The organism is Frigoribacterium sp. CFBP9029 (genome assembly GCF_034045305.1).
Classification (GTDB): Bacteria; Actinomycetota; Actinomycetes; order Actinomycetales; family Microbacteriaceae; genus Frigoribacterium.
Genome location: NZ_JAXCWB010000005.1, coordinates 231,596 through 282,372 on the forward strand (window position 1 = coordinate 231,596; position 50,777 = coordinate 282,372).

Below are 50,777 nucleotides of genomic sequence, written 5' to 3' on the forward strand. Positions count from 1 at the left end.
CGCTCTGCGGGGGGGCGCGGGGCGCGCCGCCGCCCCCCCCCAATGACGGCGACCCGCCGAACCGGATCGTGCCCTCGGAAAACGCACGCGAGCACCGAGTGACAGGAACCCGCCGAACCGGATCGTGCCCTCGAAAAACGCACGCGAGCACCGAGTGACGGCGACCCGTCGAACCGGAACGGGCCGTCAGGAGGCGCGGGCGAGCACCGAGTGCCGGCGCCCGTACCCGAGGTACACCGCCGCGCCGACCAGCATCCAGACGCCGAACGCGAGCCAGGTGATCCAGCCGAGCGTCACCATCAGCAGCACGCAGAAGGCGCAGCCGAGCACCGGCACGACCGGGTAGAGCGGCACACGGAAGGTCCGGTCGAGCTCGGGCCGGTTGCGGCGCAGCCAGATCACCGAGACGTTGACGAGGGCGAAGGCGAACAGTGTGCCGATGCTCGTGGCGTCGGCGAGGGCGCCGAGGGGCACCAGCGCCGCCGCGAGGGCGACCGCGCCGCCGACGATCAGCGTGCCGGCGACGGGCGTCTGCGTGCGGGGCGAGATGCGACCGAGCACCCTCGGCACGAGTCCGTCGCGCGACATCGACACGAAGATGCGGGTCTGGCCGTAGAGCACGGTGAGGACGACGCTCGCGATGGCCAGCACGGCGGCGACGGCGAACACGAACGCGACCCACGGCTGACCGGTGATCTCGGCCACGATCGCGACGAGCGACGCCTCGCCGTCGGTGAAGGTCTCCCACGGGCGGGCGCCGATGGCGGCCACCGCGACGAGGATGTACAGCACGGTGATGATCACGATCGAGGCGATGATCGCCCGCGGGAGGTCCCTCTTCGGGTCGCGCGCCTCCTCGCCGGCCGTCGACGCCGCGTCGAAGCCGATGTACGAGAAGAACAACCGCGACGCCGCGGCCGAGACGCCTGCGGCGCCCATCGGGGCGAGGGGTTCGAAGTTGCCCGCGCTGAAGGCCCTGAAGGCGACCGCCACGAAGAACACCAGCAGCCCGATCTTGACGACAACGAGCACGGTGTTGACCCAGGCCCCCTCGCGGGCGCCCGGCACGAGCACGAGCATCGCGACGATGACGAGCAGGGCCGCGGGCAGGTTGACGACCCCGCCGGCGCCCGGGGGCTCGGCGATCGCGTCGGGGAGTGCGAGGCCGAACACGCCGAGGGCCTCGTTCACGTACTGACCGGCGCCGACCGCCACCGCGGCGACCGACACGGCGTACTCGAGCACGAGGCACCAGCCGCAGACCCAGGCGAGGCCCTCGCCGAGCGTCGCGTAGGCGTAGCTGTAGCTCGACCCCGAGACGGGCACGCTGCCGGCCATCTCGGCGTACGACAGCGCCGACAGCAGGGCCGCGACGCCCGCGAGCACGAAGGCGATCCAGACGGCGGGCCCGGCGAGGGGCACGGCCGTGCCGAGCACGACGAGGATCCCGGTGCCGAGCGTCGCCCCGATGCTGATCGCGGTCAGGTGCCACACGCCGAGCGACCTCCGGAGACGCGGACGACCTGCGGAGTCCGTGGCCGCCGCGGCGCTCGCGTCGCTCTCGGCGGCGAACGCCTCGAGGGGCTTGCGCTGCCGCAGCTGGGCGGCGAGCGAGAGGCGGGCGGATGGCGAGGCGGTGTCTCTGGGCACCGCGAGAGGCTACCAGGCACCCGCAGCGCCCTCGGCGTCGCATCACGCCCTCCGCGCCCTCCGAGGGGGAATGTCAGTCGTCGATGTGCAGACCGAGCTCGCGGACCCTCGTCATCGCCTCGCGACGGGACGACGCCTGGAGCTTCCGGTAGATGCTCCGCACATGGCTCTTGACGGTGTTGACCGAGATGAACAGCTGACTGCCGATCTGGCCGAGCGTCTGCCCGGTGGCCAGGTGGCGCACGATCACGAGCTCGCGGTCGCTGAGGGGCTCGTCGAGGCGAGGTGTCGCGTCGACCGACGAGCCGAGGAGGCGCTCCAGGCTCGCCCGGATCGGCTGCGACTGCTCGCGGTGCGAGGCCCGCTCGAGCAGGTGCCGCAGCACGTCGTCCCCGAGGGTCGAGAACATCCACACCGACTCGTTGCGCCCGGCGGCCAGGAGCGACCGGTCGAACGCGATGTCGGCCCGGGCCGTCTCGCCGAGGGCCAGGTGCGCGGCGGCGACGATCGCGTGGACGTGCGGCATCGTGCGGTCGCTGTGGAGGTCGCCGAGCACCAGGCAGGGCTCGAGGGCGTCGAGCGCGGCCTCCGGTTCGCCGGCCGCGAGGTGCACGAGCGCGAGCACGCGGGCCGGGCACTGGATGTGTCTCGGGGTCGGGACGAGCGGGGCCGCGAGACGCCGCGCCTCCTGCGGCTGACCGAGGCAGCGCATCGTCTCGGACCGCAGCGACGCGATGGCGGCCGGCAGCGTCGACGTGCCGGTGAAGGCGTCGACCAGCCGGGTGATCCGGGCCAGCAGGTCCAGCACCTCGATGTAGCGGCGCTCGACGAGGCAGGCGTGGGCCTCGGCGAACCAGCCGTGCGCCTCCCAGTCGCTGCCGCGGGTGGCGAGCCGGACGGACTCGACGGGGGCGGCGACGCCGGGCTCGCCGCGTTCGAGCGCGAGCTGCAGCCGGGTGATCTGCGCGAGCGCGGCGAAGACGCTCGACATCAGCTCTGTGCCCTCGGCCAGCGCCTCGGCCGCCTCGAGGTGCTCGTCGGCGAGGCGGAAGTCGCCCAGCAGCATCGCGACGTACGCCAGGGCCGAGAGGCACTCGACGCGTTCGGCGAGGCTCAGGTGCTCGACGGCGAGGCCGCCGGCGAGGCCGAGGGCGAACTGGGCCTGGTCGTACTCGCCGTAGTGGACGCGGATCAGTCCGAGCTGCAGCGAGAACGAGGCGCTGAGCGAGATGCGCGTGCTGATGGACTCGGTCGTGTCGTTCTCGATCAGGGTGCGAGCCACCTCGAGGTGCTCGTGGGCGACGACGAGGTTGCCGAGCGACCGCAGCGCGGCGGCGAGATGGATGTGGTAGCCGGCCCGCACCTCCAGCGACATCGTCGGATCGGCGTCGATGGCCTTGGCGACCCCTCGGAACCAGGGCAGCGCGGCGCTGCGCGAGCGCGAGCCGACGGAGCGGTGGCTGGCGGCGAGGGCCAGCAGGATGCGCGGGCGGCCCCGCCACTCGTCTTCGGGCGTCGAACGGATGGCTTCGCGCAGTCGGGCCCCCTGCAGGGGCGCGATGCTCGTCCAGGCGCGTTCGATCGCGTCGAGGGCAGCCCGGTGGTCGGCGGGCTGCATCTCGGCGCTCGGGTAGTCGGCGGCCGTATCGTCAGGCGTGTTCACGGGTCCTAACCTCTGCCGTATCGGGGTTCCTCGGTCGGGTACGAGGACTACGGCGTCGGGATGGTGGTCGTCCATCCGTCGCGCTCATACTAAGGTGACATCTCCGCTCCATCGATCAATTGGTCGTAAGCGCCCTGAAATGGGGGCCGAACGTGTACCCCGATGGTCTTCGGCGTACCGTTGGCGGATGAGCAGGATGGACTCCGTCGCCTCGGGCGGCGGGATGCGCGGCGGCGGGACGCGCCCCGGTCGCGTCTCGAGCGGCGACGCCCGGGCGCAGAAGGCGGCCAACGCCGAGGCCCCCCGGGTGCCGCATCTGCTGCGACGCATCCGCGGGCTGTTCGGGCCGCACAAGCGGGCTCTGGTCGTCACCGTCGTGCTCGTGTTCATCGGGGCCGCGATCAGCGTGCTGCCGCCCCTGCTCACGAAGCAGGCCTTCGACCGCGGGCTGTTCCCGAGCGGTGGCCCGGACGTGCCGGTGCTGCTCGAGCTCGTCGGGGCGATGATCGGACTCTGGGTGCTGTCGGCGGGCATCGGCGTCTGGCAGACCTTCCTGACCGCGACGGTCGGCAACAAGGTGATGGGGGCGCTGCGGATCCGGCTGTTCGGTCACCTGCAGAACATGGAGCTGGCGTTCTTCACCCGCACCAAGACCGGTGTCATCCAGTCGCGGCTGCAGAACGACGTCGGCGGAGTCGCGAACGTCCTCAGCAACACGATCTCGAGCGTGCTCGGCAACACCGTCACCGTCATCGCGGCCTTCGTCTCGATGCTCGTGCTCAGCTGGCAGATGACCGTCGTGACGGTGATCCTGCTCCCTCTGCTGGTGGTCGCCCAGCGCCGGGTCGGCCAGGTGCGGGCGCGCATCGCCACGGAGACGCAGGAGTCGCTGAGCGACATGACCGCCATCACGCAGGAGGCGCTCAGCGTCAGCGGGATCCTGCTGGCGAAGAGCTTCAACCAGCAGAGGGCCGAGATCGAGCGCTACTCGGCCGAGAACCGGACCCAGATCGGTCTGCAGGTGCGCCAGCAGATGAGCGGGCAGTGGTTCTTCGCGGTCGTGCAGATCTTCCTGTCGGTGATCCCCGCGGTCATCTACCTCGTGGCGGCCTGGCTGATCCTCCGCGACGTGCCGGTGACGGCGGGCACGATCGTCGCCTTCACGACGGTGCAGGCGCGGTTGACGTTCCCCCTCATGGGGCTGCTGCGGGTCGCCCTCGACCTGCAGACGTCCGGCGCGCTCTTCGCGCGCATCTTCGAGTACCTCGACCTGCACCCGGCGATCGACGACAACCCCTCGGCGCGCACCGTCGACGAGTCGCGTCTCGGCCGGGTCGAGTTCGACGACGTGTCGTTCTCGTACCCCGACGCCGAGCCCGGCCAGCGGACCCTCGACGGGGTCTCGTTCGACATCGCGCCGGGTCAGTTCGCCGCGTTCGTCGGACCGAGCGGGGCCGGCAAGACGACGGTGTCGTATCTGATCCCGCGGTTCTACGAGGTCTCCGGAGGCGCGGTGCGGTTCGCCGGGACGGACGTCCGCGAGCTGCGCCAGGAGTCCCTCGTCGAGCACATCGGCATCGTCAGCCAGGAGACGTACCTCTTCCACGCGACCATCGCCGACAACCTCCGGTACGCCCGGCCCGACGCCACCGACGAGCAGATCGTCGACGCGGCCCGGCGGGCGAACATCCACGACACCGTGGCGTCGTTCCCCGAGGGCTACGACACGGTCGTCGGCGAGCGCGGCTATCGGCTGTCGGGCGGCGAGAAGCAGCGCATCGCAATCGCCCGGGTGCTCTTGAAGGACCCTGCGGTGCTCGTGCTCGACGAGGCCACCAGCGCGCTCGACACGGTCTCGGAGCGCGTCGTGCAGGAGGCGCTCGACACCGCCGCCCGCGGCCGCACCACGATCGCCATCGCGCATCGGCTCTCGACCGTGCGGGCCGCCGACGTGATCTTCGTCGTCGACGCCGGGCGCGTGGTCGAGCGGGGCACGCACGACGAACTGGTCGCCCTGGGCGGCGTGTACGCGGAGCTCTACGGGCAGCAGGTCACGACCGGCTGAGCTCTGCGGCGGCCCCGTCGCGGAGCGCCCCTCGGCTGGGCGCCGGCCTACTCGCGTTCGGCGAGCATGTCCTCCATCGCGTCGATCTCGCTCTCCTGGCTCTGCACCATGCCGGTGGCGAAGACCCGCACCTGACGGTTCTCGCTGCGGGCGAGCACGGCGTCGGCCATCTCGACCCCGCCGCGGTGGTGGGCGATCATCAGGGTCAGGAACATGCGCTCGGCCTCGACGCCGCTGGCCGCCTCGAGCGCGGCGAGCTGCTCGTCGGTGGCGAGCCCCGGCATCGGACCGCCGGGTTCGTGGGTGGCGACCGGCGTGGCCGAGCCGCCCGCGCCTCCGGACGGGGTGTGCTCGTGGTCGCCGTACGAACCGTCGAGGGTCGGCCGCGACATCCAGGTCATGGTCGGTTCGGAGGGGGCCTGCGGCACCCCCCAGAGCTCGAGCCAGGCGAACATCTGCCCGGCCTGCTGCGACTGCGTCAGCGCCATGTCGTAGGCCATCGACCGCGTCGCCGGGTCGTCGGTGCGGTCGCGGACGATCATGGCCATCCGCACGGCCTGCTCGTGGTGCACCTGCATGTCGCGCGAGAAGCCCGCTTCGACGCTCTCGGTGCCGGGCGTGACCGGGTTCGGCGAGCTGAGCCGACCGACGGCGATGCCGATCAGCAGCACGAGGGCGATGCTGAGGGCCGCGGCGACCACGAACCGGATGCGGCGACCCCGGGAGGCGCGGGTCGGGTCGACGACACCCGCCCCGGTACCGCCACGGTCGGCGTCGGTCACGCGATCTTGCCTGCTCCGTCGACACCGCCGGTGCAGGGGGCGCCGGGCTCGGGGGCGTCGCCGGACTTCCAGTACTTGGTGACGAAGTCGGAGACGGCCTCCTCGTCGTCGGTCACGTTGGCGAACGGCAGCTGCGCGCCCCACGCGGAGACGTACATGGGGGAGTCGAGGCCCTCGTAGGGCGAGACGACGGCGTAGGTGCTGGGGGCGAAGTCGCGGAGCTCCTCGATCTCGGCCTCGCTCACCTGAGCGGGGTCGTAGGTGAACCAGACGGCGCCGTGCTCGAGGTCGTGGACGGCGTTCTCGTTGGGCACCGGCTCGGTGTAGACGCCGCAGTTCAGCCAGATCTGGTTGTGGTCGCCGCCCGCCGGAGGGGTCTGGGCGTAGTCGACCGGGCCGGTGACGTGGTTCGCGGTGAGGTCGGAGAAGGTCTGGGCCCCCTCGACGACGATGTCGCGCGGGTTCTCGCGCGGCTGCCCGCTGGTGACGACGAAGGCGACGACGATGCCGATCACGGCCAGACCGGCGACGGAGCCGGTCACGATGCCGATCAGGCGGTTGCGCTTCGCCCTCTCCTGCTGCTTCTTGAGCGCGGCGACCTTCTCCTGACGCCGCGCGTCGCGCTGCTGCTTGACCGAGGGCTTGTCGTTGTTGCCGTTGGCCATGTGAGGTCCTGTCGTGAGAAGGGGCCGATGTGACATCGGAGTAGCCGACCCATTCTCGGTCACACGACGCTGAAAGGAAGGTCACAGCGTGCAGTGTCTGCACCGTCCGGGCGTCCGACACCCGTCGCCGGAGACCCCGCGGGTCTCGCCCCGTAACAGTCGCAGGGCGCCTCGATAGACTCGACGTCTGGTCGCCACCGGCGCGACCCGAGCCCGTCACCTCGAATCCGCACCCCACGACGGAGGCGGAGAACCGGAGCCTTCGTGAAGTACGCCGAGACCGTCCTCGACCTGGTGGGCGACACCCCGCTCGTCAAGCTCAACAAGGTGACCGAGGGCATCACGGCGACCGTGCTGGTCAAGGTCGAGTACCTGAACCCCGGCGGCTCGTCGAAGGACCGCATCGCCACCCGCATCATCGACGCCGCCGAGCGCGAGGGTCTGCTGAAGCCCGGCGGCACCATCGTCGAGCCCACGAGCGGCAACACGGGCGTCGGGCTCGCCCTCGTCGCGCAGCAGCGGGGCTACCGCTGCGTCTTCGTGCTGCCCGACAAGGTCGGCGACGACAAGCGGAACGTGCTGAAGGCCTACGGCGCCGAGATCGTCGTCACCCCGACCGCCGTCGAGCCCACCAGCCCCGAGTCGTACTACAGCGTCTCCGACCGCCTCGCCCGGGAGATCCCCGGGGCCTTCAAGCCGAACCAGTACGCCAACCCGAACGGCCCGCTCAGCCACTACGAGACGACCGGGCCCGAGATCTGGCGCGACACCGACGGGCGCATCACGCACTTCGTCGCCGGCGTCGGCACCGGCGGCACCATCAGCGGCACCGGTCGCTACCTCAAGGAGATCTCAGGAGGCGCGGTGCAGATCGTCGGGGCCGATCCCGAGGGCAGCGTCTACAGCGGCGGCACCGGGCGGCCCTACCTGCTCGAGGGCGTCGGCGAGGACTTCTGGCCGAGCGCCTACGACCCGAGCGTCGTCGACCGCATCATCGCCGCCTCCGACGCCCGGTCGTTCGAGCTGACCCGGCGCCTCGCCCGCGAGGAGGGGCTGCTCGTCGGCGGTTCGTCCGGGTTGGCCGTGGCCGCCGCCCTCGACGTCGCCCGCGAGCTCGGACCGGACGACGTCGTCGTCGTGCTGCTGCCCGACAGCGGCCGCGGCTACCTGGGCAAGATCTTCAACGACGCGTGGATGCGCTCGTACGGCTTCTCGGACAGCACCGACGAGCGCACGGTGCGCGACCTGCTCGCGTCGAAGACCGGTTCGCTGCCCGAGCTGGTCCACGCCCACCCGAGCGACACCGTCCACGACGTGATCGGCATCATGACCACCTACGGCGTCTCGCAGATGCCGGTGCTCTCGGCCGAGCCCCCCGTCGTGATCGGCGAGGTGGTGGGCGCCATCGAGGAGAAGTCCCTGCTCGAGGCGCTCTTCGCCGGGGGAGCGACGATGGGCGACGCCCTCGCGCCGTTCGTCGGCGAGCCCCTGCCGCTGATCGGCATCAACGAGTCGGTCACCGCCGCGCGCACCGCCCTCGAGTCGACCGACGCGCTGCTCGTCACCGACGACGGCAAGCCGGTGGGCGTCATCACCCGCCACGACGTGCTCGCCTTCGTCTCCGCCTGATCCAGGCACCTCCGCATCGCAGTCCCCTTCGAAAGGACACCCGCATGACCCACGGCTTCTCCACCCGCGCCATCCACAGCGGTCAGGACTTCGACCCCACCACCGGTGCCGTCGTCCCGCCCATCTACCAGTCGTCGACGTTCGTGCAAGACGGCATCGGCGGGTTCCGGGGCGGGTACGAGTACGCCCGGTCGGCCAACCCGACCCGCGACTCGCTGCAGACCCTGCTCGCCGACCTCGAGGGCGGCAGCCACGCGTTCAGCTTCGCCTCGGGTCTCGCGGCTGAAGACGCGCTGCTGCGGTCGGTCCTGCGCCCCGGTTCGCGCATCGTCATGGGCAACGACGTCTACGGCGGCACCCACCGCCTGGTGAACCGGCTGCACGTGCCGTGGGGTGTCGTGCTCGAGACCGTCGAGATGACCGACCTCGACGCCGTGCGCGCCGCGGTGCGCCCCGGCGAGACCGCCGTGCTCTGGGTCGAGACCCCCAGCAACCCGCTGATGAAGATCAGCGACGTCACGGCGCTCGCCGAGATCGGCCACGCGGCGGGCGCCCTCGTCGTCGTCGACAACACCTTCGCGTCGCCCTACCTGCAGCAGCCCCTGTCGCTCGGGGCCGACGCCGTCGTGCACTCGACGACGAAGTACATCGGCGGTCACTCCGACGTCGTCGGGGGAGCGGTCGTCGTCGACGACGAGGCGCTCGCCGACAAGATCGGTTTCCTGCAGTTCGGCGCGGGCGCGGTGTCGGCTCCGATGGAGGCCTGGCTGACCGTCCGCGGCATCAAGACCCTCGGAGTCCGCGTCGACCGTCACTCGTCGAACGCCGCGACCATCGCGGACGCGCTCGAGGGGCACGCCGCCGTCGACCGCGTCTACTACCCGGGTCTCGCCTCGCACCCCGGGCACGACATCGCGGCACGCCAGATGAGGGCCTTCGGCGGCATGATCTCCGTCTCGCTGGCCGCCGGGCCGTCCGTCGCACGTCGCTTCGCCGAGTCGACCGAGCTCTTCCAGCTGGCGGAGTCCCTCGGCGGCGTCGAGTCGCTGATCGGCTACCCGACCGAGATGACGCACGCGTCGGTGCGCGGCACCGAGCTCGAGGTCCCCGAGACCGTCGTCCGTCTCTCGGTCGGCATCGAGGACGTCGACGACCTGCTCGCCGACGTGCTGCAGGCGCTCGACCGGGCCACGTCCGACTAGTCGACCTGCGCCTCCTCGACGCGGAGGGGCGGAGAGCGAGGGAGGCGCGGCCTAGGGTGGGGGGATGTCCGACGGCGCACTGAGCACCCGCCCCGAGGGGGTCCTCAGCCGGAGGTATCTCCTGGCGACGCTCGGCATGTGCGCGCTGATCGGCATCGCCGCGTTCGAGTCGCTCGCCGTCACGACGATCATGCCGATCGTCAGCGCCGACCTCGACGGCGAGAGCCTGTACTCGCTCAGCTTCGCGGCACCGCTCGCGACCGGTCTGGTCGGCATGGTGGTCGCCGGCAACTGGGCCGACCGGAGCGGCCCCCGGGTCGTGGTCATCGCGTCGATGCTGCTCTTCGCGGTCGGTCTGCTCGTCGTGGGCGCGGCCCCCGACATGACGGTCTTCCTGTTCGGGCGACTCGTGCAGGGGCTCGGGTCGGGCGCGGTGATCGTCGGCCTCTACGTCATGGTCGCGCGGCTCTACCCGCCGGCTCTGCATCCGTCGATCTTCGCGGGGTTCGCCGCCGCCTGGGTCGTCCCGGCGCTCGTGGGCCCGCTGATCGCCGGTCTCGTCGCCGAGAGCCTCAGCTGGCACTGGGTCTTCGTCGGGGCGGTCGTGCTGGCCGTGCCCGCCTTCGTGATGATCCTGCCGAGCCTCCGACGGGTCCCGCCGCCCGACCGCGCCGACGGCGGGGGCGCCGTGCCCTGGAGTCCGCGACGGATCCTCTGGGCGGTGGGCGCCGCACTCGGGGTCCTGGCGCTGAACCTCGTCGACGAGTTCGAGCCGGCCGTCGCGGTGGCCGTGGTCGTCGCCGCCGTGGTCGCCCTCGCGATCGCCCTGCGTCCGCTGCTGCCGCCCGGCACCCTGCGTGCTCGCGCCGGTCTCCCGACCCTGGTGCTCCTCCGCGGTCTCGTCGGGGCGGCGTTCCTCGCCAGCGAGGTCTACATCCCCTACCTCCTCCAGGATCGCTACGGCTTCAGCTCGTCCGCGTCGGGCACCGCTCTGACGGCGGGGGCGCTCGGCTGGGCCCTCGCGAGCTGGAGTCAGGGGCGCCTCGGCGAGCGGGTCCCGCAGCGGACGGGCATCCGCATCGGCATCGTGCTCGTGCTCGGCGGACTCGTGGTCGCCACGCTCACCCCGCTCCTCGGTCTCGCGCCGGGTGCGCTCATCGCCACCTGGACCCTCGCCGGGTTCGGCATGGGCTTCATGTACCCGCGGTTCTCGGTGCTGACGCTGGCGCTGTCGACCGGGTCCGACCGGGGCTTCAACAGCTCCGCCCTGACGATCTCCGACTCGGCGGGCTCGGCCGTGGCGCTCGCCGTGGCCGGCGGCGCTTTCGGCCTGCTCGGCGGGGCGTCGAGCCCGTACGCGTTCGCCGCCTGCTTCGCGATCGGCTCGACCGTGGCGCTGCTGGCGCTGGTGCTCAGCGGGCGCGCGGTGCCTCGACGGACGTGAACCGCGCCTCCTGCCGTCGTCGTCCCGTGGTCGAGACGCGGCCCGCAGAACTGCATAATGGTCTGCAGACAGCGATGTGTACGGTCACACCGCTCGTGACAGAGCGACGGAGCCACGGTGAAGCCTGACATCGACAAGGTGCGTGCTCCCAACATCCGCGACGTCGCCGCTCTGGCCGGCGTCTCGTATCAGACCGTCTCCCGAGTCCTCAACGACAGTCCGAGCATCCGGCCGGCGACACGGCAGCGCGTCCTCGACGTGATCGAGCAGGTCGGCTACCGCCCTAACCAGGCGGCCCGGGCCCTCGTGACCAGCCGTTCGCGCGCGATCGGCGTGCTCACGCTGCAGAACGTCCACTTCGGCCCGCAGACGATGGTCAACGCGATCGAGGCGGAGGCGAGGGCGGCCGGCTACCGGCTGAGCATCGCCAGCACGACGCGAGCCGACGACGACGTCCGCGCGAGCCTCGACCTGCTGACCAGTCAGGCGGTCGAGGCGATCATCGTCATCGCGCCGCAGCGCAAGTTCTTCGACGTCATCGACGAGCTCGACCTCGACGTGCCGATCGTCGCCCTCGACTCGACGCAGCGCAATCGGGCGCACAGCCTGTCGGTCGACCAGTTCGCCGGCGCCCGCCTGGCCACCCGGCACCTCATCGACCTCGGTCACCGCCACATCGTCCACGTCGCCGGCCCGCAGGACTGGATCGAGGCGGACGAGCGCATGCAGGGGTTCCTGTTCGAGATGGGCGAGGCGGAGCTCTCGATCGAGCCGCCCATCCTCGGCGACCTGACGGCGGACTTCGGCTACCTCGCCGGCAAGGAGCTGCTGCGGCGCCGCGACTTCACGGCGGTGTTCGCGGCGAACGACCTGATGGCCGTCGGGCTGCTGCACGCCTTCCGCGAGGCGGACGTGGACGTCCCGCGCGAGGTCAGCGTCGTCGGCTTCGACGACGCGCCCACGGCGGCGCACCTGTGGCCCCCGCTCACGACCGTCCGGCAGGACTTCGACCTGATCGGGCGTCGCGCGGTCGAACTCGTCATCGGCGAGCTCGAGGGGCACGAGGTGATCGACCGCACCCTGCTGGCCGCCGAGCTGATCGTCAGGGCCTCGACCGATCGACCGTGGTTCCTGTGACGCGAGGGGCGCGGAGAGCGTCGTGGCGCCTCCTCGGCGGCCTCTCCGCGGCCCGACCGTCGACCGGCTCGGCACCGCTTCATAACAGATCGGCCACGGCGTTTGACACGGGGCATTCTCAGGATTAGCTTTGCTCCAGTCGCGGTGTGAACGGTCACATTCAGTCACCGCAACGATCCGGAGCCTCTGGTGCGGATCGCCGCCCGACGCCGAACAGACAGTGCCCGCCACGCCCGTAGGGAGCGGCGGACCGACAGAGAAGTCGAAACGTGGAGGTCAGCGTGCCCGGTGCACACATCACGACGAGCGGAACCCGCGGGGGTGGCGCGCGTGGCTGAGTCCCCGATCATCCTCGAGATGCGCGGCATCACGAAGGAGTTCCCCGGCGTCAAGGCCCTCGACGCCGTGTCGATGCAGGTCCGGGCCGGCGAGGTCCACGCGATCTGCGGCGAGAACGGCGCCGGCAAGTCGACCCTGATGAAGGTCCTCTCGGGTGTCTACCCGTACGGCACCTACACCGGCGACATCGTCTACCAGGGCGACGAGATGCGCTTCCGCGACATCAAGTCGAGCGAGTCGGCCGGCATCGTGATCATCCATCAAGAGCTCGCCCTGATCCCCGAGCTCTCGATCACCGAGAACATCTTCCTCGGCAACGAGCCCACGCGCTTCGGCGCCATCGACTGGTCGACCGCCAAGCTGCGCGCCATCGACCTGCTCGCCCGGGTCGGCCTGAAGGACGACCCCGACACCGCCATCAAGAACCTCGGCGTCGGCAAGCAGCAGCTCGTCGAGATCGCCAAGGCGCTGAACAAGAACGTCAAGCTGCTCATCCTCGACGAGCCGACGGCCGCGCTGAACGAGGCGGACTCCCAGCACCTGCTCGACCTCATCCGCGGGCTCAAGGGCCGCGGCATCGCGTCGATCATGATCAGCCACAAGCTCAACGAGATCGAGGCCATCGCCGACTCGATCACGATCATCCGAGACGGCAAGACGATCGAGACCCTCGACGTCAAGGCCGACGGAGTCAACGAGGACCGCATCATCCGCGGCATGGTCGGCCGCAACCTGGCGAGCCGGTTCCCCGACCGCACCCCCAAGATCGGCGACGTGCTCTTCGAGGTCAAGGACTGGTGGGTGCGTCACCCGCAGACCGCCGAGCGCTTCGTCTGCAAGGGGTCGAACATCACGGTGCGTCGCGGCGAGATCGTCGGTCTCGCCGGGCTGATGGGCGCCGGTCGCACCGAGCTCGCGATGAGCGTCTTCGGACGCTCGTACGGGCAGTTCGTCTCGGGCACGATCGTGAAAGACGGTCGCGAGATCGAGATCAAGAACGTGCGCGACGCGATCGACAACGGGCTCGCCTACGTCTCCGAAGACCGCAAGGTGCTCGGGCTCAACCTGCTCGACGACATCAAGCGCTCGACGGTGTCGGCGAAGCTGTCGAAGATCTCGCGGGGCTCGGTCGTCGACCGCTACCAGGAGCACACGATCGCCGAGGACTACCGCAAGAGCCTCCGCGTGAAGACGCCGACCGTCGACGAGGGCGTCGCGAAGCTCTCGGGCGGCAACCAGCAGAAGGTCGTGCTGGCGAAGTGGATGTTCACCGACCCCGACATCCTCATCCTCGACGAACCGACCCGCGGCATCGACGTGGGCGCGAAGTTCGAGATCTACAACATCATCAACCAGCTCGCGGCCCAGGGTAAGGGCGTCATCGTGATCTCGTCCGAGCTGCCCGAGCTGCTCGGTCTCTCGGATCGGATCTACACGATCTTCGAGGGCACCGTCACGAACGAGATCGACGCGTCCGAGGCCGACGCCGAGACGCTGATGAGAACAATGACGTCCAAGAAGAAGGAGAACGCCGCATGAGTGGCATCAAAGACCTGAAGAAGGTGTTCGGCGGCAACCAGTCGAACGCCCGCCAGTTCGGGATGATCGCGACCCTGGTGGTCGCCATCCTGATCTTCCAGGTCCTCACGGGCGGACTCACCCTCGACCCGCCCAACCTGATCGCCCTGGTCAGCCAGTACTCGTACATCCTGATCCTCGCGATCGGCATGGTCATGGTCATCGTCGCCGGCCACATCGACCTCTCGGTCGGCTCGGTCGCCGCGTTCGTCGGAATCATGGTCGCGACCTCGATGACCACCTGGAACTTCCCGTGGCCCGTCGCCATCGTCTTCGGCCTGGTGGTCGGTGCGGCGATCGGCGCCTGGCAGGGCTTCTGGGTCGCCTACGTCGGGGTGCCCGCGTTCATCGTGACGCTGGCGGGCATGCTGCTCTTCCGCGGTGCGAACCAGTTCGTCGGCAACGCGGTCACGCTGCCCGTCCCCGAGGGCTACACGGTCATCGGCGCCGGCTACCTGCCCGAGTTCGGCCCGAACACCGGGTACAACAACGCGACCCTGCTGCTCGGTCTCGTCCTCGCAGCCGTCGTCGTCTGGCGCGAGTTCCGCCTGCGTCGCAAGCAGCAGGCCATGGGCTCCGACATGGCGCCGATGTGGGTCAGCCTCGTCAAGGTCGCCGTGCTCGTCGCGATCATCCTGTACGCGGCCACGCTGTTCGGCGGCGGCCGGGTCGGAACGTCCTTCCCGATCTCGGGCATCATCCTCGGCGTGCTCGTGCTGGTCTACGGCTTCATCACCCAGAACACGATCTTCGGTCGTCACATCTACGCGGTCGGCGGCAACTCGCACGCCGCCGAGCTGTCGGGCGTCAACGCCCGCCGGGTGAACTTCCTGGTCATGATGAACATGTCGGTGCTCGCCGCCGTGGCGGGCATGATCTACGTCGCCCGTGCCGGGGCCTCCGGCCCGCAGGACGGCCTGAACTGGGAGCTCGACGCCATCGCGTCGGTCTTCATCGGCGGCGCGGCCGTCGCCGGTGGGATCGGCACCGTGACCGGATCGATCGTCGGTGGCTTCGTCATCGCCGTGCTGAACAACGGTCTCCAGCTGCTCGGCGTCGGCTCCGACAAGGTGCAGATGATCAAGGGCCTCGTGCTGCTGATCGCCGTGGCCGTCGACGTCTACAACAAGAGCCAGGGCCGCCCGTCCATCACGGGCTTCCTGACCCGGGGGCTGAACCGCGACAAGAACGGCGTCGCGGCACCGGCCGCCACCCAGTCCGCGGCCGGCACGCAGAACGGCGTCGGACCCTCGACGGACTCCGCGAGCCCCGTCCTGACCCCCAACGGCGACGTGACCGACGTGCAGCGTCCGAACTCGACGACCCCCAACTAGACCCGCTTCCCAGCGCGACCGTCCATCGACGGCCGGTCGCGCCTCCCTCGGACCGCCGCTCGGCGGCCCACCGCACCACCTCACTCACGAGAAAGAGACACAGCATGCGCAAAATCGCGCTGGCGACCATGGCGGTCGCCGCAGCAACGACGCTGATCCTGAGCGGCTGCTCGAACTCCGCCCGCACCGACGCCGGTTCCGGCGACGCCGCCTCCGGCTTCGAGCAGGGCTCGATCGTCGGCGTCGCCCTGCCTGCCAAGACCAGTGAGAACTGGGTCCTGGCCGGCGACCTCTTCAACGAGGACCTCGAGGCGGCGGGCTTCGAGCCCGACGTGCAGTACGCAGCGGCCAGCGGCACCGTGGCGAACCAGCAGGAGCAGATCCAGTCGATGGTCACCAAGGGTGCGAAGGTCATCGTCATCGGCGCGGCCGACGGCGGTCAGCTCGGCACGCAGGTCAAGGCGGCGCACGACGCCGGCGCGATCGTGATCGCCTACGACCGTCTGATCCTCAACACCGAAGACGTCGACTACTACGTCGCGTACGACAACTTCAAGGTCGGCGAGCTCCAGGGCCAGGCCCTGCTCGACGGCATGGCCGCCAAGAAGGCCGAGGGCCCGTACAACATCGAGCTGTTCTCCGGCTCGTCCGACGACGCCAACTCGGCCGTGTTCTTCGACGGCGCCATGAGCGTGCTGCAGCCGGCCATCGACGACGGCACCGTCGTCGTCGGCTCCGGTCAGACCGAGATCAAGCAGACCGCGACCGACGGCTGGAAGGCCGAGAACGCCCAGCGCCGCATGGACTCGCTGCTGACCAGCACCTACACCGACACCGAGCTCGACGGCGTGCTGAGCCCGAACGACACCCTCGCCCGCGCCATCATCACCTCGGTGAAGCAGGCCGGCAAGGACGTCCCCGTCGTCACCGGTCAGGACTCCGAGGTCGAGTCCGTCAAGTCGATCATGGCCGGCGAGCAGTACTCGACGATCAACAAGGACACCCGCAACCTGGTCAAGCAGGCCGTCGCCATGGTCACCTCGGTCTCCGAGGGTGACACCGCCGAGACGAACGACGACGAGTCGTACGACAACGGCTCGAAGGTCGTCCCCGCGTACCTCCTGCCCCCGCAGATCGTCACCAAGGACAACGCCGCCGAGGCCTACGCCAACGACCCCACGCTGGGCCCGTTGACCAAGTAGTCGCGGCACCGCACCACCGCACCACCGCACCACCGCACCACCGCACCACCCGAGAGCCGATCGTCCGTCAGGGCGGTCGGCTCTCGCCGTACCCGGACTCGCTATCGTGATCGGATGCACGAGGAGGCGCGGGTCGGCACGGTCACGAGCGTGACGGTCGAGCTGCTGCTCGCGTCGCCCCGCTCCCGCTACGTCGGGCGACCGTCCGACGGACCCGAGCCGGCGACCGGGGTCGAGACGCACGACCGGCTCGAGCTGCGGGCCGGCCTCGGCGTGGTCGGCGACCGCTACTTCGCGAGACCCGCCCATCGGGCGGCGTCGGTGACCGTGTTCGCGGCGGAGTCCCTCGAGACGGTCGCGAGCCTCCTCGGCTCCGGGCCCCTGGACGCCGCGGCGACACGGCGGAACATCGTGCTGCGCGGCGTCGACGTCGATGCGCTGACCGGTCTCACGTTCTCGCTCGACTCGGGGGATGGGCCGGTGCTGCTGCGGGCGAACCGCCCCGCCAACCCCTGCGCATGGATGGACGTCGTGCTGGCGCCGGGGGCGTTCCGGGCCCTGCGCGGTCGGGGCGGCATCCGCTGCGAGCCTCTGACGAGCGGGGCGCTGCGTCTCGGGCCGGCGACGCTCGCGGTGCTGGGGGAAGGCGACGGGGCGGTCAGTGCCACCAGGCCGGGATCATCGACGTGATGGTGTCGAGCAGCGTCCGGCGGCTCGTGCGGCGGCCGCCGAGCCACGCCTCGATGGCGCCGACGAGGGCGTGCGCGAAGAAGCCCGAGGCGATGTGCGGCGCGATGCCGTCGGGCGCCGTGCCCGCGGGCAGGGCCTCGATGTGGGCGAGCGACGTCGTGGCGAAGTGCTCGGCGAGGGTCTGGTGGATCGACGCGTCGAGCCGGTCGGGCAGCGCGAGACGGTACACGTCGCGGTAGCGCACGACGTGGTCGACGACCCTCTCGACGGCGAGCCGCGTCACGGCCTCGGGGTCGGCGCCCGGCCGCGCGCGCAGCTCGGCGTCGTCGCGGCGGATGGCGTCGAGCTCGGGGGTCAGCACGGAGGCGAGAAGACTGCCCGGCGAGGTGGCGTGGCTGTAGAAGGTGGCCCGGTTGATGCCTGCGGCCCGGGTCACGTCGGCGACGGTGATGCCCGAGACGGGCTGGTTCGACGCGAGCTCGACGATCGCCGTGTGCAGCGATCGGGTCGTCTGGACGATTCGGGCGTCGACCATGGGGGCCTCCTGTGGCGCGGTGCGGGGCCCGGCCGCGCCGGACTGACCCGAGCCTAGACCTTGGCGTCCTCCCGGCGGACCCGGTGGCGGTCGCCGTGGCGGCACCGCTCGCGCATCGTCCCGCCCCGGGGTCGTCGCGGTACGCTTGTGAGCGACGGCGTCCGTGGATCGGCATCGACCGTCACCCTCCCGTGATCTCCCGCCCCTGCCGTCGCGCGGTGCGCTCGAAACGATTCGATGCACCGTGGCGCGGCCGGGCACCGGGCTCGCCCGCCCCTCCTCGTCCTCATGTTTCGGAGCCCCGTGACCACCGTCGTCCACCCCGGTGACTCGCTCACCCGCCGTCAGCGCCTCGTCTACGTCATCGTGCTCGGCGCGCTGACCGCCCTCGGTCCGTTCACGATCGACCTGTACCTGCCGGCCTTCCCGCAGCTGCGCGAGGAGTTCGCGGTCGACAGCGGCGTGATCCAGCTGACCCTCACGGCGACCACCATCGGCTTCGGAGTCGGTCAGCTGCTGGTCGGCCCGTGGAGCGACAAGGTCGGTCGCCGCCTGCCCCTGATCGTCGCGACGGCCGTGCACATCCTCGCGAGCATCGGGGTCGCCGCGGCCCCGTCGATCGAGCTGCTCGGGCTGTTCCGCGTGCTGCAGGGCATGGGGGCCGCGGCCGGCGGGGTCGTGGCGATGGCCACCGTCCGCGACCTGTTCGGCGGACTGCCGCTCATCAGGATGCTGTCGCGTCTCGCGCTGGTCAACGGGCTCGCCCCGATCGTCGCCCCCGTGCTCGGGTCGCAGCTGCTGCGGTTCACCAGCTGGCGCGGCATCTTCGTGTTCCTCGTGGCGTACGGCGCGTTCGTCATCATCGCCGCGATCTTCCTCATCGTCGAGACGCTGCCGCCGGCCCGCCGGCTCGAGGCCGGGCACACGACGCTGGGGCAGCGGTACAAGGCGCTGTTCAGCGATCGCATCTTCGTGGGGGTGGCCCTGATCGGGGCGATGACGTTCTCGGGGTTGTTCTCGTATCTGTCGGCGTCGTCGTTCCTCTTCCAGAACGTCTACGGGCTCGACCCGCAGCAGTACGGCTATCTCTTCGCGGTCAACTCGCTCGGCATCGTCGCCGGGGTGCAGATCAGCTCGCGGCTCGCCCGCCGCGTCGGGCCGCAGTGGATCCTCGCCTGCTCGACGATCGTGCTGCTGGTGTCGGCCACCGCCATCGTCGTGCTCGACTCGGCGGGGGCCGGGCTCGTCGGGATCCTCGTGCCGCTCTGGTTCTTCATCGCGGCCTGCGGGTTCTCGTTCCCGCAGGTCCAGGTGCTCGGTCTGGCCAACCACGGCAAGGAGGCGGGCACGGCGGCGTCGCTGCTCGGCGCCTTGAACTTCGGCCTGGCCGGTCTCATCTCGCCGGTGGTCGGGTTCCTCGGGATCGGCTCGGCGGTGCCGATGGGCAGCGTGATGATCGCGACGTCGTGCGTCGCCATCGCGAGCCTCTGGCTGCTGGTGCGGCCGCGGACGGTGCCGGCGCTCGGCCACTGACCCCCGCGGTGCGGGTGCCTCCTCGGCCACCGACCCCCGTGGTGCGGGTGCCTCCTCGGCCACCGACACCCGCGGTGCCGGTACCTCCTCGGCCACCGACCCCCGCGGTGCGGGTACCTTCTGGGGATGCGCACCGACCCCCTGGCCCCGAAACCCGCGTCACCGTCCGAAGAACGCGTGGCCCGGCGCGTCCAGCGGCGCTGGTGGGTCTTCAGCGCGTTGGGCGCCATCGGCGTCGTGCTGCTGCTCGGAGTCGTCATCACGGCTCGCTCGGGCGCCATCGCGATCGACGAGGAGTTCATGGGCGAGCTCGTCGAGCACCGCCACCCGTTCTGGGACGTACCCTCGCTCGTCTTCAACGTGATCGGCGCCGGGGTGATCGGCGTCTTCGTCGTGCCCCTGGGGGTGATGGCCCTGCTGCTGCTGCGTCGACGCCCCTGGGCGGCCGTCTACTGGATCGCGGCGTGCGCGCTCAGCGCCGGTGTCGTGCAGATCGTCAAGCACGCCTTCGGCCGGGCGCGGCCGGCCGAGATCATGGTCGTCAGCGACTACGGGTCGTTCCCCTCGGGGCACACCGCGAACGCCGCGACGCTCGCCGTCGTGCTCGGCGTGGTCCTCCGCCGCGTGTGGGTCTGGGTGGCCGGCGTGCTGTACACGATCGCGATGCTGCTGAGCCGCACGTACCTCGGCGCGCACTGGCTGACCGACACCATCGGCGGGCTGCTGATCGGGGCGGGGGTGGCAGTCGTCCTCTGGGCGCCCGTCGCGCACCGGCTGCTCGACGAGCAGGAGCGCGTGCGGGGGCTGGGCTGGGTCTGGCAGCACCGCGCCTGAGCCCGTTCCGGGCGGGTCCGGCCGAGGCGGGCGTGCAGGTGCGACCGCAGTGGACGCACTCGCCCGGACTCCGCGCCTCCGCGTGCCTAGGCTGACGCCATGACGGACGCACTCGAGCAGGCCAGGGCGGAGGCCGCCGCCGCGGTCGCCGCCGCCGAGAAGGCGAAGCAGGACGCGGAGGCGGCGCTCGCGCGGGCGGAACGGCTGGCGGCCGACGCCGAGGCCCAGGCGGTCGAGGAGGAGCGGGTCGAGTCGACGGTGCAGGCGACGGCCGGCGAGGCGGCCGAGACGTCGGCCTCGACGTCGGCCTCGGCGACGACGCCGACCGGCCCGCTGTCGACGGCCCCGCTGTCGACCGGGCCCCTGTCCCCGTCGGCGGTCGACGCCGTCCGTGCCGGGTACGCCTTCGACGGCCCCGCGCTCGAGCTCGGCGCCCTGGTGAACGGCGACGCCCTGCCTGACGTGCCCGTGCGCATCCCGCTCGGCATGCTCGCCCGGCACGGACTCGTCGCCGGGGCGACCGGCACCGGCAAGACCAAGACGCTGCAGGTGATGGCCGAGCAGCTCTCGGCTGCGGGCGTGCCGGTCTTCGCCGCCGACGTCAAGGGCGACCTCTCGGGGATCGCGACCCCGGGCGAGCCCTCCGAGAAGCTCTCGGCGCGCACCCGGGGCATCGGTCAGGACTGGTCGCCCGAGGGCACGCCGACCGAGTACTTCGCGCTCGGCGGCATCGGCACGGGCGTCCCCGTCCGTGCCACGGTCAGCGGGTTCGGCTCGCTGCTGCTCGGCAAGGTTCTCGGCCTCAACGACACGCAGGAGTCCAGCCTCGGGCTCGTCTTCCACTACGCCGAGCAGGAGGGGCTGCCGCTGCTCGACCTCGCCGATCTGCGGGCGGTGCTCACCTGGTTGACCAGCGACGAGGGCGAGGGGGAGCTCGAGGGCCTCGGCGGTCTGAGCAAGCAGACCGTCGGGGTGATCCTCCGCGAGCTGATCACGTTCGCCGACCGCGGGGCCGACGCGTTCTTCGGCGAGCCCGAGATCGACACGGCGGAGTTCCTGCGGACGACCGCCGACGGCCGAGGCGTGGTGAGCCTGCTCGAGCTGCCCGGGGTGCACGACCGGCCGGCCCTGTTCTCGACCTTCCTGATGTGGCTGCTGGCCGACCTGTACAACGACCTGCCCGAGGTCGGCGACCTCGACGTGCCCAAGCTCGTCTTCTTCTTCGACGAGGCCCACCTGCTCTTCGCCGACGCATCGAAGGACTTCACGGCGCAGATCGTCCAGACCGTCCGGCTGATCCGGTCGAAGGGCGTCGGCATCGTCTTCGTCACCCAGACCCCGAAGGACGTCCCCGCCGACGTGCTCGCCCAGCTCGGCTCGCGGGTGCAGCACCAGCTGCGCGCGTTCACGCCCGACGACGCGAAGGCCCTCCGCGCCACGGTCTCGACCTACCCGACGAGCGAGTACGACCTCGCCGAGGTGCTGACGACCCTGGCCACCGGGGAGGCGGTGGTCACCGTGATGAACGAGCGCGGGGCACCCAGCCCGGTCGCCTGGACCCGCCTGCGGGCGCCGCGCGGATCGATGTCGCCCACACCGGCCGACACGATGCGGGCGTCGGTGGCGGCCTCGCCGCTGCAGCCGGTCTACGGCGCCGGGATCGACCGCGACTCGGCCCGCGAGATGCTGGCCCGCCGGCTCGAGGCCGCCGCGCTCGACGCCCGCGAACGCACCGACGCCGCGGCTCGTCAGACGACGATCGACGCCCAGCTGAAGGAGGCCGCCGCGCGCGAGCGCTCCGACGCGAAGGCCGCGGCCTCCGCCGAACGGGAGCGGAAGGCGGCCCAGGCCGAGTACGAACGTCAGCAGAAGGAGTTCGAGCGGGCCGAGCGCGCGGCGGCCGGGCGACGGGCGGGGCGCGGATCGGCGACCCGCACCTCCTCGGGGACGCGGTCGTCGTCGCGGGAGGGCGGCGGGGGAGTGCTCGGCGACGTGCTGGGATCGAGCGCCGGGAGGGCCGTCGTGCGCGAGGTCGTCAAGGGGATATTCGGCACCCTGCGCCGCCGCTGAGCACAGGTGGCGCGGCGGTGCGTCAGGCGAGAGTGCCGTAGACGAGCACGAGCGCACCCGAGGCCAACGCGAAGAGGCCGACGATCACCGGCACGGTGAGCCCGGGACGCCCCTCGTACCAGTAGCGGGCGTGCGGGTACCGCCGGAAGAACTGGCGGAGCGACATCGGCTTGTCGATGAGGGTGGAGGCGACGTCGAGCGCGTCGCGCACGGCGACGATCGCCTCGTCGGGCCAGTAGTGGCCGCGCATGCGGAACAGCCGGACCCCGACGGCGTCGAAGGCCACCAGCTGCAGCACCGTGTCGGTGCTGTTGGGGAGGTAGGTGCTGACCACCACGACCTCGGAGACCCGATCGCGGCGGACCCGCACCGAGCCGGGGAGCCATCCGCGCTTGACGAAGTGCTCGGCGTCGAGGGCGGCGAACGACAGGCGGTAGCGCCGGTAGGCGGCGAGACCGAGGGCGATCACGACGACGCCGAGAGCCACGACCACCGGCCAGAGACCGGACGGCCAGGTGAGCCAGAGGAGGGCGGCCCCGACGGGGACGATCGCCGCGAGGCCCGTGAGCGTGGCGCTGACGGCCACCGAGCGTCGAGGCTCGACGAACAGGGCGTAGTCGTCTCTCGCGACGATCGGCATCAGCTCACCCCTCGGTCGACGACGCCGTTCCGTCCGACCGCGAGGGCCTCACAGCGACTTCTGCCCGCCCCCAAGCGGGCGTCGTCGGAATCTCGATCATAGAGGGAGATGCCCGGCCGTACCGACCGATCCGTGCGGATCCGAGCCGATCACCGCCGATCGGCAGGAGGCGGTCAGCGGTCGCGCAGCTTCTCCAGCTCGCGTCGCTCGCGTTTCGTCGGTCGACCGGCGCCGCGATCGCGCACGGCGACCGTGGCGACCTCCTCGCGAGGGGGCGGCGGGGGAGTCAGATCGTCGAGCGCCAGGGCCGCGACCGGCGCGCCGACCCGCTTCACGAGGCACTGGCGCACGACGAGGATGCGCTCGAACCCGCCGAGACGCACTCGCACCTCGTCGCCCGGTCGCACCGTCTGGGCGGCCTTGACGCGTTCGCCGCCCACCCGGACGTGACCGGCGCGGCAGGCCGCCGTCGCCGCGGATCGCGTCTTGACGATGCGGACGGCCCACAGCCACGCGTCGACGCGGCACGAGGCGAGGGAGTCCATGCGTCGATGCTACGTCGGCGCGGGCGTGCGGGCGGGCGGGCGCCCCGGGCGACGGCTCGCGGGCGTCGCAGCCGCCCCGTCGTCACGGAGTCGGGCGCGCATCCGGTAGAGTGATCGAGGTCGCGCGCCGGTATCCGCCGCGCCTCCTGGAGGATTCGCCTAGTGGCCTATGGCGCACGCTTGGAAAGCGTGTTGGGTGCAAGCCCTCAGGGGTTCGAATCCCCTATCCTCCGCCGCACGACCACGAGAGCCCCCGGCATCCGTCTCAGGATGCCGGGGGCTCTCGTCGTCGCCCCGACGAGGAGGCGCGCTACGGTTGTCGCACCAGCGTCACCGATCCGGGGGGAACACCATGACCGACGAGCAGCCGCAGCCGTACCAGCCGAAGCCCTACGAGCCGCAGCCCGAGCAGCCGTCGGCCTATCAGGCCCCTCAGCCCGGTGAGCACGGGTCGGCGACGCAGGGTCCGCCGCCGCTCTGGGCCCCCTACTACGACGCCCCGCTCACCGCGGCCGTGTCGCGGTTCTTCCGCAAGTTCTTCGACTACTCGGGTCGGGCCAGTCGCAGCGAGTACTGGTGGTTCGCACTCGTCCAGGGCGTCGTGTCGTTCGTCCTCATCATGATCACCGGTCTCGTCGCCTCGATCGGCAGCACGGTCGACGCCTCGGGCCAGGCGGTCTCCGACCCGCCGCTGGCGATCTTCGTGCCGCTCGTCATCCTCAACTTCGTGCTGTGGCTGGTGCTGCTCGTCGGCACGCTCTCGCTGACCGCACGGCGGCTGCACGACGTCGGGCTCAGCGGCTTCTTCCAGTTCCTGTACCTCGTGCCGTTCGGCTCGATCGCCGTCTTCGTCATGACGCTGCTCGCGCCGAAGCCCGAGGGCGCCCGGTTCGACAAGCCCCGCGACTGACGCCGCGCCGGAGGCCCTCCGTCGCCCTCGCAGCTCAGGAGGCGCGGGTCAGCTGAGCGCGCGGGTCATGTAGCGCAGATCGAGCCAGCGGCCGAACTTCGTGCCCACCTCGCGCAGCACGCCGGCGTCGACGAATCCGAGTGAGCGGTGCAGCCCGACCGACGCCTCGTTCTCGGCCTCGATCAGGGCGACCATGACATGCAGGTCGTCTGCGGTCGCCTCGATGATGAGTGTCTCGAGCAGGCTGCGCCCGATGCCCGACCCCTGATGGCCCGGGCGGACGTACACGCTGTTCTCGCAGGTGTGCCGGTAGCCCTCCTTCGCGTGGAACGGGCCGTAGCTGCCGTAGCCCACGACGAGGTCGCCGTCGACGGCGACGAGCGCGGCGCGGCCCGCCTCGGAGTGGTTCGTCAGCCACTCGCGTCGCCCCTCGAGGGTCGGGGGCTCGTCCGTCCAGATGGCGGTCGAGTTCGCCACGGCGTCCGCGTGGATCTCGAGCACGCCGGGCAGGTCGGATTCGGTCGCAGGTCGTATCTCCATGGCGAGAGCCTAGGGGTGCGGCCGGCAGGCGTTCACCCCCGTTCACCGCGGCCTCCGAGCCGACCGCCCTAGTGTGGTCGTCGTGTCGACTCGCATCTACATCACGTCCGCAGAAGGCCACACCGGCAAGTCCACCATCGCGCTGGGGGTGCTCGACACCCTCAGTCACGAGCTGGGTCGCGTGGGGGTGTTCCGACCGGTCGCGCGGTCGACGGCCGAGCGCGACTACGTGCTCGAACTGCTGCTCGCGCACGACGGGGTCGACCTCGACTACGACGAGTGCGTCGGCGTCACCTACGACGACGTGCACGCCGACCCCGATGCCGCGCTCGCGACCATCGTCAGCCGGTTCGCCGCCGTCGAGCGCCAGTGCGATGCCGTCGTCGTGATCGGCTCCGACTACACCGACGTCGGCAGCCCGACCGAGCTGTCGTTCAACGCCCGGGTGGCCGCGAACCTCGGTGCGCCGGTGCTGCTCGTGCTCGGCGGGCGCAGCTCCGACGGGGGCACCGCTCGCAACGGCGCCGAGATGCGTCAGGTCGCGGAGGTCACGACGGCCGAGCTGCGCAGCGAGCACGCGAGTCTGCTCGGGGTCGTGGCGAACCGCGTCGGGCCCGATCGCCTCGACGAGGTCGTGGCGGGCGTGGGCGAGGCCCTTGCGGGTACGCCGTCCGCCGACGTGCCCGTCTGGGCCCTGCCGGAGGACCGCCTCCTCGTGGCCCCGACCGTCCGCGCCGTCCTCGCCGCGACGGGCGCGACGATGATCCGCGGCGACGAGGCCCTTCTCGACCGTGAGGCGGTCGGCGTCGTCGTGGCCGCCATGTCGATGGAGAACGTGCTGCCGCGGCTCACCGAGGGCGCCATCGTCGTCGTGCCCGGCGACCGGTCCGACGTGCTCGTCGCGACGGTGCTCGCCCACGCCTCCGAGACGTTCCCCTCGCTCGCCGGCATCGTGCTGAACGGCGGATTCGAGATGGCTCCGCAGGTCGACCGGCTCATCGCCGGTCTCGACAGCCCCCTCCCCATCGCCCACAACGACATGGGCACCTACGACACCGCGCTCGCGATCACGCAGACCCGAGGCCGGCTCGCGGCCGACTCGTCGGGCAAGTACGACCTCGCGCTCGCCCTCTTCGAGAAGCACGTCGACGGGGCGCAGCTGCTGCGCCTCCTGCAGGTCAGCCCCTCGGGCGTGGTCACGCCGCTGATGTTCGAGTACCAGCTGCTCGAGCGGGCGCGCGGCGCCGCGAAGCACATCGTCATGCCCGAGGGCGACGACGACCGCATCCTCCGCGCCGCGTCGACGCTGCTGCAGCGGGGTGTGGCGCGGATCACGCTGCTCGGCGACGAGACGGCCATCAGGGCCCGCGGCGCCGAGCTGGGGCTCGACCTCGCCGACGCCCGGGTGCTCGATCCCTTCGACCCGAGCCTGCAGGTGCGCTTCGCCGCCGAGTACGCCAAGCTGCGCGCCCACAAGGGAATCTCCGCTTCGATGGCGATGGACACCGTCACCGACGTCTCGTACTTCGGCACGATGATGGTCAAGCTCGGACTCGCCGATGGGATGGTCTCGGGCGCGAAGCACACCACGGCTCACACGATCCGACCCGCGTTCGAGGTCATCAAGACCCTGCCCGACGTGGGTGTCGTCTCGAGCGTGTTCCTCATGGCGCTCGCCGACCGGGTGCTGGTCTACGGCGACTGCGCCGTCATCCCCGACCCCACGGCGGAGCAGCTGGCCGACATCGCCATCTCGTCGGCGCAGACCGCCGAGCAGTTCGGCATCGAACCACGGGTCGCGATGCTCAGCTACAGCACCGGCGACAGCGGCTCCGGCGCCGACGTCGAGAAGGTGCGGGCGGCCACGGCGCTCGTGCGCGAACGCCGACCCGACCTGCTGGTCGAGGGGCCCATCCAGTACGACGCGGCCGCCGATCCGACCGTCGCCGCGGCGAAGATGCCCGACTCCGAGGTGGCGGGCCGCGCGACGGTGTTCATCTTCCCCGACCTGAACACCGGCAACAACACCTACAAGGCGGTGCAGCGCAGCGCCGGGGCCGTCGCCATCGGGCCGATCCTGCAGGGCCTCCGCAAGCCGATCAACGACCTCTCCCGCGGCGCGCTGGTCGGCGACATCGTCAACACCGTCGCCATCACGGCCATCCAGGCCGGGACGCAGAGCGCCCAGGCCGCAGCCCCCACCCCCGCATCCACCCCCGAAGGGAACCCCTCGTGAGCGCAGTCCTCGTCGTCAACTCCGGTTCGTCGTCGTTCAAGTACCAGCTGATCGAGCTCGACGGCGAGCGGACCCTCGCGAGCGGTCTCGTCGAGCGGATCGGCGACAGCGTCGGGTCGACGAGGCACCGCAACGAGGTCACGGGCGACGAGACGCGCAACGACTCGCAGCCGATCGCCGACCACGCCGCGGGCTTCGCCGCGATGCTCAGCGCGTTCGAGGCCGACGGGCCGTCGTTCGACGAGTACCCGCCGGTGGTCGTCGGGCACCGCGTCGTCCACGGCGGCGAGGAGTTCGACCGGGCGACCATCGTGACCGACGACGTCGAGAAGGCGATCGATCGGCTCTCCACCCTCGCGCCCCTCCACAACCCCGCCAACCTGCAGGGCATCCGGGCGGCGAAGAAGGCCTTCGCCGACGTACCGCACGTCGCCGTCTTCGACACCGCGTTCCACCAGACGCTGGCCCCCGCGGCGTACACCTACGCCATCGACGCCGACCTGGCCAAGCGACACCACGTGCGCCGGTTCGGGTTCCACGGCACGTCGCACAAGTACGTCAGCGAGAAGACGGCCGAGTTCCTCGGGCGGCCCCTCGCCGAGCTGAAGACCATCGTGCTGCACCTCGGCAACGGGGCGTCGGCGGCCGCCATCGACGGCGGGCGCTCGATCGACACGAGCATGGGCATGACCCCGCTCGAGGGTCTCGTGATGGGCACGCGTTCGGGCGACATCGACCCCGCCGCCGTCTTCCACCTGCACCGCGAGGCCGGCCTCGACGTCGCCGAGCTCGACACGCTGCTCAACAAGAGGTCCGGGCTGCTGGGTCTCACCGGCAGCGGCGACATGCGCGACGTGCAAGACAGCGCCTCTCGCGGCGACGCCGTGGCCGAGGCCGCGCTCGCCGTGTACCGGCACCGCCTGCGGCACTACATCGGCGCGTACGTCGCCCAGCTGGGCGGGCTCGACGCGGTGGTCTTCACCGCCGGAGTGGGCGAGAACAACGCTCTGCTGCGCCGACGCACCCTGGCGGGGCTCGAGTTCTTCGGCATCCACGTCGACGACGACCGCAACGAGCTGGCGTCCCGCGAGGCGCGCCTCATCTCGCCCGACGGGTCGGCCGTGAAGGTGCTCGTCGTGCCGACGAACGAGGAGCTCGAGATCGCACGGCAGTCCGCGGCGCTCGTCTGAACCATCTGAGACGCGAGAGGGCCCCGGGAGCGCGAGCTGCGCCTCCGGGGCCCTTCGTGGTCTCCCCGACGACCGAGGAGGCGCGGGTCAGTACTTGATGGTCGCCAGAGCGTCCGAGACGGTCGCGTCGCCCGAGACGACCTCGAACTGGGTCTTCACGGCCGTGCCCTCGATCAGCGCCGTGGCGATGATCTCCGCCACGTCGGCACGGGGGATGGTGCCGCGGTCGACGGTGGTGCCCACGGTGACGAGACCGGTGCCGGCGTCGTCGGTGAGACCGCCGGGGCGGACGATCGTCCAGTCGAGGTCGCGACCGCGGAGGTCCGCGTCGGCCTCGCTCTTGGCGCGCATGTACACCTGGTACACGTCGTCGTCGTTCTCGGCGGGCAGTTCGGCGCGGGCCGGGTCGAAGTCGTCGGTGCCGATGGCCGAGACCATGACGTAGCGACCGACTCCGGCCTTCTCGGCGGCGTCGGCCAGTAGCACGGCGCCGTCGCGATCGATGGTGAGCTTGCGCTCGGCACCGCTGCCGCCCCCGCCACCGGCGGCGAACACGACGGCGTCGGCCCCGTCGAGGTGGCCGGCGAGCGTGTCGACGTCGGTCTTCTCCAGATCGAGCACGAGCGCACGGGCGCCGGCTGTCTCGAGGTCGGCGGTGTGGTCTGCGTTGCGGACGATGCCCACGGGGTCGTGCCCGGCGTCGGCGAGTCGGCGTTCGAGGAGCAGGGCGATCTTGCCGTGTCCTCCGGCGATGACGATTCTCATGCCACCAGGCAACACCCCGGGTCGCGGCGGGCACTCAGATGCCGCTAAACTTCTCGAGGCTCCTCACGTGGCGCCATCCAGGCCAACTCCCCCAGGGCAGAAATGCAGCAAGGGTAACCGGGCTCTGGCGGGTGCGTGAGGGGTCTTTTCTCGTCTCGGGGCGCCGTCCGTCGAGGTCCCCCCTGTTCGCGGGGTGCGGATCGGCGGCTCCTCCGCATAGGATGACGGCACGTCGACGCCAACCACGTCGACCACGCGCCGCTCACCACGACGCGATCCGGCCCCTCACCAAGGCCGGTTGTCCCGCCCCTCACCACGGCGGAACGAGATCGATCGACCCGAGAGGACCGCGACCGTGACGTCGCACAGGATCAGAAACGCCTCGTCGACCCCTACCCCGGGCGACCTCGCGCCGACCATCGTCGTCGGCTCACCGTCTCCGCTCTCGGGCGGGTCCGACTCGTCCACCCGTGGGGGAGCGCGCCGCAGCAGGCGGAGAGACAGTCGTCGCCCCGTGGCGCCGCGCATCGCCCTCGGCCTCGTGGTCGTGCTGCTCGTCGGCCACCTGGGTGCGACGCTGCTGTGGTCGTCGGCCGCGAACCCGGTCCGGGCGGCCGTCGGGGAGGAGACCCTGCGCGGGTACATGCTGCCGTTCTTCCAGCAGAGCTGGTCCGTCTTCGCCCCCGATCCGGTCTCGAGCGACATCTCGCTCGACGTCCGCGCCGTCCCGACCGGCGAGAGCGCGGCCACCGAGTGGTTCACGATCACCGATCGCGACATCGCCAACGGGGTGACGCACCACCTCGTGCCGTCGCGCACCTACCTGACCAACTTCTCGCTGGCCCGCGGGTACTTCCGGGCCTATCAGGCGCTCGGCGACGAGGCCGGCCCCGCGGTGGGGCAGACCCTCACCGACGGCGACTGGCGGCAGGAGCTCGTCGACGACCTCGCCGCGACGTCCTCCGCCGGCGACGGCGCCGTCCGGTCGTACGTCGACTACGAGGACGCCCTGAACCGCATCGCCTCCGCGGTGGCCACGGCCCAGTGGGGCGAGGTCGACGACGTCCAGGTCCGGGTCCGCATCACTCCCGTCACCCCGTTCGAGCAGCGCGCCGACCCCGCCCCGAACCCCGAGTTCCGTTTCGTGACGGGCGGATGGCGCTCGCCGCTGCCCGACTCGACGCTCGACCAGGGCGCCATCGACGTGCTGTACGGCCCCGGGGGTCGGTCGTGAGCGCCGTGGTGGACGTCGCCCGCGCCTCCTGGGCCCGGCTCGCCGGGCGTCTCGAGTGGTGGTTCCTCGACGGCCGGAAGGCGCTCTACGGCGTCGCCGCAGCGCGGATCGTCACCGGTCTGGGCATCCTCCTCTTCGTGCTCGCGAACGCGAGCACGGCGTCGTACACCTGGGGAGGCGCGTCAGGCTGGTCCGAGCCGCTCAACCGGTCGTCGACCTGGGGGTTCCCGTTCGTGATCTTCGACGCGGCGCAGGTGGGCGGCCCGGCGTTCTGGATCGGCTACGTCGCGCTGGGGCTGTCGGCCCTCGCGCTCCTCCTCGGCTGGCACGCCCGCGTCGCCGCGATCGCGACGCTCTGGCTGTACGCCAGCCTCGCGGCCTCGAACGTGCTCGCCGTCGACCAGACGGACAACGCCGTCCGGCTGTTCCTCTTCTACTTCTGCTTCACCGACCTCTCGCGCGTCTGGTCGCTCGACGCGCGTCGGAGGAGCCGGCAGGAGGCGCGGGGTCGTGCCGCGGTCGCCTCGCGTCCCCGATGGGTCGCCCGGGCCCGTGAGGAGGCGGGCTGGGTCTCGACGCTGCTGCACAACGGGGCTCTCGTGGCCGTTGCGGGTCAGCTCTTCGTCGTCTACGTCGTGGCGGGCCTGTCGAAGGTGCAGGGCGAGCTCTGGCGAGACGGCACGGCGATCTACTACCCGCTGCACGTCGATCGATTCGCGCCCTGGCCGGCCCTCAGCGGTCTGCTGACCGCCAGCGGCGTCCTCGTCGCGTTCGCGACCTGGTTCGCCGTCGCGGTGCAGCTGTTCTTCCCGTTCCTGCTGCTGCGGCGCTGGACCAGGGTCGTCGGCCTGCTCGGCGTGACCGGCATGCACATCGGGATCGGCCTCTTCATGGGCCTGCCGTTGTTCTCGCTCGCGATGCTCGCGGCGGACATGATCTTCATCCGGACGGTCACCTTCCAGCGCGCCGCGGTGTTCGTCGCGGAACGCGCCCGGACCGCCCGGGCCAGGATCTCGAGATCGAGGGGAGGGATCGGCGAGCTGCCCGAAGGCGCGCCGAGCGATCGGACGTCGCCCGCCGTCACCTAGCGAGGCGACCACGCGACACCACCACCTGCACCACAGCACACCCTCGGCCAACCACCGGGGGAGTCGGATCAGCCGGCGGGCCCGAGGCCCGCCAGAAAGAGGCACCCGTGCGACAACTCACTCACCGCGGCCCCCTGGGCACGCTAGGACTCTGGGGGGCGGCCGTCGCCGTGGGGACGCTCGTCGTCACCGCGACGGTGGTCCCCGCCCAGGCGGCACCACCGGACGTCTCCGAGGCGGAAGGGCTCTTCCTCAGCGGGAGCGGCATCGTCGACGTCGACGAGGTCGCCGAGCTCGGGGGCGCCTACTCGTCGTACTCGGGCACGACGTCCGCCCCGGTCGTCGACCCGCTCGACCTGACCGCGCTCCAGACGCTCCGCATCCAGGGCGGCGTGCAGCTGCTCGGCGACAACGGCATCCTCGACCTGGGCGCCGTGTCGCAGTACGGCTCGGCGACACCGAGCGGGTCGGTGGCGGCCTCGGGGCTCATCACCGAGGGCGGTCTCGTGCAGGCCGGTGACGGCACGCCGGCCCAGCAGGCGTCCCTCGACCTCACCGGGTTCCTGACCCAGGCCCAGATCGCCGGTCTCGCCGACGAGCTCGCGCTCGAGATCGGCGCGATCTCGTCTCGCGCCGAGGCCACCCGCACGAGCACCGGATACACCGTCGACAGCGAGTACCAGGTCGACGGAGCGACGATCGCCCTGCACAGCCCGGCGGTGGAGGCGCTCACCGGCGATCTGACGACCACCATCGACGACCTGAACGACTCGGCGAACGGCGCGACCGCAGATCTCCCCGACACGATCGAGACGGGTGTCCTCGCACCTGTCCGCGGTGCGCTGTCGGTGCTGGGGAGCACCCTCACCCTGGCCGACACGCAGGCGGCCGTCACGGCGAGCGTCGATCTGCCCGCCGCGACCGCTCCCGTCCTCTCGGCGCCGTTGACCAGCGGGCCCGTCACCGTCGACCTGTCGACCGGTGACGTCACGGTCGACGTCGCCGAGCTGCAGTCGCTGAACGATCTGCCGGCGAACACGGAGCTGCTCACGGGAGCCGCCGTCGAGGCGGAGCTCCAGACGGCGCTGTCGACCATCTTCGACACGACCCTGCCCGACTCGCTGAGCACCGCGATCACCGGAGCGATCGACACCACTCGGGTCCAGGCCGTCGTCACGACGACTCCGACCGTGTCGGTGACTCCTCTGTTCGGGACCGCCACCACGGCGCCCCTCGCCACGCTCACCATCAGGGTCGACACGACGCTCGGCGCCCTGCTCGGGACGGACCCGACCCGGCCGGTCGCGACGTCGACCCTGACACCGTTGCCGAACGCGGCTCCCGCGATCGAGCTGCTCCTGGTGCCGCTCCGGGCCCTCCTGAACGGCGTCGTGCTCACAGGCGTCTCCGACGCCGTCGAGGTCGCACTGCCCGGCATCACGCGGCCGGTGCTCGCGCCTGTGCTCGACGGGACCGCGCTCGACGCGGTGGGGGATGTGCTCTCCGCGGCGACGAGCGGGGTCGGCGACGTCCTCAGCCCCGTGCTCGACGTCGTGAACGGCCTCGTCTCGGTGACGGTGAACTCGCAGACCGGTCCCGGCTTCCGCGACCCCGACGGCACCGACACCGGCGCCTCGACCGTCCGTGCACTGCGTCTGGCGATCCTGCCCGACGGTGCGGGCTCCGGCGCGGTGGTCGACCTGGCCAGCGCCACGGTCAATGCGCAGGCGCTCGACGCCCTGACGATCAACACCCCCGACGCCGGTGACGAGTTCGTCGTCCTCGGCCCGGCCACGCAGACCGCGGTGACTGTGGGCGGTCTGTCCGCACCGGAGGCCGTCGTGAACGTGACGATCGGCTCCGCGATCGCTCGGACGACGGCCACCGCCACGGGAACGTGGAGCGTCGTCGTCCCGGGCGTCGCCGTCGGACCGGACCAGACCGTCTCGGCCACCCAGACCGTCGGCACCGGGGCTCCTTCGGCCGCCGTCACCACCGTGATCGACGTGCGGCTCGCCGCACCGGTCGTCATCACGAGCCCCGACGGCTCGGCACCCGTCGTCGTGGCCACGTCCACGAGCACGACGGACGTCACCGTCACCGGGACCGCGGAGCCCGGCGCGACCGTGCGGGTCTCGCTCGGAGCCGGGGCCCCTCAGGCCGCGGTGAACACGGACGGACGGTGGACGACGACCTTCACCGGCGTCGGCGTCGGGACGTACGACATCACGCCCGAGCAGTCGCTCGACGGGACGGTGTTCGTCGAAGGCGAAGCGGTCACGATCGAGGTCGAGACCGCCGACGTCGGCACCGACGTCCTCGGCACCGATGCGACCGGTACCGTCGCGACGGACAGCGCCGGCACGGACGCCGTCGGGACGATTGCCACGGACAGCGCGGGGACCGATGTGATCGGAACCATCGCGACGGACACCGCTGGTGCGGACGTGATCGGCACGGTCGCGACGGACAGCGCGGGAACGGATGTGATCGGCACGGTCGCGACGGACAGCGCGGGGACGGATGTCATCGGCACGGTCGCGACGGATTCGGCCGGGTCGGACATCGTCGGCACGGCGACCGACTCGATCGGCAGCGACATCGCCGGCACGGCGACGGATTCGACGGGCACCGACGTGCTCGGCACGGATGTCGTGGGCACCGACGTGACGGGCACGGACGTGCTCGGTACGGCGGTCGACACGCTCGGCACGGACTCGGTGGCCACGATCGGCACCGACGTCGTGGCCTCGATCGGCACCGATGTGGCCGGCACGGTCGCGACGGACACCGCCGGCACGGACGTGATCGGCACCATCGCGACGGACAGTGCGGGTTCCGACGTGATCGGCACCATCGCGACGGACAGCGCGGGGACGGATGTGATCGGCACGGTCGCGACGGACAGCGCAGGCACGGATGTCGTCGGCACCATCGCGACGGACTCGGCCGGGTCGGACATCGTCGGGACGGCGACCGACTCGATCGGCACCGACGTGATCGGCACGGATGTGCTGGGTACCGACGTGGTCGGCACGGACGTGCTCGGTACGGCGGTCGACACGCTCGGCACGGACTCGGTGGCCACGATCGGCACCGACGTGATCGGCACGGTCGCGACGGACACCGCCGGGACGGATGTGATCGGCACGGTCGCGACGGACAGTGCGGGCACCGACGTCATCGGCACGGTCGCGACGGACAGCGCAGGTACGGACGTCGTCGGCACCATCGCGACGGACTCGGCCGGGTCGGACATCGTCGGAACGGCGACCGACTCGATCGGCACCGACGTGATCGGCACCGCCACGGACACGGCGGGGACGGACGTGCTCGGCACCGATGTGCTGGGGACTGATGTCATCGCCACGGACGTGCTCGGGACGGCCGTCGACACGCTCGGCACGGATGTGCTGGCGACCGACGTGACCGGCACGCTCGGCACGGACGTGGTGGCCTCGGTCGGCACCGACGTGGTCGGCACGGTCGCGACGGACACCGCCGGCACGGATGTGGTCGGCACGGTCGCGACGGACAGTGCGGGAACGGACGTCGTCGGCACGGTCGCGACGGACAGTGCGGGAACGGACGTCGTGGGCACGGTCGCGACGGACAGTGCGGGCACCGACGTCATCGGCACCATCGCGACGGACAGCGCCGGCACGGACATCGTCGGCACCATCGCGACGGACTCGGCCGGGTCGGACATCGTCGGAACGGCGACCGACTCGATCGGCACCGACGTGATCGGCACCGCCACGGACACGGCGGGGACGGACGTGCTCGGCACCGATGTGCTGGGTACTGATGTCATCGGCACGGACGTGCTCGGTACGGCGGTCGACACGCTCGGCACGGACGCGGTGGCCACGATCGGCACCGACGTGGTCGGCACGGTCGCGACGGACAGCGCCGGGACGGACGTGATCGGCACGGTCGCGACGGACAGTGCGGGAACGGACGTCGTGGGCACGGTCGCGACGGACAGTGCAGGCACCGACGTCATCGGCACCATCGCGACGGACAGCGCAGGTACGGACGTCGTCGGCACCATCGCGACGGACTCGGCCGGATCGGACATCGTCGGAACGGCGACCGACTCGATCGGCACCGACGTGATCGGCACCGCCACGGACACGGCGGGGACGGACGTGCTCGGCACCGACGTGCTGGGGACTGACGTCATCGCCACGGACGTGCTCGGGACGGCCGTCGACACGCTCGGCACGGATGTGCTGGCGACCGACGTGACCGGCACGCTCGGCACGGACGTGGTGGCCTCGGTCGGCACCGACGTGGTCGGCACGGTCGCGACGGACACCGCCGGCACGGACGTGGTCGGCACGGTCGCGACGGACAGCGCCGGCACGGACGTGGTCGGCACCATCGCGACCGACAGCGCCGGAACGGATGTGGTCGGCACGGTCGGCACGGACGTGGTGGCCTCGGTCGGCACCGACGTGGTCGGCACGGACACCGCGGGCACCGACGTCGTCGGCACGGCGACCGACACGGCCGGCACCGACACCGCCGGTACCGACACGGCCGGCACCGACACCGCCGGTACCGACACGGCCGGCACCGACACCGCCGGCACGGACACCGCCGGCACCGGCACCACGCCCGACGCGCTCCCTGGCGACCACTCCTCCACGGTCCAGATCAAGCGCATCGTCCGCGGCACCGGAGTCGTGCAGACCGTCTACGGCACCGACTTCGTCCCCGGTGAGACGGTGAGCGCGGTCGTCCGATCGACGCCGATCCCCCTCGGTTCGCAGGTCGCCGACGATAACGGGACGGTCACGTTCCGGTTCGCCGTCGGCGCCGACTTCGAGCTGGGACTGCACCGCGTCGAACTGACCGGCAGCGACTCATCGCTGGTCGAGCCGGAGAACGACAGCACGCAGTTCGTGGTCGTCGACGCGGCCGTCGGAGCGGGTGCGGTCGGAACAGAAGGAGGCGCGGGCATCGTCGTCGGGGCGGGCGGACGCCCGAGCACCGGAGGCAGCACCCTCGCCTACACGGGACTGGACGCCCTGCCCTGGGCGGCCACCGGCACGGGCATCCTCGTGCTCGGCCTCGGGATGCTGCTGGCCTCCCGTCGCCGCAGCAGGATCGGGACGACGATGCGCTAGAGCCGGGGTCGGTGACGACGGGGGACTCACCCACCTCGTCGTCGCCGCCCATCGAGAGAGGGCCTCGTCCGCAGTCGCGGGCGAGGCCCTCTCGCGAGTAGTCCGCTGTCGGTGGCCCCGGCTACTCTGGTCCCGTGGTCACCGCCTTGTATCGCCGTTACCGGCCAGAGAACTTCTCCGAGCTCATCGGGCAGACGCAGGTGACCGATCCTCTGCGCACGGCCCTCCGCACCAACCGCGTCAACCACGCCTATCTCTTCAGCGGTCCCCGCGGGTGCGGCAAGACCACGTCGGCCCGCATCCTCGCCCGCTGCCTCAACTGCGCCGAGGGGCCCACCGACACCCCGTGCGGCGTCTGCCCGTCCTGCGTCGAGCTGGCCCGAGACGGCGGCGGCTCGCTCGACGTCATCGAGATCGACGCGGCCAGTCACAACGGCGTCGACGACGCCCGAGACATCCGAGACCGCGCCATCTTCGCGCCGGCTCGCGACCGCTTCAAGATCTTCATCCTCGACGAGGCCCACATGGTCACGCCGCAGGGCTTCAACGCCCTGCTCAAGGTGGTCGAAGAGCCGCCGGAGCACGTCAAGTTCATCTTCGCGACCACCGAGCCCGACAAGGTCATCGGCACGATCAGGTCGCGCACGCACCACTACCCCTTCCGTCTCGTCCCCCCGGCGCAGATGCTCGACTACGTGCAGCAGCTCAGCGCGACCGAGAAGGTCGACGCCGCACCCGGCGTGCTGCCCCTCGTGGTCCGCGCCGGCGGCGGCTCCGTCCGCGACACCCTGTCGCTGCTCGACCAGCTCATGGCGGGCAGCGAAGACAGCGGCATCGAATACGAACGTGCCGTGGCCCTCCTCGGCTACACGCACGCCTCCCTCCTCGACGAGGTCGTCGAGGCCCTGGGCGCGCACGACGGTGCGGCCGCCTTCGCGGCCGTCGACCGGGTCGTGCAGACCGGGCAAGACCCCCGTCGCTTCGTCGAAGACCTCCTCGAGAGACTGCGCGACCTGATCGTCGTCGGCGCGACGGCCGACGGGGCCTCCGCCGTGCTCCGTGGCATCACCGCAGACGAGCTCGACCGCCTGCTGCACCAGGCCCGGTCCTTCGGCGCCGCCGAGCTCTCCCGCTCCGCCGACGTCGTCAACCGCGCCCTCACCGACATGACGGGGGCGACGTCGCCGCGTCTGCACCTCGAGCTCATGATCGCCCGGGTGCTCGTCCCCGAGGCCGACGAGACCGAACGCGGGGCACTGGCCAGGGTCGAGCGCCTCGAGCGTCGCGTCGGCGTCGAGGGCGTCGAGGCGTCGGTCGCGGGTGCGCCTCCCACCGCTCGCACCTCGTCGCCGGCCGCCGCCGCACGCACCGAGTCCCGTGCGACTCAGCCCCCCGCGGCGGCTCGCACGCCGGCACCCGCGGTCGAGTCGACCCCGGTCGCCGGGTCGGCACCCGGTGCCGTCGCCGCCACGGCTTCGGCCGCCTGGGGTGCCAAGACCCCGGACCCGAACCCAGACACACAGCCGGCGCAGGCGGCACAGCCCAGGCAGGCAGAACAGTCGACGCCGTCGGCTCCGGCCGCGCCGACGGCGGCCCACTCGGCGGCGTGGGCACAGACGCCGCCCGTGGTCGACGGCGTCCCCGCCGACCCGGCCGAGCGCGCATCGTCGACGGCCCCGGTCACACTGCAGCAGATGCGCGACAGCTGGCCCGAGATCGTCGAGGTCGTCGAGAAGGCCAAGCGCACCGCGTGGATGGTCGTCGTCACCGCGACGGTGCAGGCCTACGCCGACGACGTCCTCACCCTGACCTTCCCGAGCGCCAGTGACGTCGAGAACTTCAAGAAGCCGCAGGGCGCGGGCGAAGGCGTCAGCGAGCACCTCCGACGCGCCATCCAGAGCGTCCTCGGCGTGACCGTCAAGTACATCGCGCGGGTCGAGGGTGCGCCGTCACGCCCGGCCCCGGCGCCGACGGAGACCCCGGCGACGTCGAACCCCGTGTCGCAGGCCGACGCACCGGCGCCCTCGGCCGCCGAGCCGTCCGCCGCCGAGCCCCCTGCAGACGAACCCGCGGTCACCGAGCCCCCGGCGCCGAGCCGAGCGCCCGCAGCGCCGGCGCCCGCGGCCGCACGACCGGCAGCCCGTCAGGCCGCCTCGCCCGTCACCGGGTGGGACGTCGCGGCGATCCCGCAGACGGCGCCGCCCGAACCCGACGAGCCCGAGCACATCACCGAAGAACCCGACGGCGGAGCCCCGCGGATCGACGCCGATCCGGCACCCGTCGCGGCACCACCCGCGACCGGTCGTCCGTCGGATGGTCCGACGTCGTCGTCGGCATCGAGCAGGGTCTCGACGTCCGGTGCGGGCGCACCGAGCGAACCGTCACGGTCCGGCGCCTCCGCGCCCGAGCGCCGGGCGGCCGCCGGCGACCCCCGACGGGGCATCCCCGCCAACTCGAGGTACGGCGAGGCCGTCGTCCGTGAGATCCTCAACGCCCAGTTCATCGAAGAAGAGACGATCGCTCCCCGCGTCACGCCTCAGAGAAGCGAGTAGTCGTGTACGAGGGCATCGTCCAAGAGCTCATCGACGAGTTCGGCAGACTGCCGGGCATCGGTCCGAAGTCGGCGCAGCGCATCGCCTTCCACATCCTCCAGAGCGAGAACTTCGACACCACCCGGCTCTCCGAGCTGCTCGTCGACGTCAAGACCAAGGTGCGCTTCTGCGAGATCTGCGGCAACGTCACCGAACAGGAGACCTGCGGCATCTGCCGCGACCCCCGACGCTCGCCGGCCACCATCTGCGTGGTCGAAGAGGCCAAAGACGTCCAGGCGATCGAGAGGACGCGCGAGTTCCGTGGGCTGTACCACGTGCTCGGTGGGGCCATCAGCCCCATCGACGGCATCGGACCGGACGATCTGCGCATCCGGCAGCTCGTCCAGCGTCTCGCCGACGACACCGTCCAGGAGGTCATCATCGCCACCGACCCGAACCTCGAAGGAGAGGCCACCGCCACGTACCTGTCGCGAATGCTCTCGCCGTTCGGTCTCCGGGTGACCCGACTCGCCTCCGGCCTGCCGGTGGGCGGCGACCTCGAGTACGCCGACGAGGTCACCCTCGGCCGGGCCTTCGAAGGGCGCCGGCTCGTCACCGAGTGAGGCCCGATCAGAGTCGTGCGCGACGCGCCCGCACGAAGCTGTACAGACCGAAGGCGATGAGTCCGAACGCCACGGCGGTCAGCACGATCGTCCCGAACGGCAGCTCGGCGAGGGCCTTCAGGGCACCGTCGAGACCCGACGCCTCGTCGGGATCCGCCTGCACGGCAGCCACCCCGAAGAGGACGCCGACGACGACGAGCGCGATCCCCTTGGCGACGTAGCCCACGATGCCGAGGGCGATCGTGACCCGACCCGATGGGCCCGACGGCACGACGAGGTCCTCCCGGAACTTCTGCCGGATCCCCTTCACGACCATGTACCCGCCGATGCCGACCACGATCAGGGCCACCACGACGAGCAGCACGACACCGCCCGGAGTCGCCAGCAGTCGGGCGCTCAGCGACTCCGTCTGATCCGAGCTGTCGCTCGATCCGCCCCGGGCGAACGTGAACGCCGTGAAGCCGACCGCGAGGTAGGCGACGCCCTTGCCGCCCTCCTTGACCCGAGCGGCCCAGTCCTCCTTGTCCGTCCCCCGGACGAGAGCGGCCTCCAGGACCTGGAAGAGACCCAGAGCCCACAGCCCGACGACGATCACCCAGAGCAGGGCCATGCCCGCCGGGCGCGATGCGAGCTCCCCGAGCGCGCCTCCCTGGTCGGCCTCGCCACCGCCCCCGAAGGCGATCCGCAGGGCGATCACCCCGATGAGGATGTGCAGCACGCCATTCATGCCGAAGCCGACCCGCGCGAGGGTCTTCAGGGGGCGGCTGTTCTGCACCCTGCTGGTGGTCTGGCGGGCTTCTGCTGAGGCGTCGGGCATGCGTCAACCGTAGGGGAGCGGAGGTCGGCCCGCCCGGTCCGTTCCGACCCCGGGTCGACCGTGCGTCACACGCCCGCGGCACCGAATAGAATCGGCGGACGCAGGCGCGACGTCGATGCGACGCGCCGTTCCCTCTTCTGGAGTCACCGTGAGCTTGATCGTGCAGAAATTCGGCGGGTCGTCCGTCGCCGACGCCGAGAGCATCAAGCGCGTCGCGAAACGCATCGTCGAGACCCGCAAGGCCGGTAACGACGTCGTCGTGGCGGTCAGCGCGATGGGCGACACGACCGACGAGCTGCTCGACCTGGCCAACGAGGTCAGCCCGATCCCCGGGGGGCGCGAACTCGACATGCTGCTCACCGCGGGCGAGCGCATCAGCATGGCGCTGCTCGCCATGGCGATCCGCAGCCTCGGCGTCGAGGCGCGCTCGTACACGGGCAGCCAGGCCGGCATGATCACCGACGCCCAGCACGGCAAGGCCCGCATCGTCGACGTGACCCCGAAGCGGATCCGCGACGCCCTCGACGCCGGCTACATCGCCATCGTGGCCGGGTTCCAGGGCTTCAACCGCAGCACGGGCGACATCACCACCCTCGGCCGCGGCGGGTCCGACACCACCGCGGTGGCGCTGGCCGCCGCCCTCGACGCCGACGTCTGCGAGATCTACACCGACGTCGACGGCATCTTCACGGCCGACCCCCGTGTCGTCCCCAAGGCGCGCAAGCTCGACCGGGTCACGAGCGAGGAGATGCTCGAACTCGCCGCGGCGGGGTCGAAGGTGCTCTACATCCGTGCCGTCGAGTACGCCAGGCGTCATGGCGTCACCCTGCACGTCCGCTCGTCGTTCAACAACAACGAGGGAACCCTGGTCGTCAACCCGAAAGAGGGAGAGAACGTGGAAGAGCCCATCATCAGCGGTGTCGCCGGTGACCTCAGCGAGGGCAAGATCACCGTCGTCGGAGTCCCCGACGTGCCCGGCAAGGCGGCGCAGATCTTCCGCACCGTCGCCAAGACCGGTGCGAACATCGACATGATCGTGCAGAACATCTCGGCCGCCTCGACGAGTCGCACCGACATCTCCTTCACGCTCCCGAAGTCCGAGGGCGCCGTCGTGCTCCAGGCGCTCGAGTCCGAGCGCGCCGAGAGCGGTTTCGAGTCGCTGCAGTACGACGATCAGATCGGCAAGCTCGCCCTCGTCGGCGCCGGCATGCGCACCAACGCCGGTGTCTCGGCGCAGCTGTTCACCGCGCTGTTCGAGGCGGGCATCAACATCGAGATGATCTCGACCAGCGAGATCCGCATCTCGGTGGTCACCCGGGCCGACACCCTCAACGACGCCCTCCGCGTCGTGCACACGGCGTTCGGACTCGACGGCGACGTCGAGGCCGTGGTCCACGCCGGCACCGGCCGCTGACGCGACCAGCAGAACACCGAGGAGGCGCGGCGCGGCCCGCACCGCGCCTCCTGCCCCGTGAACACCCACCGCACCACCGAGACACCCCAGGAGAAGACGATGGCTGAAGGTCTGCGCGTCGGCGTGGTCGGCGCGACCGGTCAGGTCGGCAAGGTCATGCGACGACTGCTCGACGAGCGCGACTTCCCGCTCGCCGAGATCCGGTTCTTCGCGACGGCGCGCTCCGCCGGCACCACACTGCCGTTCCGCGGTGCCGACATCGTCGTCGAGGACATCGAGACCGCCGACCCGACCGGTCTCGACATCGCCCTCTTCTCGGCCGGCGCCACCGGCTCGCGGGCGCACGCACCGCGTTTCGCCGCGGCCGGCGCCCTGGTCATCGACAACTCGAGCGCCTGGCGGATGGACCCCGAGGTGCCGCTCGTCGTCAGCGAGGTCAACCCGCACGCGATCGGCCAGGCCGTCAAGGGCATCGTCGCGAACCCGAACTGCACCACCATGGCCGCCATGCCCGTGCTCAAGGTGCTCGACACCGAGGCCGGTCTCGAGCGACTGATCGTCAGCACCTACCAGGCGGTCTCGGGCAGTGGGCTCAAGGGCGCCGACGAGCTCCTCGGTCAGGCGCGGGCCGCTCTCGAGCAGGACGCCGCGGGGCTCGTGCACGACGGCTCGGCCGTGACGATGCCCGCCCCCGAGGTGTACGTCCGACCGATCGCCTTCGACGTGATCCCCCTCGCGGGCAGCATCGTCGACGACGGTCTCGACGAGACCGACGAGGAGAAGAAGCTGCGCAACGAGAGCCGCAAGATCCTCGAGCGACCCGATCTGCGAGTCAGCGGCACCTGCGTGCGCGTGCCCGTCCTGACCGGGCACTCGCTGTCGATCAACGCCGAGTTCTCGTCCGCGCTGACCGCCGCCCGCGCCAAGGAGCTGCTCGCCGACGCGCCCGGGGTCGTGCTGACCGACGTCCCGACGCCGCTCGAGGCGGCCGGCACCGACCCGAGCTACGTCGGGCGGATCCGTCAGGACGAGGGCGTGCCCGGCGACCGCGGGCTGGCGCTCTTCATCAGCAACGACAACCTCCGGAAGGGCGCGGCGCTCAACGCGGTTCAGATCGCCGAGATCGTCGCGGCCGAGCGCACCACCTCCGTCGGAGTCTGACCGGGCGGGTCGCTGTCTCGACATCGAGACACCCCGCCCGGGCGCCCGGCGGGCCCGCGAGGCCCGGGGCCTAGACTGGCGCTCGTGAACGATGCGAAGAAGCCCGTCGACGTAGCCCTCATCGGTGGTGGCGTCATGAGCGCCACCCTCGGCGCCATGATCAAGCAGCTCGAGCCCGACTGGTCCATCCAGATCATCGAGGCACTCGACGACGTCGCCCTCGAATCGAGCAACCCCTGGAACAACGCGGGCACCGGGCACTCCGCCCTGTGCGAGCTGAACTACACGCCCGAGCGGGCCGACGGGTCCATCGAGACCAGCAGCGCCGTCAAGGTCAACGAGCAGTTCCAGGTCTCGCGGCAGTTCTGGTCGTTCCTCGTCGCCGAGGGCGCCCTGCCCGAGCCCGAGGCGTTCATCAACTCGAGTCCGCACATGAGCTTCGTCTGGGGCGATAAGAACGTCGAGTACCTCCGCAAGCGCTTCGAGGCTCTCCGCGACCACCCGCTGTTCCAGGGGCTCGAGTTCAGCACCGATCGCGAGCGCATCGCCGAATGGGCGCCGCTGCTCGCCTCCGGGCGGCCACTCGGCCAGCCGATCGCGGCGACCCGGATCGCCGCGGGGACGGACGTCGACTTCGGGAGCCTCACGCGCCTCCTCGTCTCCGACCTGCAGTCCTCCGGTGCCCGGCTCCGCCTGGGGCACCGGGTGACCGGTCTGAAGCGCCGCGCCGGCGGCGGGTGGACGATCTCGGTCCGCCCGAAGTCGGGTGCCGCGTTCGAGATCGAGGCGGCGTTCGTCTTCGTCGGAGCCGGCGGGGGAGCCCTCAACCTCCTGCAGAAGTCGGGCATCCGCGAGATCGAGGGGTTCGGCGGGTTCCCGGTCAGCGGGGAGTTCCTGCGCACGGACGACCCGGCGATCGTGGCCAGGCATCAGGCGAAGGTCTACGGCAAGGCCGCCGTGGGCTCGCCGCCGATGTCCGTCCCGCACCTCGACACCCGGGTCGTCGACGGGCAGGCCAGCCTCATGTTCGGCCCGTACGCCGGGTTCAGCCCCAAGTTCCTGAAGAGCGGGTCGTGGTTCGATCTCTTCGCCTCGATCCGGCCGCACAATCTCTACCCGATGATCCGTGCCGGGCTCGCGAACCTCTCGCTGGTGAAGTACCTGGTCGGTCAGCTGGCCGCGAGCAAGAGCACGAAGTTCGAGGCGCTCCGCGAGTTCGTGCCCGATGCCGACCCGAAGGACTGGTACCGCATCACCGCCGGTCAGCGCGTCCAGGTCATCAAGAAGGATGCGAAGAAGGGCGGGGTGCTCCAGTTCGGCACCGAGGTCGTCTCGGCGGCCGACGGCTCGATCGCGGGGCTGCTCGGCGCCTCGCCCGGGGCCTCGACGGCCGTGCCCATCATGCTCGACGTCCTCGAACGCTGCTTCCCGTCGCGGATGTCGGCGTGGCAGCCGACCCTACATCGCATGGTGCCCACCTACGGCACGCCGCTCGCGACCGACGAGGCGAAGGCGGCGGCGACCCTGGGGGCCACCGCCGAGGCGTTGAACATCCACGCCTGATCGGGTCGGCGGGGTCGGCTTGACTCCTGTTCGAACATGTGTTCGACTGAGCGCATGCGGTGGAGCGGTCAGGGTGTCGACGTCGAGAGAGACGACGCGTCGCCGCCGCTCGTGCGACTGTCGTCGGTCGTCCGTTCGGTCACGACGCCCGAGTTCGACGGCATCACGTTCCACGAGATCCTGGCGAAGAGCGCGCTGAACCGGGTGCCGGGCGGCGATTCGACTCTGCCCTTCGGCTGGACGATCAACCCCTACCGCGGGTGCAGTCACGCCTGCGTCTACTGCTTCGCCCGACCGACGCACGAGTACCTCGATCTCGACGGCGGCGACGACTTCGACCGCCAGATCGTGGTGAAGGTCAACGTCGCCGAGGTGCTGTCCAGAGAGCTCAGGCGGCCGTCGTGGCAGCACGCCCCCGTCGCCCTGGGCACGAACACCGATCCGTACCAACGGGCCGAGGGTCGGTACCGCCTGATGCCCGGCATCATCGCGGCCCTGGCCGAGTCGGGCACGCCGTTCAGCATCCTGACGAAGGGCACGCTCCTGCGTCGCGACCTCCCGTTGCTGGCCGAGGCGGCGCAGCAGGTGCCCGTCGACATCTCGATGTCCATCGCGATCTACGACGACGAGCTCCAGCAGTCCCTCGAACCCGGCACCCCCACGACGGCCGCGCGGCTCGCCACCGTCCGCGCGGCACGCGACCTCGGCCTCGACGTGTCGGTCTTCATGATGCCCGTGCTGCCGCATCTGACCGACGGCGTCGACCATCTGCGCGCAGCTCTGTCGGCGGTCCGCGACTCGGGGGCCACCAGCGTCATGTACAGCGCCCTCCACCTGAAGCCCGGTGTCAAAGAGTGGTTCTTCGCCTGGCTCGGCCGCGAGCATCCCGAGGTGCTCGACCGCTACACCGACCTATACTCGCGGGGCACCTATGCGCCGACGGGGTACCGCAAGTGGCTGGCCGCACGGCTGCGGCCCCTGCTGGCCGAGTACGGCCTCGAACGCGGGCGCACCGACCCGTCGACCGGGTCGACGCGCTCCCGCGTGCACGACGCCCTGGGCGACCGGGCGGAGGCGATCGCGGGGTCGCGCGCCCTTCTCGCGGCCGAGCTGCCGGGCGGAGCTCGCACCGCGCATCCTCGGCTGTTCTGACATCCGTGCCCGGTCGGGGCACAAAACAGGCGTGTTCCGGGCGATACCCGGGGACACCCCTCGATAACGGGGTACAGAAGAAGTCCATGTTCAGGCATACTTCTTCAGTCAGCCCGTCGACGAGAAGGAGGCCGCATGCTGCTCGGCCTCCCGGCTCACCTGGCTCCGCAGAGCACCGGTCGCGCAGTCGCCCGAGCCTGCTACGTCATGGCCTGCGTGGTGCTCGCCAGCGCGTCGCTCGTGCTCGTCATCAGTCAGGCGACCGGCCCCGGGTACATCCTCTGGCCCGCCCTGGTCGCGATCTGCACCCTCGTCGCGATGAGCGTCGTCCTCCAGCGTCGACGCACGGCGTCGGCCATGGCCGCCTTCCTCGCCATCGGCTCGGCGGCGACGTACTGGTACGCCGTCACGATCCTGGCCCAGATACCGGCCGTGCGGACGTCCGACGCCTTCTCGCTCTCGCTGCCCAAGATCGCCCTCATCCTGGTGGCGGGCAGCGGCCGCCAGCCGCGGCTCGGTCTCGTCTGGGCCACGATCGCGGTCGTCCTCGGCGAGGTGGCGACCCTGGCCGCCACGTGGCAGACGGGTGAGACCTCGCAGTTCGACGTCGCGACGGCCCTGACCTATCTGCTGGTCGTCGTCACCGTCGGCTGGGGTGTGATCGCCCGAGACCGTGCCCGGCGCGCGCAGCCCAGTCTGCACCGGGCCGCTCTCGACCAGCAGCTGCAGGGCATCCGCCACGACATCGAGCAGCAGGCCGCCGCCCTGCTGCACGACACCGTCCTGAGTCATCTCGCGGCCGTCGCCTCCGCCCCTCCCGGGCCGCTCGCTCCGCGGATCGCTAAATCGATGTCCGCCGACATCGAGACGCTCGTCGGGCAGGAGTGGCTTGCCGGTCGGGCGTCCGACGGCATGCCCCGGGACTGGCACCGGAGCGAGCTCGCCCTCGCCGTCGAGTCCGCCCGCGAGGCCGGGCTCGAGATCGGCGTGACCGGCGACGTGACCGCCGTGGCCCGGCTGAGCGCCGATCAGGCGCAGGCCCTCGGGCTCGCCGTCGCGCAGTGCCTGGCGAACGTCGAGAAGCACAGCGGGACGACCCGGGCCGAGGTCGTGGTCTACGGCGACGCGGACGACGTCTCTGTCATGGTGATCGACGACGGGGTCGGCTTCGACGTCGAGGGCACCGGCGCCGACCGTCTCGGGCTCAAGAACTCCGTGCAGGCGCGGATGGAGCGGGTCGGCGGCGAGGTGCAGATCTGGTCGTCCGTGGGCAGCGGCACGAGCGTCGTCATCCGGGTGCCGACAGGCACGTCCGCCGACACCGGTGCCGTGTCGGGAACCGACGCGCGCGGTCATGTCGATGGCGGCACTGCCGATGGCGGCCCGGTCGACGGCGCTCCCGGCGCCGGGCGGACCATCGCCGGAGGGGCGGCGTGAGCCGCCGCGAGCGGACGCCGCAGCAGGTCGACCCGCTCGGTGCGCTCAGCGCCGGCCCCCTGACCGTCATCGCGGGGCTGGCCGCCGTCCTCTACGCCGTCGTGGTGACGGTCGTCGTCCGTGCCGACGTCGCCTCGTGGCCCGCAGCCATCGCCGCGCTCGGCGCTCTGGCGGCGGCCGCGACGGTGCTGGTGCACGGGTCCCGGCCCGCGCGTGCGCCGTTCCGGAGACCTCACGTCGTGGTGATGGTCGTGCTGCTCGCGGCGGTGGTCGTGCTCTCGGTCGTCTCGACGGCGGGCCACAACGAGATGGTCCGAGACGACTGGACGTCCGTCTCGGTCGGCGTGCTGATCCTCGGCCTGGCGCCGTACCGGCCCGGACGCGAGATCGGGATCGCGGGCCTGATCCTGGCGTCGGTGATCGGCATCGTGGTGGTCGTCGAGAGCCCCTCGTTCGCCGCGGGTCTCCCGGCGGTCCTCTACGTCGTCGTGGCGGTGACGCCCGTGCTCGCGCTCACGTCGGCCGGGGCGACGTTCTCGGCCACCTTCGTGATGCTGGTCGACCACTGGGTCGAGCGCGCCTCCTCGTATCGTCGGGCCGGCACCGCCGATCTGCGGGCCGGGATCGCCCGGTCGGTGCAGCAGGACCGCGTGACCATCCTCAACCGCGACGTCGTGCCGTTCTTCACGGGGTTGATCGAGGCCGGCGAGGTGACCGCTGACGACAGCCGGCGCGCTCGCGCCATCGCCGAGACGCTGCGCGGGACGATGGTGGCCGAAGCGGACCGAAGCTGGCTCGAGCAGCTCCTCACGGCACCGGCGGTCGCGGTGGGGGGAGTCGTCGACGACCCCGAGCACCTGGCCGGCGAGATGGCCGACGACCACCGGACCGCCCTCCGCGCCCTCCTCGTGGCGTTCGCCGACACCGGTGTCGTCGACGCGTCCGACGTGCGCATCGCGGTGCGAGCCGAGGAGGCGCGGGTCGACATCCGTCTGACCGTCGCCACCCGGGCGCCCGACCTCGCCGTCCGCAACCGGCTCGCCCCCTACTTCGCCGTCGTCCGCGTCGTCTACGACGACCTCGTGGTCGATCTGAGCCCTCCCCTCCTGACACTAAGGTTTTCTTATGACCAGCACTGAGTCGAGCGACCGCTCGTCGCACCGCCCCGGCTACTCGCGACCCGCGGCGGCCCCGTCGTGGAACACCGTCGGCCCCGCGGGCGGCGACCCGTCGACGCGGCGGGTCCGCCTCGCGATCCTCGACGACCACGAGGTGCTGCTCGACAGCCTCTCGAGCTGGATCAACGTCAACGCATTCGACTTCGACCTCGTGCTGACGGCGCACACCTGGCTGCAGCTGGTCCACAGCGACAACTTCCCCACCGATCTCGTCTTCCTCGACTTCCAGCTGAAAGAGCCCGTGTCGATCGAGGCCCGGGTGCGCACCTGCCGTGCCGCGGGTGCGAAGGTCATCGTGCTGTCGAGTCTCGACACCCGCGAGTCGCGTGAGCGCGCGCTCGAGGCAGGGGCCTCGGCGTTCCTCTCGAAGTCGTTGCCGATGCGCGAGGTGATGGACGCCGCTCGGCAGGTCATGGGCGTCGCCCGCGACGCCTCGCCGCAGCGCGACTGGCGGCCGCTGCCCGTCGGGGCCACGAACCAGAGTCGACCGAAGCTCAGCGCCGGCGAGTCCGAGGCGTTCCGCCTCTACGTGTCGGGGTTCAGCACGAACGAGGTCGCGCAGCAGATGAACGTCCAGTACGAGACGGCGAAGACCTATCTGCGCCGCGTCCGCGAGAAGTACGCGAAGGCGAACCGACCGGCGAGCAAGAAGTCCGAGCTGATCCGCCGCGCCGCCGAAGACGGCTACCTGCAGTAGTGGCGAAGCTCTACTTCCGCTACGGGGCGATGAACAGCGGCAAGAGCACCGCCCTGCTGCAGGCCGCGTACAACTACGAAGAGCGCGGGCAGCGGGTCGTGCTCGCCAAACCGCGCGTCGACACCAAGGGCGACGATCAGATCGTCTCGCGACTCGGGGTCAGCCGCACGGCGGACGTCGCGTTCGCGCCCGGCGACGACGTCCTCGACGTCTTCTGCGCCGAGCGGGCGCGGGTCCGCGAGGCGACCGGCAGCGACATCGCCTGTCTGCTGGTCGACGAGGTCCAGTTCCTGGAGCCGGCTCAGGTCGACGACCTGCTCCGCATCGCCATCCTCGAGGGCGTGCCGGTGCTGGCCTACGGCATCCGGACGGACTTCCGCACGACGGCGTTCCCGGGCAGTCGTCGTCTGCTCGAGGTGGCGCACTCGCTCGAAGAGCTGAAGACCATCTGCCGGTGCGGTCGCAAGGCGGTCTTCAACGCCCGGACGATCGACGGGCGCTTCGTCTTCGACGGCGACCAGGTGGCCATCGACGGCCACGAGGTCACCTACGAGTCGCTCTGCGGCGCGTGCTACCTCGCCGAGAGCGGCGGTCGACTGAGCGCCTGAGCGGCTCTCAGCGGCTCTGAGCGGCTCTCAGCGGCGCAGAGGGCGGCGGGTGAGGCGACGCCACCATCGGGCTGCGCCCCAGCGTGTCACCTTGGCCATGGCCTCGGTCACGATGTCGCCGTTCATCTTCGAGACACCCGCCTCGCGTTCACGGAAGACGATGGGCACCTCGGCGATGGGGTGACCGGCGTCGATGGTGCGGAGGGTCATGTCCACCTGGAAGAAGTAGCCCCGTGACTCGACCTCTTCGAGCCGCATGCCGGCCAGCACGGGAGTGCTGTACGCCCGGAATCCCGCCGTGGCGTCGTGGACCCGGATTCCGAGCGCGATGCGCGAGTAGAGGTTGCCGCCGCGGCTCAGGAGCTCGCGACGCAGCGGCCAGTTGACGACCGACCCGCCCTTGATCCATCGTGAGCCGATGACGAGCCCGGGGGCCGGCAGCCGTCGCAGCGCGTCGAGCATCTCCGGCAGGGTCTCGGCGGGGTGGCTTCCGTCGGCGTCGAACTCGACGAGGACGTCGTACCCGCGGGCCATGCCCCAACCGAACGCCTCGATGTAGGCGGCCCCGAGGCCGTCCTTCGACCGACGGTGGAGGACGTGCACGTTGCCGTCGGACGCGGCGATGCCGTCGGCGATGTCGCCCGTCCCGTCGGGGCTGGCATCGTCGGCGATCAGGATGTGCGCAGCGGGCACCGCCTCGCGCAGCTTCGCGACCGCGCGACCGATGTTCTCGGCCTCGTCGTACGTCGGGATGATGACCAGGACGGCGGGAGCGGCCCCGGTTCCGTCGGCGGCGGTCATCGTCGACCTGCCGTCGACACGACCGCCGTAGGCGACGTGGGGGAGATCACGTCCGCCAGCTCGGCGCCCTTCGGGAACACCCACTTGTTCATGGCCCAGTAGCGGAACACCATGGCGATGAGCGTGCCGATGATCGGGCCGCTGATGAAGTCCGCCACCT

General features: G+C 71.2%; 39 protein-coding genes, 1 tRNA gene and 1 other RNA gene. 30 read left to right on the plus strand and 11 right to left on the minus strand.

The features are described from left to right. Nucleotides 1-186: 186 nt before the first annotated feature. Both SOM11_RS09255 and SOM11_RS09260 read right to left on the minus strand, forming a co-directional pair. Nucleotides 187-1,650, minus strand: coding sequence for an APC family permease (locus SOM11_RS09255; protein ID WP_320477847.1), 1,464 nt, complete (start codon nucleotides 1,648-1,650; stop codon nucleotides 187-189). A gap of 73 nt (nucleotides 1,651-1,723) precedes the next feature. After that, nucleotides 1,724-3,313, minus strand: coding sequence for a LuxR C-terminal-related transcriptional regulator (locus SOM11_RS09260; RefSeq protein ID WP_320477848.1), 1,590 nt, complete (start codon nucleotides 3,311-3,313; stop codon nucleotides 1,724-1,726). Between the two features lie 196 nt (nucleotides 3,314-3,509). On the opposite strand from SOM11_RS09260, the gene SOM11_RS09265 reads away from it, so the two are divergent. After that, complete coding sequence (locus SOM11_RS09265) at nucleotides 3,510-5,378, plus strand: ABC transporter ATP-binding protein (protein WP_320477861.1); 1,869 nt, start codon at nucleotides 3,510-3,512, stop codon at nucleotides 5,376-5,378. Between the two features lie 47 nt (nucleotides 5,379-5,425). Here the strand turns inward: SOM11_RS09265 and SOM11_RS09270 are convergent, their stop codons facing one another. Beyond that, entirely contained in the window at nucleotides 5,426-6,160 is a 735-nt protein-coding gene (locus tag SOM11_RS09270; protein WP_192058744.1) for a DUF305 domain-containing protein, read from the minus strand. Further along, nucleotides 6,157-6,825: a DUF3105 domain-containing protein gene (locus SOM11_RS09275; protein ID WP_192058741.1), complete on the minus strand. Its 669-nt coding sequence runs from the start codon at nucleotides 6,823-6,825 to the stop codon at nucleotides 6,157-6,159. Before SOM11_RS09275 ends, SOM11_RS09270 begins: the two co-directional genes overlap by 4 nt. A 264-nt stretch (nucleotides 6,826-7,089) precedes the next feature. Between SOM11_RS09275 and SOM11_RS09280 the strand changes: the two genes are divergently transcribed. The 8 genes from SOM11_RS09280 to SOM11_RS09315 all read left to right on the plus strand — a co-directional run bounded on the left by SOM11_RS09280 (nucleotide 7,090) and on the right by SOM11_RS09315 (nucleotide 17,380). Beyond that, the gene (locus SOM11_RS09280; protein ID WP_320477849.1) at nucleotides 7,090-8,454 is read left to right on the plus strand and encodes a cystathionine beta-synthase; all 1,365 of its coding nucleotides are present in this window, start codon (nucleotides 7,090-7,092) and stop codon (nucleotides 8,452-8,454) included. Between the two features lie 44 nt (nucleotides 8,455-8,498). After that, the gene (locus SOM11_RS09285) at nucleotides 8,499-9,656 is read left to right on the plus strand and encodes a cystathionine gamma-synthase (RefSeq protein ID WP_192058737.1); all 1,158 of its coding nucleotides are present in this window, start codon (nucleotides 8,499-8,501) and stop codon (nucleotides 9,654-9,656) included. Between the two features lie 64 nt (nucleotides 9,657-9,720). Further along, a complete protein-coding gene (locus tag SOM11_RS09290; RefSeq protein WP_320477850.1) occupies nucleotides 9,721-11,100 on the plus strand; it encodes an MFS transporter in 1,380 nt (459 codons plus the stop codon). Nucleotides 11,101-11,217: 117 nt separating this feature from the next. Next, a complete protein-coding gene (locus SOM11_RS09295; protein WP_192058732.1) occupies nucleotides 11,218-12,237 on the plus strand; it encodes a LacI family DNA-binding transcriptional regulator in 1,020 nt (339 codons plus the stop codon). Between the two features lie 357 nt (nucleotides 12,238-12,594). Then, nucleotides 12,595-14,115: a multiple monosaccharide ABC transporter ATP-binding protein gene (gene mmsA, locus SOM11_RS09300; RefSeq protein WP_243214810.1), complete on the plus strand. Its 1,521-nt coding sequence runs from the start codon at nucleotides 12,595-12,597 to the stop codon at nucleotides 14,113-14,115. 5 nt (nucleotides 14,116-14,120) lie between these two features. Next, a complete protein-coding gene (mmsB, locus tag SOM11_RS09305) occupies nucleotides 14,121-15,488 on the plus strand; it encodes a multiple monosaccharide ABC transporter permease (protein ID WP_243214811.1) in 1,368 nt (455 codons plus the stop codon). A gap of 104 nt (nucleotides 15,489-15,592) precedes the next feature. Beyond that, on the plus strand, nucleotides 15,593-16,690 hold the full coding sequence (locus tag SOM11_RS09310; protein WP_192058728.1) for a sugar-binding protein: 1,098 nt from the start codon (nucleotides 15,593-15,595) through the stop codon (nucleotides 16,688-16,690). 114 nt (nucleotides 16,691-16,804) lie between these two features. Further along, entirely contained in the window at nucleotides 16,805-17,380 is a 576-nt protein-coding gene (locus SOM11_RS09315; RefSeq protein WP_320477851.1) for an MOSC domain-containing protein, read from the plus strand. On the opposite strand, the gene SOM11_RS09320 is transcribed toward SOM11_RS09315, so the two are convergent. Next, nucleotides 17,349-17,915: a TetR/AcrR family transcriptional regulator gene (locus tag SOM11_RS09320; protein ID WP_192058723.1), complete on the minus strand. Its 567-nt coding sequence runs from the start codon at nucleotides 17,913-17,915 to the stop codon at nucleotides 17,349-17,351. The genes SOM11_RS09315 and SOM11_RS09320 overlap by 32 nt on opposite strands. Before the next feature lie 288 nt (nucleotides 17,916-18,203). On the opposite strand from SOM11_RS09320, the gene SOM11_RS09325 reads away from it, so the two are divergent. The 3 genes from SOM11_RS09325 to SOM11_RS09335 all read left to right on the plus strand — a co-directional run bounded on the left by SOM11_RS09325 (nucleotide 18,204) and on the right by SOM11_RS09335 (nucleotide 22,352). Next, entirely contained in the window at nucleotides 18,204-19,448 is a 1,245-nt protein-coding gene (locus tag SOM11_RS09325; protein ID WP_192058721.1) for a multidrug effflux MFS transporter, read from the plus strand. A gap of 126 nt (nucleotides 19,449-19,574) precedes the next feature. Beyond that, nucleotides 19,575-20,282: a phosphatase PAP2 family protein gene (locus tag SOM11_RS09330; protein WP_320477852.1), complete on the plus strand. Its 708-nt coding sequence runs from the start codon at nucleotides 19,575-19,577 to the stop codon at nucleotides 20,280-20,282. Between the two features lie 99 nt (nucleotides 20,283-20,381). Continuing rightward, nucleotides 20,382-22,352 (plus strand): helicase HerA-like domain-containing protein, encoded by a 1,971-nt coding sequence (locus SOM11_RS09335; RefSeq protein ID WP_320477853.1) that lies wholly within the window; start codon nucleotides 20,382-20,384, stop codon nucleotides 22,350-22,352. 22 nt (nucleotides 22,353-22,374) lie between these two features. Here the strand turns inward: SOM11_RS09335 and SOM11_RS09340 are convergent, their stop codons facing one another. Together SOM11_RS09340 and SOM11_RS09345 are read right to left on the minus strand one after the other, a co-directional pair. Further along, the gene (locus SOM11_RS09340) at nucleotides 22,375-22,992 is read right to left on the minus strand and encodes a hypothetical protein (protein WP_192058715.1); all 618 of its coding nucleotides are present in this window, start codon (nucleotides 22,990-22,992) and stop codon (nucleotides 22,375-22,377) included. Nucleotides 22,993-23,165: 173 nt separating this feature from the next. Continuing rightward, nucleotides 23,166-23,537 carry an RNA-binding S4 domain-containing protein gene (locus tag SOM11_RS09345; RefSeq protein WP_192058713.1) on the minus strand — a complete coding sequence of 124 codons (372 nt, stop codon included), beginning with the start codon at nucleotides 23,535-23,537 and terminating at the stop codon, nucleotides 23,166-23,168. A 148-nt stretch (nucleotides 23,538-23,685) separates the two neighbouring features. Between SOM11_RS09345 and SOM11_RS09350 the strand changes: the two genes are divergently transcribed. Both SOM11_RS09350 and SOM11_RS09355 read left to right on the plus strand, forming a co-directional pair. Beyond that, nucleotides 23,686-23,770: transfer RNA gene (locus SOM11_RS09350), tRNA-Ser, on the plus strand. A gap of 119 nt (nucleotides 23,771-23,889) precedes the next feature. Next, a complete protein-coding gene (locus SOM11_RS09355; protein WP_320477854.1) occupies nucleotides 23,890-24,447 on the plus strand; it encodes a DUF805 domain-containing protein in 558 nt (185 codons plus the stop codon). 48 nt (nucleotides 24,448-24,495) lie between these two features. Here the strand turns inward: SOM11_RS09355 and SOM11_RS09360 are convergent, their stop codons facing one another. Continuing rightward, the gene (locus SOM11_RS09360; RefSeq protein ID WP_192058711.1) at nucleotides 24,496-24,987 is read right to left on the minus strand and encodes a GNAT family N-acetyltransferase; all 492 of its coding nucleotides are present in this window, start codon (nucleotides 24,985-24,987) and stop codon (nucleotides 24,496-24,498) included. An 82-nt stretch (nucleotides 24,988-25,069) separates the two neighbouring features. On the opposite strand from SOM11_RS09360, the gene pta reads away from it, so the two are divergent. After that, on the plus strand, nucleotides 25,070-27,223 hold the full coding sequence (gene pta / locus SOM11_RS09365) for a phosphate acetyltransferase (RefSeq protein WP_192058709.1): 2,154 nt from the start codon (nucleotides 25,070-25,072) through the stop codon (nucleotides 27,221-27,223). After that, nucleotides 27,220-28,413 (plus strand): acetate/propionate family kinase, encoded by a 1,194-nt coding sequence (locus SOM11_RS09370; protein ID WP_243215395.1) that lies wholly within the window; start codon nucleotides 27,220-27,222, stop codon nucleotides 28,411-28,413. Before pta ends, SOM11_RS09370 begins: the two co-directional genes overlap by 4 nt. Before the next feature lie 87 nt (nucleotides 28,414-28,500). Here the strand turns inward: SOM11_RS09370 and SOM11_RS09375 are convergent, their stop codons facing one another. Continuing rightward, nucleotides 28,501-29,178, minus strand: coding sequence for an SDR family oxidoreductase (locus tag SOM11_RS09375; protein ID WP_192058705.1), 678 nt, complete (start codon nucleotides 29,176-29,178; stop codon nucleotides 28,501-28,503). A gap of 54 nt (nucleotides 29,179-29,232) precedes the next feature. Here SOM11_RS09375 and ffs point away from each other — a divergent pair. The 6 genes from ffs to recR all read left to right on the plus strand — a co-directional run bounded on the left by ffs (nucleotide 29,233) and on the right by recR (nucleotide 39,789). Continuing rightward, nucleotides 29,233-29,329: signal recognition particle sRNA small type (gene ffs, locus SOM11_RS09380), an RNA gene on the plus strand. A gap of 363 nt (nucleotides 29,330-29,692) precedes the next feature. Further along, on the plus strand, nucleotides 29,693-30,412 hold the full coding sequence (locus tag SOM11_RS09385; protein WP_192058703.1) for a DUF5819 family protein: 720 nt from the start codon (nucleotides 29,693-29,695) through the stop codon (nucleotides 30,410-30,412). After that, nucleotides 30,409-31,500: an HTTM domain-containing protein gene (locus SOM11_RS09390; protein WP_192058701.1), complete on the plus strand. Its 1,092-nt coding sequence runs from the start codon at nucleotides 30,409-30,411 to the stop codon at nucleotides 31,498-31,500. The genes SOM11_RS09385 and SOM11_RS09390 overlap by 4 nt, the downstream gene beginning before the upstream one ends. Nucleotides 31,501-31,607: 107 nt before the next feature. Next, nucleotides 31,608-36,635 carry a choice-of-anchor G family protein gene (locus SOM11_RS09395; protein WP_320477855.1) on the plus strand — a complete coding sequence of 1,676 codons (5,028 nt, stop codon included), beginning with the start codon at nucleotides 31,608-31,610 and terminating at the stop codon, nucleotides 36,633-36,635. A gap of 134 nt (nucleotides 36,636-36,769) precedes the next feature. Beyond that, nucleotides 36,770-39,187, plus strand: coding sequence for a DNA polymerase III subunit gamma and tau (locus SOM11_RS09400; RefSeq protein ID WP_320477856.1), 2,418 nt, complete (start codon nucleotides 36,770-36,772; stop codon nucleotides 39,185-39,187). A 2-nt stretch (nucleotides 39,188-39,189) separates the two neighbouring features. Beyond that, nucleotides 39,190-39,789 (plus strand): recombination mediator RecR, encoded by a 600-nt coding sequence (recR, locus tag SOM11_RS09405; RefSeq protein ID WP_192058695.1) that lies wholly within the window; start codon nucleotides 39,190-39,192, stop codon nucleotides 39,787-39,789. 7 nt (nucleotides 39,790-39,796) lie between these two features. Here the strand turns inward: recR and SOM11_RS09410 are convergent, their stop codons facing one another. After that, the gene (locus tag SOM11_RS09410) at nucleotides 39,797-40,606 is read right to left on the minus strand and encodes a DUF1206 domain-containing protein (RefSeq protein ID WP_192058693.1); all 810 of its coding nucleotides are present in this window, start codon (nucleotides 40,604-40,606) and stop codon (nucleotides 39,797-39,799) included. Between the two features lie 148 nt (nucleotides 40,607-40,754). Between SOM11_RS09410 and SOM11_RS09415 the strand changes: the two genes are divergently transcribed. The 8 genes from SOM11_RS09415 (at nucleotide 40,755) to SOM11_RS09450 (ending at nucleotide 49,816) form a co-directional block, all read left to right on the plus strand. After that, complete coding sequence (locus SOM11_RS09415; RefSeq protein WP_192058691.1) at nucleotides 40,755-42,020, plus strand: aspartate kinase; 1,266 nt, start codon at nucleotides 40,755-40,757, stop codon at nucleotides 42,018-42,020. A 99-nt stretch (nucleotides 42,021-42,119) separates the two neighbouring features. After that, a complete protein-coding gene (locus tag SOM11_RS09420; protein ID WP_192058688.1) occupies nucleotides 42,120-43,181 on the plus strand; it encodes an aspartate-semialdehyde dehydrogenase in 1,062 nt (353 codons plus the stop codon). 135 nt (nucleotides 43,182-43,316) lie between these two features. After that, a complete protein-coding gene (locus tag SOM11_RS09425) occupies nucleotides 43,317-44,744 on the plus strand; it encodes a malate:quinone oxidoreductase (RefSeq protein WP_414655457.1) in 1,428 nt (475 codons plus the stop codon). Between the two features lie 54 nt (nucleotides 44,745-44,798). Then, the gene (locus SOM11_RS09430; RefSeq protein WP_320477862.1) at nucleotides 44,799-45,896 is read left to right on the plus strand and encodes an Rv2578c family radical SAM protein; all 1,098 of its coding nucleotides are present in this window, start codon (nucleotides 44,799-44,801) and stop codon (nucleotides 45,894-45,896) included. A 135-nt stretch (nucleotides 45,897-46,031) separates the two neighbouring features. Beyond that, nucleotides 46,032-47,333 (plus strand): sensor histidine kinase, encoded by a 1,302-nt coding sequence (locus SOM11_RS09435; protein WP_320477858.1) that lies wholly within the window; start codon nucleotides 46,032-46,034, stop codon nucleotides 47,331-47,333. After that, nucleotides 47,330-48,472 carry a hypothetical protein gene (locus SOM11_RS09440; protein WP_320477859.1) on the plus strand — a complete coding sequence of 381 codons (1,143 nt, stop codon included), beginning with the start codon at nucleotides 47,330-47,332 and terminating at the stop codon, nucleotides 48,470-48,472. Before SOM11_RS09435 ends, SOM11_RS09440 begins: the two co-directional genes overlap by 4 nt. Continuing rightward, complete coding sequence (locus SOM11_RS09445; protein ID WP_243213657.1) at nucleotides 48,459-49,208, plus strand: response regulator; 750 nt, start codon at nucleotides 48,459-48,461, stop codon at nucleotides 49,206-49,208. The genes SOM11_RS09440 and SOM11_RS09445 overlap by 14 nt, the downstream gene beginning before the upstream one ends. Beyond that, nucleotides 49,208-49,816 (plus strand): thymidine kinase, encoded by a 609-nt coding sequence (locus tag SOM11_RS09450; protein ID WP_192058678.1) that lies wholly within the window; start codon nucleotides 49,208-49,210, stop codon nucleotides 49,814-49,816. Before SOM11_RS09445 ends, SOM11_RS09450 begins: the two co-directional genes overlap by 1 nt. A gap of 27 nt (nucleotides 49,817-49,843) precedes the next feature. Here SOM11_RS09450 and SOM11_RS09455 read toward each other — a convergent pair whose 3' ends face one another. Beyond that, nucleotides 49,844-50,617, minus strand: coding sequence for a polyprenol monophosphomannose synthase (locus SOM11_RS09455; protein WP_192058676.1), 774 nt, complete (start codon nucleotides 50,615-50,617; stop codon nucleotides 49,844-49,846). Nucleotides 50,618-50,777 lie beyond the last annotated feature (160 nt).

What these genes read in the sequence shown, in the direction of transcription:
- SOM11_RS09330 (WP_320477852.1), top strand. Translation starts at nt 19,575, where the DNA reads ATGCGCACCGACCCCCTGGCCCCGAAACCCGCGTCACCGTCCGAAGAA.
- SOM11_RS09375 (WP_192058705.1), bottom strand. Translation starts at nt 29,178, where the DNA reads ATGAGAATCGTCATCGCCGGAGGACACGGCAAGATCGCCCTGCTCCTC.
- SOM11_RS09325 (WP_192058721.1), top strand. Translation starts at nt 18,204, where the DNA reads ATGTTTCGGAGCCCCGTGACCACCGTCGTCCACCCCGGTGACTCGCTC.
- SOM11_RS09445 (WP_243213657.1), top strand. Translation starts at nt 48,459, where the DNA reads ATGACCAGCACTGAGTCGAGCGACCGCTCGTCGCACCGCCCCGGCTAC.
- SOM11_RS09410 (WP_192058693.1), bottom strand. Translation starts at nt 40,606, where the DNA reads ATGCCCGACGCCTCAGCAGAAGCCCGCCAGACCACCAGCAGGGTGCAG.
- SOM11_RS09425 (WP_414655457.1), top strand. Translation starts at nt 43,317, where the DNA reads ATGAGCGCCACCCTCGGCGCCATGATCAAGCAGCTCGAGCCCGACTGG.
- SOM11_RS09345 (WP_192058713.1), bottom strand. Translation starts at nt 23,537, where the DNA reads ATGGACTCCCTCGCCTCGTGCCGCGTCGACGCGTGGCTGTGGGCCGTC.
- SOM11_RS09285 (WP_192058737.1), top strand. Translation starts at nt 8,499, where the DNA reads ATGACCCACGGCTTCTCCACCCGCGCCATCCACAGCGGTCAGGACTTC.
- SOM11_RS09335 (WP_320477853.1), top strand. Translation starts at nt 20,382, where the DNA reads ATGACGGACGCACTCGAGCAGGCCAGGGCGGAGGCCGCCGCCGCGGTC.
- SOM11_RS09435 (WP_320477858.1), top strand. Translation starts at nt 46,032, where the DNA reads ATGCTGCTCGGCCTCCCGGCTCACCTGGCTCCGCAGAGCACCGGTCGC.
- SOM11_RS09310 (WP_192058728.1), top strand. Translation starts at nt 15,593, where the DNA reads ATGCGCAAAATCGCGCTGGCGACCATGGCGGTCGCCGCAGCAACGACG.
- SOM11_RS09315 (WP_320477851.1), top strand. Translation starts at nt 16,805, where the DNA reads ATGCACGAGGAGGCGCGGGTCGGCACGGTCACGAGCGTGACGGTCGAG.
- SOM11_RS09455 (WP_192058676.1), bottom strand. Translation starts at nt 50,617, where the DNA reads ATGACCGCCGCCGACGGAACCGGGGCCGCTCCCGCCGTCCTGGTCATC.
- mmsA (WP_243214810.1), top strand. Translation starts at nt 12,595, where the DNA reads ATGCGCGGCATCACGAAGGAGTTCCCCGGCGTCAAGGCCCTCGACGCC.
- SOM11_RS09360 (WP_192058711.1), bottom strand. Translation starts at nt 24,987, where the DNA reads ATGGAGATACGACCTGCGACCGAATCCGACCTGCCCGGCGTGCTCGAG.
- SOM11_RS09265 (WP_320477861.1), top strand. Translation starts at nt 3,510, where the DNA reads ATGGACTCCGTCGCCTCGGGCGGCGGGATGCGCGGCGGCGGGACGCGC.
- SOM11_RS09340 (WP_192058715.1), bottom strand. Translation starts at nt 22,992, where the DNA reads ATGCCGATCGTCGCGAGAGACGACTACGCCCTGTTCGTCGAGCCTCGA.
- SOM11_RS09420 (WP_192058688.1), top strand. Translation starts at nt 42,120, where the DNA reads ATGGCTGAAGGTCTGCGCGTCGGCGTGGTCGGCGCGACCGGTCAGGTC.
- SOM11_RS09430 (WP_320477862.1), top strand. Translation starts at nt 44,799, where the DNA reads ATGCGGTGGAGCGGTCAGGGTGTCGACGTCGAGAGAGACGACGCGTCG.
- SOM11_RS09320 (WP_192058723.1), bottom strand. Translation starts at nt 17,915, where the DNA reads ATGGTCGACGCCCGAATCGTCCAGACGACCCGATCGCTGCACACGGCG.
- SOM11_RS09290 (WP_320477850.1), top strand. Translation starts at nt 9,721, where the DNA reads ATGTCCGACGGCGCACTGAGCACCCGCCCCGAGGGGGTCCTCAGCCGG.
- SOM11_RS09355 (WP_320477854.1), top strand. Translation starts at nt 23,890, where the DNA reads ATGACCGACGAGCAGCCGCAGCCGTACCAGCCGAAGCCCTACGAGCCG.
- SOM11_RS09275 (WP_192058741.1), bottom strand. Translation starts at nt 6,825, where the DNA reads ATGGCCAACGGCAACAACGACAAGCCCTCGGTCAAGCAGCAGCGCGAC.